Source organism: Actinomadura sp. NPDC048394, assembly GCF_040651755.1.
Lineage (GTDB): Bacteria > Actinomycetota > Actinomycetes > Streptosporangiales > Streptosporangiaceae > Spirillospora > Spirillospora montaniterrae.
The window spans coordinates 1-56,374 of record NZ_JBEZJL010000035.1 but is presented as its reverse complement, the minus strand read 5'-3'; the positions used below and the strand labels follow the sequence as shown (position 1 = coordinate 56,374).

Below are 56,374 nucleotides of genomic sequence, written 5' to 3'. Positions count from 1 at the left end.
CAACGCCGACCGCGCGTTCACGGTCGTCGCGGGCCCGGAGGACGGTGCGGAGGTCGTCGCCGCCATCCGCAAGGAGGCCGCCTCGTACGGCCGGAGCGTCGGAGTCTTCACCCTCGGGCACGTCGTGTGCCGCCCCACCCGCGCCGAAGCGGAGGACCAGTTGCACTACTACGCCGATGAGTACGCCGACTGGCCCGCGGTGGATGAGGTGATGCGTCTGCAGGGCCTGCACGCCCAGTCGTTCACCCCGGAGATGCTGCAGATCTACCGGGACCGGTTCGCCGCCGGGCACGGCAGCTGCCCGCTGGTCGGCGACCCCGACGACGTCGCCGACGGGATCGCCGAGTTCGCCCGCGCGGGCTTCGACGGGATCGCGCTGTCGTTCCTCGACTACGCCGGCGAGCTGGGCTACTTCGCCGCCGAGGTCATGCCGCGGCTGCGCGCACGCGGCGTCCTGCCGCTGGCCGCCGCACCGGGCGGCTCGCCGTGACCGCCGCCGCCGGGCCGCCGCCCCCGGCGGACGCGCCTCCGGGAGACGAGCCGCCGCTGTCGGCGTACCAGCGGGTCGCGAGCGGCGACCTCGACGTCCTGCACCGGACCGTCGAACCGTACGCCGTCGGCCACGACCTCCAGGCCCGCGAGCCCGGCAGCCCGCTGGACGGCCGGGTCAACGCGCTCGGCGTCGGCGCGGTCAAGCTCGTCTGGGTCCGCTACGGCGGCGCCGGCGTCATCGTCGACACCCCGCCGACCGAGGGCGCGTTCGCGCTGTGCGCGCCGATCGCACCGATGGGCGTGGAGTACCGCCGGTCGGGCCGCCGCGCCACCGCGGCCGGCACCCTCGTCGTCTCGCACGACGAGGCGATGCGGCTGACCCCGGACCCCCGGCACGGCTGCCTGGTGATCGCGACGAGCACCGGCCGGCTCGCCGACCACCTCGGCGGCCTCCTCGGCCACGACCACGACCCGCCGCTGCGCTTCCACAGCGTGGACGGCCCGGCCCTCGCCCCCGCGTCCATCGTCGAGCGGACGTGGCGGCACGTGTGCGGCGTCCTCGACGACACCGCGGCGGCGGGCCTGCATCCGCTCGCGGCGCGCAGCCTGGAGGAGTCGCTGCTCACCTCGATCCTGCTCGGCCTGCCGCACACCGCGACGCCGGAGCTGGCGGAGCCGCCGCGGCGCGCCCCGCACCATCTCGCCGGATTCATCCGGGAATGGGTGGAGGCGCACCACGACCGGCCGATCGGCGCGTCCGACATCGCGGCGGCGGCCGGGATCGGCGTCCGGCAGCTCCAGGCGATCTGCCGCGCCCAGTGGGGGCTCACCCCGACGCAACTGCTGCGCGGCGTGCGCCTCGACCGCGCCCGCGCCGCGCTCCGGTCGTCCGGGCCCGGCCGGCGGACGGTCTCGGACGCCGCCACGGCCGCCGGCTACCTGCACATGGGCCGGTTCGCGGAGCACTACCGGCGGCGCTTCGGCGAGACCCCGACCGAAACCCTGCGACGCTCGTCCCCGCCCGCCTGACGGCAGCCGTCCGGACGCGCGGCATCGACCTTGGTCGGTATCCCGCGCGCCCCCGCCCCGGCAGGCTCGGCGGTATGAACGACCCGAAGTCCTACGACGGACTGTCCTCCTTCGTGTTCATGCTCGGGGTGTACGTGGGCGTCGTGCCGTTCGCCAGCCAGCTGTTCGGCTGGGAGCCGGACGGCCCGAAGCGGTTCCTGGTCGCCGCCGGGCGGCTGCCGTCCCCCGCGTGGTGGATCGTGTCGCTGCTCGCGATCGGCGTCGCGTTCGCGCTGCTCTGCTGGATCGACACCGCCAAGAAGCGCCGCTTCCCGGGCTAGCGCGGTCCGGCGTGGCGGTCCTGGACGCCGGCGAGGAGGCGGTCGCCGGCGCGGCGGCCGAGGCGGGCGAGGGCGCGGTTCGCGGCGGGCGAGACGCGGGCGATGGTCCGGGCGACGTGCGCCTCGACGGCGACCGGGACGACCGCCGCGTCCTGCCGGACGGCGCGCAGGATCGCCCGCGCGACCTTCTCCGGCGGGAACCCGCGCCGCTCGATCGCGCGGCCCATCTTCTCGCGGAGCTCGGCGTCCACCGCCGGGGCCATCCCGACGAACCGGGTCTGCCGGGTGATCGGGGTGTCGACCGCGCCGGGGCAGATCGCGGTGACGCCGATGCCGTAGCGCTCCATGTCGAGCCGGAAGCACTCGGCGAGCTGCAGGACCGCCGCCTTCGTCGCGCCGTAGGCGGGCAGCTCCGGGCTCGGCGTGAACGCGGCCAGCGACGACACGATGACGATGTGGCCGCCCTCGCCGCGCTCCACCATCTGCCGCCCGAACAGCCGGGACCCGCGGTACATGCCGTCGACGTTGATGGAGCGGATGCGCTCCCAGTCCTCCTCCGGCGTCTCCAGCAGCGACCCCGCGAGGGCGATTCCTGCGTTGTTGACGACGATGTCCGGGACGCCCCAGGTGTCCTTGACGTACTGGGCGAACTGCTCCATCGCGTCCGCGTCGGCGACGTCGACGCGGTAGACGTGGGCCTCGCCGCCCGCCGCGCCGATCTCGTCCACGGTTCGCTTGGCGCCGCCCTCGTCGATGTCGGCGACGACGACGCGCGCCCCGGCCGCGGCGAACGCGCGGGCCGTCGCGCGGCCGATCCCGCTGCCCGCGCCCGTGACGACGACGAGGTCGCCGCCGAACTCCTTGCCAGGCTCGGCGGCGGCCCGCGCGTGCGCGAGGCCGGGCGTCTCCGGGCCGCCCTCGACGTGCTCCACGAACTCGGTGATCCAGCGGGCGACCAGGTCGGGATGGCTGCGCGCCACCCAGTGCCCGGCCGGGGCGCGGCGCACGTACAGGTTCGGGACGACGCCGCGCGGCGACAGCAGCAGCGGCTGCGACCCGTACCGGTCCTTGATCGGGACGATCAGCTGGACGGGCACGTCGGTGCGCCCGTCGCCCTCGGACGGGGCGCCGCGGCGGCGGCCCATGTTCGCCCGGTACAGGCCGAGCCCGTTGCGGGCGTCCTGCGCGAGCGTCTCGGCCGGGTGCCCGGGACGCGGCTCGGCGCCCTCCCGCAGCCGCAGCCCGCGCGCGAACCCGGCGGGCAGCAGCCGCGCCGCCAGCTCCCCGGCGCGCGGCGCCATGAGCACCGGCATGTAGACGCTGCGGCGCGCCTGCGCCAGCACCTCCCGCACCCCGCGCGGCCCGGACCGGACGGCGGTCCGCACCCAGCGGGCGAGGTGCCGCCGGTCGGGGCCGGAGATCGAGGTGAACGAGGCGAACCGGCCGCGCAGCCGGTCGCCGATGACCGCCTCCCAGCCCTGCACCGACCCCCAGTCGTGGCCGACGAGGTGGACGGGCTCGTCCGCGCCGACGCCGTCGAGCACCGCCTCCAGGTCGCCCATCAGCGCGTCGAGGCCGTAGTCCAGCGGGTCGGACGGCGCGGACGAGCCGCCCGCGCCGCGCACGTCGTAGGTGATCACGCGGAACCGGCCGGCGAGCCGCTCGGCGACGTCGTCCCACATCGCGCCGGTGTCGGGGTACCCGTGGACGAGGACGACCGCCGGCCGGTTCCCCTCCCCGCGCTCCCGTACGGCCAGTTCGATCCCGCCCGACCTCACCCGCTGGTCCCGCATCGGCGCTCCCTGCCGCTCTAGGGGGTTTGCCCGAGAACCTACGCCGTTGAGATTCTCTGTCCAGGCCCCTCGGCGGACGTCAGCGGACGGGCTGGCGGAGGATCGTGCGCGCCTTCGCCTGGTCCGGCTCGTTCGGGTCGGACAGGTAGATCTCGTGGTGCAGGCCGTTCACCTCAAGGCCCTCCGCCTTGACCAGCGCGTCCATCTCGGCGAGGCTCGCGGGCTCGTCCGCGTACGGGCCGCGGTGCAGCATCTGCACGCACCGCCCCTCGGTGAACGTGACGCGCTGGACGCGCGCCGCCGCGGGCATCCCCCGCCTGACCTCCGTGACGGCGCCCTCGATCACGTCGACCCCGTCCGGCAGCCGCAGGAACAGGTGCCACCGCCAGTCCTCGCGCGGCACCTCGAACGGGGAGCGCTCGTCCTCCACCCACCAGCGGCCCTCCAGCGGGACCATCGGCGCGCCGAGCGCGCCCATCACCGCGTACAGCGCGCCGACGCTCGCCCCGTACTCCGCGCCGCCCGGCTCGCCGCGCCCGGTGACCGACAGCCCGGACACCGGGCCGAACTCCGCGATCTCCGGCTTCTCCGCCGCCTCGTACCAGCTCATCGGACATCCTCCAGTCGGATCAGCACCCGGGTCTCCAGGCGCTCGGGCGGCGTGCTGCCCGGATCGTTCAGGTAGACCTCCCGGACCGGGCCCGCGGGCGCGTGCCCGTGGTCGCCGAACCAGGCCAGCACGCCGTGGACGGTGAGCGCGATCTCCTCGTACGGGCCGGTGTGCAGCGCCTGCGCGAACGGGCCGCCGGGCAGGACGTCCTCGCCGGACGGCGACTCCAGCGCCACCCGCACCTCGAACTCGTCGGCCATGTCCAGCGGGAACAGCCCGACGAGGCTCGGCGGCCCTTCGGCCGCCCCGAGGAGGCGGGCCACGCAAGCCCCGGTCGCCGCGGCGATGCTCGCCGGGGTCGCCGGCTCGCTCACCAGCCGCACCCTCCGCGCCGGTTCCTCGGCGACCGACACGACCGTCTCCGGCAGCCCATCGGACAGCACCCGGTCCAGGAGCCGCAGCGCGCGGCGCCGCCGCGCCACGTCCGCCTCCAGCCGGTCCCGCGCGTCCCGCAGCGCCGCCGCGCCCTGACCTGCGAGGACGCGAGCGACCGCGGGGAGCGGGACGTCCAGCTCCCGCAGCATCCCGATCATCAGCGCGTCCCGCGCCTGTTCGGGCCGGTAGTACCGGTAGCCCGACGAGGGGTCGACCCACGCGGGGGCGAGAAGGCCCAGGTCGTCGTAGTGGCGCAGCTGCTTGACGCTCAACCGGCACAGCCGCGCGAACCGCCCGATGGGCAGGAGATCGTTGCTCACGTCCCCAGCCTGGCGTCTCCCACAGGGGGAGAGTCCACTAGGGACGCGCCGACAGCCCCGTGCAGGCGCGCAGGCCGTTCCACCGCTTCACCTCGGCGGCCGCCGCGGCGCCCGCCATCGGGATCGGCAGCCCGCCGGTGATCTGCGCCGGCTTCCACTTCGCCTTGGTGACCTTCCGGCCCTCCACCCGCAGCAGCAGCACCCCGGACTTCGCCGTCTCGCCGTGCGCCGACGAGAACACGAAATTGCCCATGCCGTAATGGACGTACCGGCCCTGCAGATACCCGCCGCCGAGCGGGATGTGCGCGTGCCCGCCGACGACGATGTCCGCGCCCGCGTCGACGAGCGCCTTCGCGAGCTCCTGCTGCCGCGGCAGCGGGCACGCCTTCAGCTCCTGCCCCCAGTGCAGGTGCACGATGACGAGGTCGGAGCCCTTCCGCGCGTCCTTCACCGCCTGCACCATCCGCGGCACGTCCTTCGCCGACGCGAGCCCGCCCTTGGCGCCCGTCGCCGTCCACGCCGAGACCAGGTTGTCGTCCAGCACCTGCGTCGCGCCGATGATCGCGATCCGGTTGCCCTTCACCGTCGTCCGGTACGCCTTGTACGCCTGGTCCGCGTCGCGCCCGATGCCGACGATCGGGAAGCCGCTGCGCTTGATCGCGGCGAGCGAGTCGCGCAGGCCCTCCTCCATGTAGTCCATGCCGTGGTTGTTCGCCATGGACGCGACGTCCACCCCGGCGCGGCGCAGCGCGGTCAGCGCCGACGGCGGCGCCCGGAACGTGAACTCCTTGCCGGGCGCCGGGGTGCCGCCCGTCGTGATCGCCGTCTCCAGGTTGACCATGGCGAGGTCCGCGGCGCGCAGCGTGGACGCGACCGGCCCGAGCGCGGTCGCCGGGTTCGCCAGCCGCGACCGCAGCTGCCCCTCGAAGTGCGTGTCCCCGCCGAACGCGATGACGATCGGCTGCGGCGCCGCCTTCGCCGGCGCCTGCCCCTTCGGCTTGGCCGGCGCCGCCGACGCGGGCGGCGTCGCCCCCCGCGCCTTCGACCCGTCGGACCCGCCGCACGCGGACGCGGCGGCGGCGATCAGCACGCCCACGGCTGCCACGGCGAAAACGCGCATGGGAGACCTCCCCGTCTTGATCGCCCAAGCATGGCACGACCAGGACAATCCCCCCACCCCACCCCCGACCACATCCGGCCCGCCGGGACCGCGCCTTCAGGAGGCCGGATCGGCGGGGGTCTCTTGGCCGTTGGGCTTGCCCTGGGTGAGTTGGTAGGGCGGTAGCGGGTCGCTGGAAGCGATCTCGCGGGGTGATTCGGGCTCGTCGTCGGGTTCGGACGGCTCCGGCTTGGGGGTGGTGCCGCCGAAGGCTTGGGTGACGGCCTGGAGGGCGCTCGTCACCTCGCTGGGGATGACCCAGAAGGTGCTGCCCTGGCCTTCGGCGAGCTTCGGGAGGGTCTGCAGGTACTGGTAGGCGAGCAGCTTCGGGTCGGGGTCGGCGTCGTGGATGGAGGAGAAGACGCGCTCGATGGCCTTCGCCTGGCCCTCGGCCTCCAGGACGGCGGCCTGCTTGGCGCCCTCGGCGCGCAGGATCGTGGACTGCTTGTCGCCCTCCGCGGTGAGGATCTTGGACGCGCGGGCGCCCTCGGCGGTGAGGATCGCGGCGCGCTTCTCGCGCTCGGCGCGCATCTGCTTCTCCATGGCGTCCTTGATGGACGCGGGCGGCTCGATCGCCTTGATCTCCACGCGGGTGACGCGGATGCCCCATTTGCCGGACGCGTCGTCGAGCACGCCGCGCAGGGCGGTGTTGATGCGGTCGCGGGAGGTGAGGGTGGCCTCCAGGTCGAGGGTGCCGATGACGTTGCGGAGCGTCGTCGCGGTGAGCTGCTCGATCGCCTTGATGTAGTTGACGATCTCGTAGTCGGCCGCACGCGGGTCGGTGACCTGGAAGAACAGCACGGTGTCGATGTGGACCACGACGTTGTCCTCGGTGATGACCGGCTGCGCCTTGAACGAGACGACCTGCTCGCGCAGGTCGATGAGCGACTTCACGCGGTCCACGAACGGCAGGACGAAGCTGATGCCGGGTTCGAGGGTGCGGTGGTAGCGGCCGAGGCGCTCGACGTTGCGGGCGCGGGCCTGCGGGACGATCCACACCGACCGCATCACCGCGGTGGCGACGACGGCGAGCCCGGCGACGAGGACGATGAGCAGGGCGATGGCGATGTCGGTCATGGTGCCTCCTCGCCCGGTCCGCCGGGGACCGGGTACAGCAGGGCGGTGGCGCCTTCGATGGCGAGGACGTCGGCGGCGGCGCCCGCCGGGATGACGAGGTCGGGGTCGTAGGGCCGCGCCGACCACTCCTCGCCGCCGATCCGGGCGCGCCCGCCGGCGCGGGACACCTCGGTGAGGGTGAGGGCCTCGCGTCCGACGAGGGCGGCGGCGCCGGTGCGCAGCGGGGGCGGCTGCCGGATGTGCCGGTGCGCGACGGGCCGGACGACGGCGAGGCCCGCGGCGGAGCCGGCGGCGAAGACGGCGACCTGCCCGGCGAGGGGGAGGCCGAGGGCGCCGGTGAGGCCGGCGGCGAGCGCGGCGACGGCGAGGAGCCCGAGCGCGAGGGTGAGCGTCAGCAGCTCGGCGATCCCGAGGAGCGCCGCGATCAGCAACCAGACGACCCACGCGTCCATAGCAGCTCCTTGTGGCTGCCGGAAGTCCTCACCAACAAAGTAACTCCAGAATTTGGAAATGGCGCCCCCCGCGAGAACAGGCCAGAATGGAGTTCGGTCTCACAGGAGGAGTGTCCGCACATGGGCGACCGCACGGCCTTCCGCACCTGTCCTCTCTGCGAGGCCCTCTGCGGGCTCGAGCTGACCCTCGACGACGGCGGCGCGGTGACGCGCGTACGCGGCGACAAGGCCGACCCGTTCAGCAAGGGCTTCCTGTGCCCGAAGGGCGCGACGCTCGGGGTGCTCGACGGCGACCCCGACCGGCTGAAGGAGGCGCTCGTCCGCGACGGCGAGGCCCACCGGACGGCCGGGTGGGACGAGGCGTTCGAGACCGTCCGGCGGGAGCTGGCGAGCGTCATCGAGCGGTACGGGCGCGACGCGGTGGCCGTCTACATCGGCAACCCGACGGCGCATTCGGTGGCGGGGCCGCTGTACGGCGCGGCGGTCGTGAAGGCGCTCGGCACCCGCAACCTGTACACGGCGAGCACCGCCGACCAGATGCCGAAGCACGTGAGCTGCGGGCACATGTTCGGCGACCCGCTCGCCATCCCGGTCCCGGACCTCGACCGGACCGGGCATCTGCTGATGCTCGGCGCGAACCCGCTGGAGTCGAACGGGAGCCTGGCGTCGGCGCCCGATTTCCCCGGCCGGCTGAAGGCGATCCGGGAGCGCGGCGGCAAGGTCGTCGTCGTCGACCCGCGCCGCACGCGGACGGCGGCGCTCGCCGACGAGCACCTGTTCATCCGCCCGGGGACGGACGCGTTCCTGCTGATGGGGCTCGTCCACACGCTGTTCGCCGAGGACCTCGTCACGGTGCGGCTCGACGGGATGGTGAACGGCCTGGACGACATGCGCGCCCTCGCCGTCGACTTCGCGCCCGAGCGCGTCGCGCCCGTCACCGGTATCCCCGCCGAGACGATCCGCCGGACCGCGCGGGAGCTGGCCGCCGCCGACCGCGCCGCCGTCTACGGGCGCATCGGCACGTGCACGCAGGCGTTCGGGACGCTCAACAGCTGGCTCGTGGACGTCCTCAACGTGCTGACCGGCAACCTCGACCGTCCCGGCGGCGCGATGTTCCCGCGTCCCGCGCACGCGCCCGTGTACCGGCGCAAGAAGCCGTTCACGACGGGCCGGTGGCGCAGCCGCGTCCGGGACCTGCCGGAGGTCAACGGCGAGTTCCCGGTCGCGACCCTGGCCGACGAGATCGAGACGCCCGGCGAGGGCCGGATCCGGGCGCTGATCACCATCGGCGGGAACCCGGCGCTGTCCGCCCCGAACGCGGCCCGGCTCGACCGCGCGCTCGCGGGCCTCGACTTCATGGTGAGCGTGGACCCGTACCTGAACGAGACGACCCGGCACGCGCACGTGATCCTGCCGCCGCCGCGGCCCGCGCAGACGCCGCACTACGACATCGCGCTGACCGGGCTCGCCGTCCGCGACTACGCGCGCTACTCGCCGCCGGTCGTCCCGCTGCCGGACGGGCGGCCGAGCGAGTCCGGCATCCTCGCGCGGCTCGCGCTCGCCGCGTCCGGCGCGGACGGCGACCCCGCCGCGCTCGACGAGATGATCATCTCGACGACGCTGCGGAAGGCGACGACGCTACCCGGCTCGCCCGTGCACGGCCGCGAGGCGGACGAGCTGCGCAAGATGCTGGCCGAAACCGGCACCCTCACCGAGCAGCGGCTCGACATGATGCTGCGGCTCGGCCCCTACGGCGACGGCTTCGGCGCGGACCCGTCCGGGCTGACCCTCACCCGGCTCCGCACCGAGCACCCGCACGGCCTCGACCTCGGCGCCCTCAAGCCCCGCATCGACGAGGTGCTGTGCACGACGTCCGGCCGCGTCGAGCTGTGCCCGTCCACCTGCGCCGCCGACGTCGACCGCCTCCACACCGCGCTCCGGACGCACCGCCCCGCCGAGTTCGTGCTGATCGGACGGCGGCACCTGCGGTCCAACAACAGCTGGCTGCACAACGTCCCCGAGCTGGTGCGCGGCTCCAACACCTGCACGCTCCAGCTCAACACCGCCGACGCGGCCCGGCTCGGCGTCGGCGCGGGCGACACCGTCCGGGTCTCGTCCCGCACCGGTTCCGTCGACGCCGTCGCCGAGCCCACGGACGCGGTCATGGCGGGCGTCGTCAGCCTCCCGCACGGCTGGGGGCACGACCGTCCCGGCACCCGCACCGCCGTCGCGCGCGAGCACGCCGGCGTGAACGTCAACGCCGTCACCGACGAGCAGGAGATCGACCCGCTGTCCGGCAACGCCGTCTTCAACGGCGTCCCCGTCACCCTGACCCCGGTACGGCCCTGACCCGGCGCTCGCTGGGCGTGCACGCCCGTTCGCGATGTGTTTAGCCCCGGCGCGTCCAGGTAGGTATCCCTCGCCGCGGGCGGCTCAGGCCGCCTCGAACGTCACATGGGGGATCGACTAACCTCGCAATCGAGCGTCCCATTACGGCCGTCTCTAACCACTGGGCCGGACGGAACCGATGGGTCCGGGCGCCGCCTCGGGCGGGCCGCCCGCACGCACCCGAGGGAGGGACATGAACCGGCGGTCGAGCAACATCTTCCGGCGCGGGTCGCGGGCGCAGGCGTCGCAGCGGCTGGCGGACGCGACGGAGACCCTTGAGCGCGCGCGCGGCCTCGACCGCACCATCCGGGTGCTGTCCACCGCCGTGCGCAGGACGCTCCGTCCCGGCCCCCTGAAGGACACCCTCCACGGCGTCCCGTTCGGGCACCCCGCGCACACACCGCTCACCGACGTGCCGATCGGCTGCTGGATGTCGTCGGCGATCCTCGACCTCATGCCGGGGACGGCGCGCGCCTCCCAGGCCCTCGTCGCGGCCGGGCTCGCCGGGGCCGTCCCGACCGTCCTCACCGGCATCGCCGACTGGTCCGCGCTGCACCGCGAGCAGCAGCGCGTCGGGCTGGTGCACGCGTCCGCGACGGCCACCGCGAGCATGCTGTACTCGGCGTCCCTCGCCGCCCGCTACCAGGGACGGGACGGCGCGGGGAAGGCGTTCGGGTTCGCGGGGCTGACCGTCCTGCTCGGCGGCGCCTACCTCGGCGGGCACCTGGCGTTCCGGCAGGCGGCGGGCGCGAGCCACGCCGACCAGACGTCCCACCTCGTCGCGACCGGCTGGCACGACCTGTGCGCCGCCGAGGAGCTCCCGGACGGCTGGCCGGTGCACCGCCGGCTCGGCTACATCAGCCTGTTCGTGCTGCGCGAGGGCGACGAGATCAACGTGCTCGCCGACCGGTGCAGCCACCTCGCCGGGCCGCTCCACCAGGGCCGCGTCACCACCGACGACAACGCCGAGACCTGCATCGTCTGCCCGTGGCACGGCAGCACGTTCCGGGTCCGCGACGGGTCCGTCGTGCACGGCCCGGCGACCGCCCGGCAGCCCTTCTTCGAGACGCGCGTGACGGACGGGGTCGTGCAGGTCCGTCCCGTGGGCTGACCAGCGCTTTTCGCCTGCTTCGCGGCGGTTCGTGAGGCCCTGTTCGGGGTATAAGTCGAATATACGTTCGACTATCGGAGGTTCGCGCCGATGAAGGGCGACAGGGTCGAGATCGTGATCGACGCCGGCGGCGAGGGAACGCGGACGTACGAGGTGGTCGCCGCGCGGGCGGGCCGCCGCGTGGAGGTCGCGACCCGGCGCGGCGTGGTGGAGGTCAGCGAGGTCACCCGCACCGGCACCCCGGTCCGCACGGCCCGGTTCATGGCCAGCCGCGTGCTGGCCCTGGTCGAGTACCCGAACAGCGACGCCCATCCCGACGACCCCACCCCACCCGCCTGACCCCAGCCAAGGACGGTTGAAGCCCAGCCCGCGCCACGGGCGGGCACGCGGAGCGAGTGCAGCGAGCGCAGCGGGCCCGCACGGCCTGTTCGTCGTGACGGGGGTTCCAGGGGGTCGCCCCCTGGGAGAACTAGCGCAGCAGGTTCACGATCGCCACGACGCCGACGACGACGATGACGCCGCGCAGGACGAGCGGCGGGATGCGGCGGCCCACCTTCGCGCCGATGAAGCCGCCGACGGTGGAGCCCGCCGCGATCAGCAGCACCGCCCACCAGTTGATCCCGGTGTCGCCGAACAGCCAGGTGGCGATGAACATGATCGCCGCGGTGCCGTTGACGATGGCCGACAGCACGTTCTTGCTCGCGTTCAGCCGCTGGAGGTCGTCGTCCAGCATGATGCCGAGCAGCGCGATCAGCACGATGCCCTGCGCGGCGCCGAAGTAGCCGCCGTACATGCCGGCGAACAGCACGCCGATCCACAGCCACGGGCCGCCGTGCGCGTGGCCGCCGCCGTCCTCGCGCCGCCTGCGGATCCAGCCCTGGAGCCGCGGCTGCACCACGACCAGCACGAGCGCGATGACGATCAGGATCGGGACGATGAACTTGAACGCGGACGCGGGCAGGCCCAGCAGCAGCAGCGCGCCGATCACCGCGCCGATCAGCGACGCGCTGCCGAGCCGCAGCAGCCGGCCGCGCTGCCCCTTCAGCTCGGCGCGGTACCCGTAGGCGCCGGTGACGCCGCCGGGGACGAGGCCGATGTTGTTGGACACGTTCGCCACCACGGGCACGTACCCGAGCGCCACCAGCGTCGGGAAAGTGATCAGGGAGCCGGACCCCACGACGGTGTTGATGCCTCCGGCGGCGACCCCGGCCGCGAACACCGCGGCCGCGTCCAGCAGGTTCAAGAGGGCCCCATCCCAGTGCTAGCGGTTGGCAACGGCGCTCACGATGGTAGGGACAGCGCAGCTCAGGACGGTAATGGGGGTGCCCGTTCCGTGGCGGTCCGCCCGGAACGCCGGGTGGCCGGGGGTCAGCGGCGGCTCAGCGGACGGCGCGCGCGTACCAGCGGCCGCCCTGCCGTTCGATGGTCAGCGGCAGGCCGAAGCAGGCCGTCAGGTGCTCGGCGGTGAACACCTCGTCGACCTTGCCCTGCGCGACGATCTCGCCCTTGCGCAGCAGCAGCGCGTGGGTGAAGCCGTCCGGGACCTCCTCGACGTGGTGGGTGACCATCGCCATCGTCGGGGCGGTGGGGTCGTCGGCGAGGGTGGCGAGCCGGGCGACGAGGTCCTCGCGGCCGCCGAGGTCGAGGCCCGCGGCGGGCTCGTCCAGCAGCAGCAGCTCCGGGTCCGGCATCAGCGCGCGGGCGATCTGCACCCGCTTGCGCTCGCCCTCCGACAGGGTGGTGAACGTCCGGCTCATCAGCTCGGCGCAGCCGAGCGCGTCCAGCAGCGCGACGGCGCGGCTGACGTCGGTGGAGTCGTACTCCTCCTGCCAGCGGCCGAGGATCGCGTACGAGGCGGTCAGCACCAGGTCGATGACCCGCTCGCCGGCCGGGACCTTCTCGGCGAGCGCGGTGCTGGCGAGCCCGATGCGGGGCCGCAGCTCGAACACGTCGGTGCGGCCGAGCTCCTCCTCCAGGATCTCCACCGAGCCCTCGGTGGGGTGCATCATCGCGGCGGCGATCTGCAGCAGCGTCGTCTTGCCCGCCCCGTTGGGGCCGACGACGACCCACCGCTCGCCCTCGTTCACCGTCCACGTGACATCGCGCAGCAGGGCCGAGCCCCCGCGCCTGACCCCGACTCCGCGGAGCTGAAGTACCTCGCCGGCCATCGCGTGCCTTCGTCCCCATTCCCGGTGATCCCACCGGTCCCGGTCCGGACCGGTCCGTTCTCCAGGAAAGAACCTATGCGATACCGGGCCCCCGCCGCCCCCCGGCTCCCCGCGGCGGCGGGCCGTCCCGCCCGCACCGGAAGGCAGGAACGTCCCGCGGGCCCGATGGCACCGGCGATCCGAGCGCTTATGGTGGATCGCATGTCCATTGGGGAGTGTCGGACGCGATGAGCTCGGACGGGATGAGCAGGGACGTGGCGACCGCGCTGGTCGCGTGGGGCAATGCCTGGCTGACCGGCAGCGTCGGCCTGGACGAGGCGGTGGACGCGGTCGAGAAGGCGGCGGGCCCGCAGATCCTCGGCGGCGAGCCCGCCGAGGTGACGCTGCGCCGCGGCCTCGGCGACCTGCGCGTCGGCGGGCTGACCGCGCTGCGGCTGGCGCTGCCCGAGCCGGGCGACCCGCTGGGGCTGACCGGTCCCGCCGAGTTCAACCGGTCCGCGATCGACGCGGGCGCGGCGGTCGTCGTGCTGCTCGGCGACCGGGCGATCGGGCTGGTCCCGGAGGAGGACCGGCGCGGCTCGTCCTATGTCGGGGTGCGGTGGACGACGCACGACGCGTCCGCGCACCCGCCGGACGTGCCGGGCCTCGCGGACGCCGACCGCCAGCTGACGCTCGCGATGCGGGACGCGACGGAGGCGCTGCTGGCGGTGGACGACGTGTCCGGGGTGCCGCCGGAGATCGCGGACGCGCTGGTCGACCTGCGCGATCCGCACCGCGGCGACCATCCGCTGGCGCCCGGGTATCCGCCGCGCGCGCACCGGGTGGCGGCGCTGGCGGGCCGGCTGGCCCTCGTCGTGGACCTGGCGCGGCGGATGGACGAGCGCGGCCTCACCGCCGACCAGATGCGCCGCCGGAGCGAGGCGCTGCGGCTGCTCGACCGGGCCGTGCGGCGCGCGCGGGTCGCGGCGTGCAACAGCGCGTTCGACCCCGTGCCCTAGGCGCCGTCCGCGGCGCGCCGCTGAGAACGTGCCAAAAGCAGAGCGGGACGTCCCCGGAGGGACGCCCCGCTCGGTACGCCGTCGCCGCTCAGGTGCGGACGACGAGGGTGTTGCACATCTTGTCGGCGAAGGTCTGCTTGCGCTCGTCCCACAGCGGCCACAGGAAGCCGATGTCGCAGGCGGCGCTGTCGGCGATGTGGGCGAGGCGCCGGACGAAGGCGCCGCCGAACCCGAGGACCTGCCCGGTCTGGGCGCTGACGACCTTGATGCCCATCTGGCGCTTGCCGAGCGTCTGCCCGGTGGTGCCCTCCTGGTAGATCATCCAGATGCCGCCGCCGAAGCCGATGACCGCGGCGACCAGCAGGAACAGCAGGCCGAGGAAGGCGCCGCCGCCGCTGCCGGAGCTCATCAGCAGGATCGCGATGAAGTAGAGGATGCCGACGGGCGCGCCGATGACGAGGCCGTCGATGATGGTGGCACCGGCCCGCGAGCCCCACTCGGCCAGCTGGCCGGTCGAGCCGTAGTGGTGGTGGTGCACCTCCTGGTACGCCGGCTGCGCGGGGGCCGGGGCGGGCGGGGCGCCGTAGGCGGGCTGCGCGGCGGGCGGCTGGCCGTAGCCCGGCTGCGCCGCGGGCGGCTGGCCGTACCCGGGCTGCGCCGGCGGCTGGCCGTAGCCCGGCTGGGCCGGGGGCTGGCCATAGCCGGGCTGGGCGGGGGGCTGGCCGTAGCCGGGCTGCTGGGGCTGGCCGTAACCGGGCTGCTGTTGCCCGTACCCGGGCTGCTGTTGCCCGTAGCCCGGCTGCTGACCGTACGGGTCGTAGGGGTTACCCACACTTGCTCCTTATTGATTGACCCTGTGGATATGTGACGCCCGCCGGACCCGGAGGGCTCCGCAAGTCTGACCGACGATCGACCGCGGCTCAAACCCGCAGAACACCGAACCGGACGAGCTGCCACAGCTCCGACCCGACGAGGGCGGCGCCGAGCATTCGGGCACGGGTCTTCGGCTGGAGTGCCCACCACCGTCCTCCGAGCCCCAGGGGGGCGAGGGCGACGGCGGCCGCACCGGTCAGGGCCAGCGGGTTCGCGAGGGCGCCGCGGACCGGATGGCCCGCGCCGGACTCGGCGAACACGGTGGTCCCCCCGCACAGGGGACACGGGAGACCGGTGAGCGCCCGCAGGGGGCAGAGCACGCCGGGGTCGTGGAGGCGGTGGATCCATGAAACGCCGACGGCCGCAACGGCCATCGCCGCAACGCGCAGCAGCACGCCTCGTGGGCCGTGCCGCGCTGCGGTGAGGGTCCGGCTGGCGAGCCGGCCGAGCGCACCCCGCGGTGCACCGGCGGCCGCCGCCCCGGGCGCTCCCCCCAACGAATCCTCCGCCTCGAAGACAAACGGCTGAGTGACCCGTATACCGGGTTCACCCGGAGGCGGGTCAAGTGCGGGCAACGATCCGCGACGCGACCGTTACCGAGAGCACGCTGAGTCCACCTCGGAGCAAGAGTAGGACAAACCGCCAGCTATGCGGGCAGACTTCAGGGTTACGGTTGCCACGAATCCCGTCGCGAGCAGCACGGGAACGCGCCGGACGGGCCGGCCGCCGAGCGGCCGGGGGTCAGGACTGCGCGGCGGCGCCGACGACCACGGGGCCGCCCGCGTCGGCGTGGTACTCGGCCTCGACGACGTCCGCCACGACCGCGGTGATGTTGTCGGGGCCGCCGTTGTTGCGCGCCTCCTCGATCAGCGCGGCGACGGCGCGCTGCGGGTCCGCCTCCGCGGACAGCAGCTCGTAGATCCGCTGCGCCTCGACCGGGCCGCTCAGCCCGTCCGAGCAGAGCAGGTAGCGGTCGCCGAGCCGGGCCTCGCGCAGCCGCAGGTCGGGTTCGCGGTCGTCCCGCCCGTCCAGCACCCGGTACAGCACGTGCGACAGCCGCGACGTCTCGGCGGGGTCGGCGGTCTGGCCCGCCTGCTCCGCCTCCGCCTTCAGCAGCTCGTCCATCGTGTGGTCCTGGGTCATCTGGAACAGCTCGCCGTCGCGCAGCAGGTAGCCGCGGGAGTCGCCGATGTGCGCCAGGGCCACCGACTCGCCCGACCACAGCATCGCGGTGAGCGTCGTGCCCATCCGGCTCAGGTCGGGCCGCTCCTCGCGGACGATGCGCAACTTCTCGTTGGCCTCCGCGACCGCGCGGCCGAGGCTCTCGACCAGATCGTCACCGGGGGCGCCGTTGTCCAGCGAGCGCAGCGAGCCGATGACGGTCGAGCTCGCGACCTCGCCGCCGGCATAGCCGCCCATGCCGTCCGCGACCGCGATCAACCGTGCACCGGCGTAGCCCGAGTCCTCGTTGTTCTCTCGGTTGCACCCGATGTCACTGCCTGCTGCGTACCTGATTGCTACGTTCATACCGATTTCGATGACGATCCTGTCAGAGGAGTTGTATCACTCACGAGCGGCCTCCCCGGCCCGGTCCGCGCCATCCCGGCCGGCGTCGTCCCGGGCGGTGCCGTCCCGCCCGATGCCGTGCCGGACGGCGTAGAGCGCCGCCTGCGTCCGATCCTGCACTCCCAGTTTCATGAGCAGATTACTGACGTGCGTCTTGACCGTCTTCTCCGAGACCACGAGCGCGCGGGCGATCTCCCGGTTGGACCTGCCCCGCGCGATGTGCACGAGCACCTCCCGTTCCCGTTCGGTGAGCGCGCCCAGGCCGCGGTCGGCCGGCTCGCGCTCGGGCTCCGCGCGCAGCATCGCCTCCGCCGCGTCCGGGGCGAACAGCACATGCCCGTCGTGCACCGCCCTGATCGCCTGGACGAGGGCGCGCGGGTCCACGTCCTTGTACAGGTAGCCGGCCGCGCCCGCCTGCACCGCCGGCAGCACGTGCCCGCGCTCGGTGACGCTGGTCAGGATCAGCACCCGCGCCCCCACCCCCCGAGCCCGCAACTCCGTCAGCGCGGTCACGCCGTCGGCGCCCGGCATCTTGAGGTCCATCAGCACGATATCGGGCTTCAGCGATTCGGCCAGCGTCACCGCCGACGTGCCGTCCTCGGCCTCGCCGACCACCTCGATGTCGTCCTGGATGCCGAGGAACGTGCGCAGCCCCTGCCGGACCACCGGATGGTCGTCGGCGATCAGCACCCGGATCGGCGGCGGGGGCGGCGGCGTCACAGCGGCACCTCCAGCCGCACCGTCGTGCCGCGCCCGGGGCCCGCGTCGATGCCGAACGCCGCGCCGATCGAGCACGCCCGGTCGCGCATGGACGCGAGGCCGAGCCCGCCCTGCTGGTCGCCGTCGGACGCCGCGAACCCCGACCCGTCGTCGGCGACCTCCAGCACGGCGCTGCCGTCCAGCACGCGCAGGCTCACGTCGACGGTCCGCGCCCCGGCGTGTCGCAGCGCGTTGTAGACGGCCTCCTGCGCGATCCGCAGCACGACCGCCTCCTGCTCCTCCGGCAGGACGACCGGTTCGGCGGCGGTGAACCGGACGGCGGTCTCGTGCGCCCGGTCCAGCACCTCGGCGTGCTTGCGCAGCGACGCGACGAGGCCGTCGGCGAGGTCCGCGGGCCGCAGCTCGAAGATGACCGCGCGCAGCTCGGCGAGCGCGTCGGCGGCGAGCCGCTCGACCTGCTCCAGCTCCTCGACGGTCCGCGCCGGGTCCTTCTCCGCGAGCGCGGCCGCGGTGCGCGCCGTCAGCCGCAGCGAGAACAGCTTCTGCGCGACGGCGTCGTGCAGCTCGCGGGCCAGCCGGTTCCGCTCGGCGACGACGGTCAGCTCGCGGTTGTGCTCGTACAGCCGGGCGTTGGTCATCGCGATCGCGGCGTGCGCGGCGAACAGCGCGAGCAGGTCCTGGTCGTCCTGCGTGAACCCGCCGGGCTTGCGCTTGTTCGCCAGGAAGATGATGCCGAGGACGTCTTCCCCGTCCTTGATCGGCACGCCCAGGAAGTCCTTCAGCACGGGATGCGCGACGGGCCAGCCCTCGAACTCCGGCTCGCGGCGGATGTCGGCCAGCCGCTTCGGCGTGTCGCCGTGCAGCATCGCCGCGAGCATGCCGTGCTGGCGGGGCAGCGGGCCGATCCGCTCCCAGTCCTCGTCGGAGACGCCCTCGACGACGAACTCGGCGAACGACCCCTCGTCGTCGGGCACGCCGAGCGCCGCGTACCGGGCGTCCAGCAGCCGCGCCGCGGCCCGGACGATCACCTGCAGCACCTCGTGCACCGACAGGTGACGGGTGACGGCGAGCACGGCGGAGCTCACCGCGTGCAGGGTCGCGCCCTGCCCGGCCCCGAGCCCTTCCGCCTCGCCCATTCCGGCCTCTCGCCTCGCCCTTCGCGCGCCCTTCGACGGGCGCATGTGAAGACCGTACTCGGTTTTGCCCGGATGGCTCCGGACGCGGGCGCCGGCGAGGGGGCCCGGAGGTCCTACGACCATTTGCGGAGGGGCCCCGGGGGCCGATGGCCGATGCCGGACCGCGGCCCGCTTCCTAGCGTCGAGGGCATGAACACGGCCGCTGGAAAGACCGCACTGATCACTGGAGGCTCCCGGGGGCTCGGGCGGGCGCTGGCCCGCGAGCTCGCCGCGGCCGGCTGGACGCTCGTCATCGACGGCCGGGACGCCGCGGCCCTCGACGCGGCGGCGCGCGACATCGGCGGCGACGTCACCGCGATCCCCGGGGACGTCGCCGACGCCGCGCACCGCGCCGACCTCGCCCGCGCGGTGTCCGGCGGGCTCGACCTGCTCGTCAACAACGCGAGCACCCTCGGCACGACGCCGCTGCCGCGGCTCGCCGAGCAACCCGTCGCCGACCTCGCCGCGACCTACGCGACGAACGTGCTCGCGCCGCTCGCGCTGATCCAGGCCGTCCTGCCGGTCCTGCGGGAACGGCACGGCGCGATCCTCAACATCAGCTCGGACGCGGCGGTCGAGAACTACGAGACGTGGGGCGGCTACGGGTCGTCCAAGGCGGCGCTGGAGCAGCTGTCGAACGTGCTCGCGGCGGAGGAGCCGGACGTCCGCGTCTGGTGGGCGGACCCGGGGGAGATGCGCACCGACATGCTGCGCGCCGCCGGGGAGGACGCCGACGCCGCCCCGCCGCCCGAGGAGGCCGCCGCCGCGTTCCACCGGGGGCTCGTCGACGGCCGTCCCGCGAGCGGCCGGTACCGCGCCGCGGACCTGGCGGCCGCGCGATGACCACCGTGCTCGAACCGGACGAGGCGGACGAGGCGGACGACGCCGTCGCCGGGGAACGGCCGCGCCAGGGGGTGATGGGCGGCGGGTACCGGGTGGCGACCCTCGGGATCGTGCTCGTCGTCACCCTCCTGGCGTTCGAGTCGATGTCCGTCGGGACCGTCATGCCCGCCGTCGCGAAGGACCTCGACGGGCTGTCGCTGTACGCGTGGGGGTTCAGCGCGACGCTGATCGCGAGCCTGCTGTCCACGGTGCTGGCGGGCGGCTGGGTCGACCGGTCCGGCCCGGCGCGCCCGTTCATGATCGGCCTCGCGGTGTTCGTCGCCGGGCTCGCCGTCGCCGGGACCGCGCCGACGATGTGGCTGTTCGTCGCCGGGCGCGCGGTCCAGGGCCTCGGCTCCGGCGTCCCGATGGTCGCGCTGTACGTGGTGATCGCCCGCGTCTACCCCGAGCACCTGCGGTCCCGGGTGTTCGCGGCGCTGTCGGCCGCGTGGGTGCTGCCGTCGCTGGTCGGCCCCGCCGTCGGCGGCGCCGTCGCCGAGCACGCCGGCTGGCGCTGGGTGTTCCTCGGCCTGATCCCGCTGGTCATCCCGCCCGCGCTGCTGCTCACGCCGACGCTGCGCGGCGTCCGGCGCTCCGACGCCGCGGCGGACGGCCCCGGCCGCACCCGGTACACCGCCGCCATCGCCGCCGCCGGAGGCGCCGGGCTCCTCCTCTACGGCCTCGGACGCACCGGCTGGACCATGGCCCCCACCGCCCTGATCGGCCTCGCCGGGCTCGGCTACGGGCTCCCCCGGCTGCTGCCCGCCGGAACCCTCCGGATGCGCCGCGGGCTGCCCAGCGTCGTCGTCGTTCGCGGCCTGCTGTCCGGCGCGTTCTTCGGCGCCGACTCCTTCATCCCGCTGACCCTCACCTCCCTGCACGGCTTCAGCCCCACCAAGGCCGGCGTCGTGCTGACCGTCGGCGCGCTCGGCTGGTCCGCCGCGTCCCAGATCCAGGGCCGCTCCAAGCGGTCCCGCGAGTTCTTCGCGCTGCTCGGCGCCGTGTTCGTCGCCGCCGGGATCGTCGCCGTCACCGTCGCCCTGCAGCTGTCCGGCTGGGCCGCCGTGCCCGCCTGGATCGCCGGCGGCGCCGGCATGGGCTTCGCCATCGGCAGCCTCAGCGTCCTGATGCTCGACCTGTCCCCCGAGGACGAGCAGGGCGTCAACTCCTCCGCCCTGCAGATCGCCGACACCCTCGGCTCGTCCCTCGTCGTCGGCGCCGCGGGCGCGCTCGTCACCGGCTTCGGCACCGGCCGCCTCCACCTGGGGCTCGCCGCCGCCGGGGTCATGTTCGCCGCGATCGCCGCCGCCGGCGTCGTCGCCGCACTCCGCCTGGAGGCCCCGAAATGACCGACATCATCGACTTCACCCTGCCGCCGGACCTCGAAGCCCACGAACCCCCCGAGGCCCGCGGCCGCACCCGCGACGGCGTCCGCCTCCTCGTCGGCCGCCGCGCCGCCGGCGAGGTCTCCCACCACGAGTTCCGCGACCTGCCGTCGCTCCTCGACCCCGGCGACCTCCTCGTCGTCAACACCTCCGCCACGCTGCCCGCCGCCGTCCGCCTCGACCGCATCAGCGTCCACTTCTCCACGCCGCTGCCCGGCGCCGACGACCGCGACTGGATCGTCGAACTCCGCCGCCTGTCCGGCAAGGCGAGCCTCCCCTACGGCGGCGGCAGCCCCGGCGAATGGATCCCGATGCCCGGCGGCGCCACCCTCACCCTCATCGGCCGCCGCACCGACCGGCTCTGGCAGGCCCGCCTCAGCACCGACGTCGTCCCCTACCTGCGCCGCCACGGCGTCCCCATCCGCTACGGGTACGTCCGCCGCGACTGGCCCACGTCCGCCTACCAGACCGCCTTCGCCCACGACCGCACCACGGGCAGCGCCGAAATGCCCAGCGCCGCCCGCCCCTTCACCCCCGAGCTCGTCACCCGGCTGGTCTCGCGCGGCGTCCTGCTCGCCCCGATCACCCTGCACACCGGCGTCGCGTCCCCCGAAGCCCACGAGCCCCCGTACGCCGAACGCTACGAGGTGCCCGCCGCCACCGCCGCGCTCGTCGACCACGTCCGCTCCCAAGGCGGACGCGTCATCGCCGTCGGCACCACCGCCGTCCGCGCCCTGGAGACCGCCGTGGACGCCTCCGGACACGTCCGCCCGTCCTCAGGCTGGACCGAGCACGTCGTCACGCCCGAACGCGGCGTCCGCGCCGTCGACGGCCTCCTCACCGGCCTCCACGAGCCCCGCTCGTCGCACCTGATGATGCTCACCGCCATATCCGGCCGCGACCTCCTCGCCGCCACTTACCAGGCCGCCCTGGACGAGGGCTACCTGTGGCACGAATTCGGCGACCTCAACCTCCTACTCCCGTAGGGACGGCGACCAGCAAAGGTGCGCGGGGATCCCGTCGGCCATGAAGCTCTCCTCGAACGGCGCCCAATCCCCCGGATGGTCGATGACATGGACACGGCGCCCCTCCGGCTCACCCCGCCCCGCAGCCAACTCAGGCCGGACGGCCCCCACCGTGAGCCCGGCCTGCTCCGCGACCCGGAGCATGGCATCCACGTCCATCGGCTCCGTCGCCTCGATGTCGAACTGCTGGGGATCCAGACGCCGCAACAGCGCCTCGACGACGTCCCGGTCCACCGCACGCGCGCGCGCCGCCCGGATGAGGTCCTCGAACGCGTCCGCCGCACCCTCAGGGTCATCGCCCCACGCGAGGAAGGACTCCTCGACCTGGTGGTCACGCCCCACACCACCGCCGCCGTCCTCCAAGCCGTCCGGATAGTCCGTACGCCCCCACGCCGACCCGTCCCACCAGTAGACGTACTGGACGATGTGCTCGTCGCGCATCATCTGCGCCAGCCACTCCCAGGGCAGCCACGCCGGTCCCCGGCCAGCAGATCGATGGGCGGCACGTGCTCCCGCGTCCTGCTGTAGTCGACGTCATAGCCGTACAGGACCGCCCGTCCGCCCTCGACCCAGCTCATCCCGTGCCAGCCGTTGCCCACATCCTCGGTACGCACCCCGTCGCCCCGCACCGTCGCACCCCACCCCGGAGTACCCACGCTGAGCATGGCCGTAGCGCACGCCTCCGCCCACAACTCCTCAGGACCCGCCAACTCCACAGCCCACTCCCATCGCACAACGACCGCCCCGCCTACGACGCCGCCTCCGTGCCGGGAGTTCCCCGAACTGTCAGCCCTGACCACTACCGTCCGCCCATGCCGCTCTTAGACCGCTACGAGCACCCCGCCCACCGTCCCGAATACAGCACCCTCGTAGTACGAGGCACCCCCTGGACCACCGCCCTCCCACCCGAACTGGCCCACCTGAACCTCGACCTACTCGATGAGGATGCATTCGCAGGCCGGCCCCAAGGAGACCTCGGCGGCGCCGGAAACGGCTGGGTCCTCGCCACCGCGACAGCGCTCAACCATGTCGTCCTCGAAGCCCACGACGCGGCCCCACCTCCGTCCGACGAGCAGTGGGGCGACGTGATGGAGTCGCCCCTGCTCAATGAAGGCCTCGGAGTCGACCTGACCCAGGTCATCCAGAGCGAGCCGATGCGCGGCGTGAGGCTCGGCCCACCCGGCTTGTACCGCGTCCGGATGCACCGGAGGCGCCTCGACGACCGCCGGGAATGGCTGCTGCAGTTCTGGCCCGCCGGCGGCGTCCTCGAACCACCCCGCCGCCTGTCCCGCGGCCCGCGCCCCGCCCGGGACGGCGACCTCGACTCCGACCTGGCCATGGACCTCGTCGCGATCGCGCTCTGGTCCCCAGGCCAGGCGACCAAGGCGGATCTCGCCGAGCGCCTGCTCGTGTCCACAGAGGAGATCGACGCCGCACTGGCGTACACGCTGCGGTACGACCTGCTGCATGTGGACGAACGCGCCGCCTCGACCGTCTCCCTAACCCCCGTGGACAAGCGCCCACCCGAGGAACGCGACCCCTTCGCCGCCGCCCGCAAGCGAAGCGCGGCGATCAAGGCCTGGGCAAAGGCCAACGGCGTGAAGATCAACCAGCGCGGGAACATCCCTCCCGAGGTGGAGGAACAATTCCGCCGCCACCGAGGCCCCCTCACCTGAGCCCACCCACCTCACGGGCCGAGGCAGCGATGGAAATGTGGAATGGGATTGGTCATGCGGCCCGGTCGAGGGCAGGATCACCCGGTGGCCCATTGCTCGGTGTCGCGGCTCGGGCGGCCGGCGGAAGCAACCGATACACATACCGCCCATCCCGATCCTTGCTGATCTGGATCTGATCCGGGCGGCTGTGCTTGAACCGGTTATGCCACCCGCATACCAGGGTGAGCTGATCGATATCGGTCGGCGATCGGCCGAGCGCCCATCCGTGAACGTGATCCACTTCGCACAAGGTGCCGGGCATCTCGCATCCCCGCACCGCACACGAGGGGTACAGGGCTTCCAGGACCTGCCGTTGCGCCGGGCTCGCGAACCGCTCGCGCCAGCCCAGGTACAGCGGGGTGTTGCCCTTTCCCAGCAGGAGCGGCGAGACTCCGGCCGAGAGGGCGATGCGACGGGCCTGCTCGGCAGGAATCGGCGTTCCGTCGATGAGCCGGGCGGGGGCGTTGCCGCCGGTAAGAGTGTCCAGGTCGCAGATCACGGTGACCTTTGAGGCCTTGTGCCCGCCCGACAACACGCCGGACAAGGCGGCTGCGGTGCGCTCGCCCATGTCCCGACGGTCATCAGGCCCGGCAGGCTTGGCCAGCGGCGCCAGGGTGCCATCCCAGATCGCGGCGTCCTCGGGGTTCAACCAGCCCTTGACGTACCGGCCGCCATCGAGGGAATGCGTCGTGGTCAGCCATGACTTGGCGTAGCCGCGGCGGGTGTCCTCGTCGGGGGCGTCTTCGGTGCCGTCGCGTTCGGCGATGACGTCACGGATGCGGCTGCCGAACGCGGCGACCTTCCCGGCGGAGAACCCTTCGTCGGCCATCTCCAGCAGCAGCGTCTCAGCCTGTGCGCAGTCGATGTCGTCCAGCCGCGCGACCGAGTCCGCAATGGTGGTGGCGTAGCCGAACGACAACTCCCCGGCCGCCAGCCGCTGGACGACTTGAGGAAGGCGGTGGCGCTGGCGAGCCAGTGCCAGGCGGTCTTTGGCACGGTTGTCCCGCATCCCCAGACGAGACCGCAGCCACGCCTTGGGCGAGGGGTATCCCCACCGGGCTTGTTCACCTGCCGCGTCGACGCGGCCGATGAAACCGGCCATTGCGCTTTCCTGGAGATCGGTCGCGGCGGCGAGGGTTTCGGTGAGCTCCAGGCACGCGGCCGCCGATTCGGGGACGTCCCGTCGGGCGAGTTCAGTGGCGATCATTGAGAGCGCGTCCACCAATTCCGCGGTGGACGCCACCCCCAGCTCGACCGTCACAGAATGCATACCCGCATTCTACTTGGCGTGACCGGGGATTGCATCGCGAATTCACCGGTAAATGCGGATACTTTCCAGTATTCAAATGGCGGCTATTAGCCCGCTCCACCGGCCATCTCGCCCCTCCGAACACGCGTACGGAAGGCGGTGGTGGGGTGGCGCGACCCGGGGGCGGGGCAGGCGGAGCCTGCCCCCATCACCTGCCCAGGGGCCGCAGAGGCTCCAAAGTCAAGGGTGGACGAAGTCCATCGCGAAGCGACGCCGAAGGCGCCCTTGACTTTGGAGGGGCGGCCCCGTACGCAAGCGCCGCCCCCACCGCCCGATATCCCATCGCCGAGCGCGATATGGTCCGGCTAGCATCAGGCAATACCCCGATTAGAGTCGCTCGTAGTCGTAGGTCATCCCGATTCCGAGAGTGCTTTGCATCGGGAGAAGTCCGGTACCGACGATGTCGAGGACGATGGGCATCAGCAGATCCGCCAACTCCTTGACCTCATCCGACGTGAGCGAATCCCACGGCCCGGCCGCGAGTTCGTCGGTCTGCTTCTCAATTGCGGCGCGAACCCGAACCCCTTCTTCCGTCGCCTCTACCGCACCATCGCTCGCCGATCCCGCGCCGTCACTCCCCGATTCCGCACCTTCGCTAGCCGATCCCGCACTTTCGCTCGCCGATCCCGATTGCGCACCTGCGCGCACCAGACCGCGGGCGGCGAGCCGCTCCCGGGCGGCGTTCCATTCCTCGGGCGTCCACTGCCGGCTGGCGAACACGTCGACGGGAGCGGCCCCGACCGCGGCATGCGTGACGAGCGCCTCGATGGGCCCGATGTCGTGTGCACGCAGCGCCGCGATGTGCCCGTCTCCCCGGTGCTCGCGCAGGATGGTGGCGGCCTGCCAGAGCACCATGTGGGGCTCGTCCGGCCAGGGCAGCGCGGCGTTGGCGGCGGCCATCGGACGGCCTGCGAGGTCCGCCGCCTCGGCGACGCGACGCGCCGTCTGGGCGGCTCGCTCCAGTTCCGGCGAGCCGATCCGGTCGCCCAGGATCCGGCGCAGCACACGATCCATGGCGGTACGGCGCGCGGCCAGAACCTGCTCGGGCGTCGCCTTCCGCCAGGCCGGCGTCATGAAGCGCTCCACCATCTCCGGATTGAAGCTGTAGAACAGATCGCTCACCGTCTGCGCGTCGACCGCCCCGAGAGGCGCGGCCCGGTAGGGGAAGTAGCTCGGCCACCGCTCGTCGATGGCGTATCCCAAGGCCGCGGCCTCCTCGGAGGCCTCGGGCGCGTAGTACAGGACGGCATGGACGGGCTCGAGGAGCTGCCACATCTGCCGGACGGTGCTCAGGTCGTGCGTCATGGTCATCCTCCGCCGCCTAGAACTTGTCACTGTCTAGATCCGGGTACAGCTTCGCTCGCGGACACCATCTTGTCAATGTCTAGTTCACACTCGGCCGACGTTCACCACACGACCCAGGTCCGCGAGCCGCCAGAGCATCCACCACGACCCGCCACAGCACCCGCACCCACACCCACACCCGCGCCAGCGCCAGCGCCCACACCCGCGCCAGCGCCCACACCCGCGCCAGCACCGGCCCAGCGTTCAGGAGATGCGGTCGAGGACGAGCGGATGGAGCTCCGGCGTACCGTTCTCCTCGATCGAGTACGCGCCGTCCAGCGATTCCAGCGCGCGCGCGAAGCGAGACTCGTCGTCGGCGTGCAGGGTCAGCAGCGGCTGTCCCGCAGCAACGCGGTCGCCCGGCTTCGCGTGGCAGGTGATGCCGGCGGCGAACGACACCGGGTCCTCCTTGCGCGCGCGCCCCGCGCCGAGACGCCACGCGGCGACGCCGACACCATAGGCGTCCAGACGCGTCAGCACACCGGACGACGGCGCCACCACGACATGGTTCTCCCGCGCGGACGGCAGCGCCGCGTCCGGGTCCCCGCCCTGGGCGCTGATCATCCGCCGCCAGACGTCCATCGCGGACCCGTCCTTCAGCGCGTCCGCCGGGTCCTTCCCGGAGACGCCCGCGGCGGCCAGCATCTCCCGCGCCAGCGTCAGCGTCAGCTCCACCACGTCCGACGGCCCGCCCCCGGCCAGCACCTCGACCGACTCCGCCACCTCGACGGCGTTGCCGACCGCGTTGCCGAGCGGACGGTCCATGGCGGTGAGCAGCGCGACCGTCCGCAGGCCGTGATCGGTGCCGATGGCGACCATGGTCTCGGCGAGCTCGCGCGCCGTCTCCGGCGTCTTCATGAACGCACCCGAGCCGACCTTGACGTCCAGGACCAGCGCACCCGTCCCCTCGGCGATCTTCTTGGACATGATCGACGACGCGATCAGCGGGATCGACTCGACGGTCCCGGTGACGTCCCGCAGCGCGTACAGCTTGCGGTCGGCGGGGGCGAGCCCGCTGCCGGCGGCGCAGATCACGGCGCCGGTGGAGCGCAGCACGTCCAACATCTCGGCGTTCGAGAGCGACGCCCGCCAGCCCGGGATGGACTCCAGCTTGTCGAGGGTGCCGCCGGTGTGCCCGAGGCCCCGCCCGGACAACTGCGGGACGGCCGCGCCGCACGCCGCGACCACCGGCGCCAGCGGCAGCGTGATCTTGTCTCCGACGCCTCCGGTGGAGTGCTTGTCGGTGGTGGGACGGTCCAGCGCGGACCATTCCATCCGCTCCCCGGACCGGATCATCGCCTCGGTCCAGCGCGCGACCTCGGCGCGCGTCATGCCGTTGAGCAGGATCGCCATCGCGAGCGACGCCATCTGCTCCTCGGCGATCGCGCCCCGCGTGTAGGCGTCCACCGCCCAGTCGATCTGGTCGGCGGTGAGCGTTCCGCCGTCGCGCTTGCTGCGGATGACGTCGATGGCGTCCACAGTGTCCTCTCAGTTCGGAACGTCAGGCCTCGGGAGGCCCGAACATCAGAGCCAGGTCAGGTCGTCAGGCCCGGGAGACCAGATCGTCGGGCCCGAACGCGTCGGGCAGGACGTCCGACATGGGAAGGATGCCGCGGACGGTCTCCAGCAGCATCGGGGCGCCGCCGTGCTCCCACAGGAGCTGCCGGCAGCGCCCGCACGGCATCAGCGGGTCGCCGTGCCGGTCGACGACCGCCACCGCGACGAGCCGGGGCCGGGCCGCCTTGCCGGGCCCGTGCAGCGCCGACACCAGGGAGCACTCGGCGCACAGCCCCACCCCGTACGAGGCATTCTCGACGTTGCAGCCGGTGATGACGCGCCCGTCGTCCACCAGCGCCGCCGCGCCCACCGGGAACCCGGAGTAGGGCGCGTACGCGCGCTCCATCGCCTCTCGCGCGGCGGTGCGCAGCGCAGGCCAGTCGATGTCCGTCATACACCCCATGATCTCTCAGGCCCCACCCGCTCACTCCGGACGCCGCCCGATCTCCCAGGACGACGCCCGATCTCCCAGGACGCTGCCCCGCATCTCCGGACAGCGCCCGACCTCCCATGCCGCCGCCCCCGATGCCCAGACCGGGGCCCGGTCAGCGGGCCTCGCCGCGCCGGTACCGGAGGCCGTCGGCGGCGGGCATCCGCAGCCGCTGGCTGGCGAGCGCGAGGACGAGCAGCGTCGTCAGGTGCGGGCTGAACGACACGAGCTCGCCGGGGACCTCGTCGCTCAGCAGGAACCAGACGAGCAGCCCCGCCGCCGCGACCAGCGACAGCACCGCGCCGACGTACGCGCCGCGGACCTCGCGCCGCCCGAGGTCGGTCACGACCTGCGAGCGGAGCCGGTTGGCGCGCACGCCCTGCCAGATGGCGACGCCGACCAGCAGGATCGTGACGAACAGCAGCAGCGCGTGCACGGACTGGCCGCCGCCGCGCACGTTCATCGCGTCGGTGTAGCCGAACAGCAGCGATCCGGCGGCGAGCCCGCCCGGCCGCCAGTTCCCGAAGATCATGGACGCGAGGCCGATGTAGCCGCGTCCGCCGGTCTGGCCGTCCTGGTAGAGGGTCGCGGCGACGGTGACGAGGAAAGCGCCCGCGAGCCCGGAGAAACCGCCCGAGATGATGACGGCCGCGTACTTCATCCGGTACACGTGCACGCCGAGCGATTCCGCCGCGTACGGGTCCTCGCCGCACGACCTGATCCGCAGCCCGAACGGAGTTTTCCACAGAATCACGAATGTGAGCGGGATGAGCAGCAGGCAGACCAGGGTGAGCAAGGACAGCCCGTTCGTCACCCCGCGAAGGATGCCCGCGATGTCCGACACCAGGAACCAGTGGTGGCCCTCCAGCGACCCCAGCCAGTCGGGGCTCTCCCAGCCGCCGATCTTGCCGCCGGACAGCACCGGCAGCGTCAGCGTCTTGATCGGGTCGATCGGCGGCGACTGCCGGGGCCCGCCGCCGAGGTCCTTCGCGTGCCCGGCGTTGAAGATCAGCCCGGCCAGGAACTGGGTGAGGCCGAGCCCGAGGATGTTGATCGCGACACCGGACACGATGTGGTCGACGCCGAACGTGACGGTCGCGATGGCGTGCAGCAGCCCGCCGAGCGCCCCGCCGAGGATGCCGAACAGCACGCCGATCCAGGGGCCCCACTGGTAGCCGGCCCACGCCCCGGTCCAGGTCCCGAGGATCATCATGCCCTCGAGCCCGATGTTGATCACGCCGGAGCGTTCCGCCCACAGCCCGCCGAGCCCGGCGAGGAAGATCGGCACGGCCAGCCGGAGCGCCGCGCTGACCGTCCCGCTGGAGGTGACGTCGTCCGCGCCGTCGACCATCCGGACGAGCGACAGCAGCACCAGCAGGCCCGCCGCGATCAGCAGGTAGTGCGGCCAGCGCAGCCGGAACTTGCCGTTCCCGGCCTTCGCCGGCGCGACGGTCTCGGTCGCGGTCATGAGGTGCTCCCAGCGGCCTCGCGGGCCAGGTCATGGCCGGTGGCCAGCTCCGCGGCGACGGACCGCTGCTGCAACCGGATCTCCCAGCGCCGGACGAGCTCGTAGACGATGACGACGGTCAGCACGACCACGCCCTGCATCACCCCGACGATCTCCTTCGGCACCTCGACCTCCTGGAGGATGTCGGAGGTCTGGTCGAGGAAGGCGAACAGCAGTGACGCGAGCGCGATCCCCGCCGGATGGTTGCGGCCGAGCAGCGCGACCGTGATGCCGGTGAAGCCGAGGCCCGCCGGGAAGTTCAGCGAGTAGTCGTAGGACTCGCCGAGCAGCCCCGGGATGCCGATCAGCCCGGCCACCGCACCGGACGCCACCATCGTGATCACGATCATCCGCTTGGCGCTGACCCCGCTGGCCTGCGCGGCGGACGGGGACAGCCCGGAGATCTTCAGGTCGAACCCGAACCGGGTGTAGTTGATCACGACCCAGAACACGATGCCGACCACGATCGCCAGGGGCAGCAGCCCGTACACCGCGCCGGGGAGGTCGATGCCGATCGCCGACAGGAAGCCGTTCAGCGGCCCGACCCGTCCCGAGTGCGGGATCGTCGCGGTCGCGACGTCGTTGCTGTTCGGCCGCGGCTCGGCGAGCCGCTTGTCGTTCAGCAGGTAGGCGATCACGCCGGTGGCGATCGCGTTCAGCATGATCGTGGACAGCACCTCGCTGACGCCGCGGGTCACCTTCAGCACGCCCGCGATCGCCGCCCACAGCCCGCCGACCAGCACCGCCGCGACGATCACCAGGATCTGCCCGAACGGCGCCGGCAGCGAGATCGCGCCGCCGAGCGCCGCCGCGAGGAACGCCGCCAGCCGGTACTGGCCGTCCACGCCGATGTTCAGCAGCGCCATCCGGAAGCCGATCGCGACCGCGACCGCCGACAGGTAGTACCGGGTGGCGCGGTTGATGATGTCGACGATGGAGTGCTGCTGCGTGCCGTAGTCGACCATGCTCTGCACGGCGCTGACGGGGTCGGCGCCGGTCAGCCGGAGCAGGATCATGGTGATGCCGAGCGAGATCAGCAGCGCCAGGATCGGCGCGCCGATCTTCAGCCCGAGCCCGGTCGGGCCGAGCCCGCGCAGGATCGCCTTCCACGACGGCACCGGCTCGGGCCCCGCCTTCACCACCGGGTCGCTCTCCGAAGGATCCGGCTCAGCCGGCCGAGGCACCTCCCCCCGCCCAGCCCCCGCCGCGCCGCCCGACTCAGACGCCGCCCCGGCCCCGGACACGCCGGACTCAGGGTCCACGCCGGACTCGGACGACGCGCTGGGCTTGGACGCTGCGGGCTTGGACGCCGCGCTCGACTCGGGCTCCTCGCCGGAGTCCGACGCGCCGGACTCGGACGACGCGCCGGACTCGGACGACGCGCTGGGCTTGGACGCTGCGGGCTTGGACGCCGCGCCCGAGTCAGGCTCCTCGCCGGGGCCCGACTGGCCGGGCTTGGATGCCGCGCCGGACTCGGACGACGCCCCGGGCTTGGAAGACGTGCTCGGGGTTGATGGTGTGCTCGGCTCGGGCTTTGGGCTGGATTCCGGTGTGTCCGGGTCGGGGGTGGGGGGTGTGGGCTCGTCGGGGTCCGGGGAGTCGGTGGGGCCGGTCATGACGGGTCTCCGGCGCCGGTCATGGCGGAGCCGAGCTCCTCCGGGGTGACCGTCCGCGGATCGACCTCCGCGACCAGCCGGCCCCGCAGGATCACGTGCAGGGTGTCGGACATTCCGATGAGTTCCTCAAGATCGGCGCTGATCAGCAGCACGGCGAGCCCGTCGGCGCGGGCCTGCCGCAGGTAGTCCCAGATGGCGGCCTGGGCGCCGACGTCGATGCCGCGGGTCGGGTGCGCGGCGATCAGCAGGTGCGGGTCGCCGGACATCTCCCGCCCGACGATCAGCTTCTGCTGGTTGCCGCCCGACAGGGCGGCGGCGGGCACGTCGATCCCGGGCGTCCGGACGTCGTACTCGCGGACGATCCGGGTGGTGTCGCGGCGGGCGCCCCGCCGGTCCACCCAGGGGCCGCGGACGTTCGGGCGCTGCGTCTGATGCCCGAGCACCCGGTTCTCCCACAGCGACGCCTCCAGCACGAGCCCGTGCCGGTGCCGGTCCTCGGGGATGTAGGCGATGCCGGCCTCGCGGCGCCGCCGCGTCGGCCAGTGCTCGATCTCCTCGCCGCCGAACACGATCGTCCCGGCGTCCGCGGAGCGCAGGCCCATGATCGCTTCGATCAGCTCGCTCTGCCCGTTGCCCTCGACGCCGGCGAGCCCGACGATCTCGCCGCGCCGGATCCGCAGCGAGACGTCGTCGACGACGGGACGGCCCTCGGGGGTGAGGACCGTCAGACCGCCGACCTCCAGCTGGACGTCCTCGGTGACCGTCGAGTCGCGCAGCTCCGGGGTGGGAAGCTGCGAGCCGACCATCAGCTCGGCGAGCCGCCGCGAGGTGACCTGCGACGGGTCGAGCCGCGTCGCGACGGTGGTGCCGCGGCGGATCACCGAGATGGTGTCGGCGACCGACAGCACCTCGTCCAGCTTGTGGGAGATGAACAGGACGGTGAGGCCCTCGGCGCGCAGCTCCCGCAGGTTGCCGAACAGCTCCTCGACCTCCTGCGGGACGAGCACGGCGGTGGGCTCGTCCAGGATCAGCACGCGGGCGCCCCGGTACAGGACCTTGAGGATCTCGACGCGCTGCCGTTCGCCGACGCCGAGCGTCTCGACGAGGACGTCGGGGTCGACGCGCAGCCCGTACGCCTTCGACATCTCGCGGATGCGGGCGCGGGCGGCGGCGAAGTCGATGCGGCCGCGGAGCCGGCCCTTGGCGCGCGGTTCCGCGCCGAGGATGACGTTCTCCAGCACGGTGAGGTTGTCGGCCAGCTTGAAGTGCTGGTGGACCATGCCTATGCCGCGGGCGATCGCGTCGGCGGGGGTGCGGAACGACACCTGCTCCCCGTCGATCTCGATGGTGCCCTCGTCCGGCCGCTGCATCCCGTACAGGATCTTCATCAGCGTGGACTTGCCGGCGCCGTTCTCGCCGCAGAGCGCGTGCACCTCGCCGGGCTCGATGCTCAGGTTGATGTCGCGGTTGGCGACGACGCCGGGGAACCGCTTGGTGATCGATGTCAGCCGCACGGCCGGCACCTGGTCAGGCACGAGTGCCCCTCCTCCTGCCTCGGGGTACGCGGGCAGGGCGCGCGCGGCGGGCCGCGTCGCGTCGGCGACGCACGGCCCGGGCGCGCGCGCCCGGCCGAGAGACGTCCGGGCGGGCCGGCCCGGCGGATGCCGCGGCGGCCCGCCCTGGGACCGCTACGGCTTGGTCGGGACGGTGATCTTGCCGGCCACGATCTGCGCCTTCAGGTCGTCCAGCTTGGCCTTGATGTCGTCGACGTTGCCGCCGGACGTGGCGTAGCCGACACCGTCGTTCTGCAGGTTGTACTGCACCGTGCCGGGCTTGAACTGGTTGTTCGCGACCGACTCGACGAAGTTGAACACCGACAGGTCGACGTGCTTGACCATCGAGGTGAGGATGTGGGTCTTCACGTCGGCGACGGCGGGCTGGTTGTACTGGTCGGAGTCGACGCCGATGGCCCACTTGCCGGCCGCGCCGACGGTCTTGATGACGCCGATGCCGGCGCCGCCCGCGGCGTGGTAGATGACGTCCGCGCCCTTGTCGAGCTGGCCCTTGGCGGCCTCGTTGCCGAGGCCGGTGTCCTTGAAGCCGTTGAAGTTCGGCGGCTCGGTCAGGTACTTCGGCGGCAGCACGGTGATGCCGGGCTTGGCCTTCTTGGCGCCCGCCTGGTAGCCGGCGAAGAACTTCTGGATCAGCGGGACGTCGACGCCGCCGATGAAGCCGATCTTCCCGGTCTTGGACTTCAGCGCCGCGGCGGCGCCGACCAGGAACGAGCCCTGCTCCTCGGAGAAGCAGGAGCCGGCGACGTTGGCGCCCTCGACCTTGCAGCCGTCGGCGTCCACGACGAAGAACTTGGTGTTCGGGAACGCCTTGGCGACCTTCAGCAGCGACGCCGTGTAGGAGAAGCCGACGCCGATGACGGGGTTGTAGCCGGTGCTGGCGAGCAGGCGCAGGCGCGACTCCTTGTCGGAGTCGGGCTCGTCCGGCTGCGCGGAGATCTCCTTGGTGGTGACGTGCAGGTCCTTCTCGGCCTTCGCGAGGCCGGCCGCCGCCGAGTCGTTGAACGACTGGTCGCCGCGGCCGCCGATGTCGAACGCCAGGCCGACCTTGAGGGTCTTCTTGCCGTTGTCGTCGCCGCTGTCACCGCCGGCCTTCTTGCCGCCGCACGCAGAAGCGCCGCCCAGCGTCAGCGCCGCACCCGTCACGGTGACGAGAGTGATCTTCAGTCCACGGCGCAAGGTAGCGCTCCTTCCGTTCCCCACCCGGGATCGGCGGCCGCTCGGCCACCGAAATCGTTGGGACGCTACCTCGCGTTTGGTGGAAAACTGCCAGCTTGCGCCGTTTCGCAATAGGTCCGTTACCAATGCGTACGCATATCGGCACAGGTCAGCGTGCACATGATCGCTGCCAGTGACGGCCGCGGCGAGCGCGGCGGCCGGGCCCGGCGCGCCGGACGCGACCGCCGTGACGAACACGCCCCGCACCGGACGAGCGCCAAGCCGACACCGCGCGGGCACCGGGCCACCCCCGCGCGACACCGGACGAGCGCCGAGCCGACACCGCGCGGGCACCGGCGAGCGCCGGGCGACGCCGCGCCGACGCCGGACGAGCGCCGCGCGGATGCCGACGCCGGGCGGGCGGGGGTGGGTGTCAGGCGAGGGTGGCGCCCTCGACGGTCTCCGGGTCGGCCGGGCGGGCGCCGTCCCACAGCGCGGTCAGCGCCGTCGCCGCCAGCACCCGGATCCCGACCGGGATGCAGCGCTCGTCGACGTCGAAGTCGCCGCGGTGCAGGTCGAACTCGCCGGGCGAGCCGGGGGTGCGGACGCCGAGCCGGGCGAGGGCGCCGGGGATCGACTCCAGGTACCAGCCGAAGTCCTCGCCGCCGAGGCTCTGGGGCGTCGGCACCACGCCCTCCTCGTCGAGGACCTGCGCGGCCGCGTCGCGGAACATCTGCACGCTCGCCGCCTCGTTCACGGTCGGCGGGACGCCCCGGACGTATTCCAGCGACGCCTCCACGTCGTAGGCGGCGGCGACCGACTGCAGCAGCGCCTTCATCATCTCCGGCGCGCGGTGCCACGCCTCGTCGTCCAGGCAGCGGACGGTGCCCTCGGCGACGCCGTCGTCGGGGATGGCGTTGGCGACGGACCCGGCCGACACCCGCCCCCACACCAGCGACAGGCTGGAGCGCGGGTCGACGCGCCGGGACAGCGCCGACGGCAGCTCGGTGACGATCTTGGCGAGCGCGTACACCAGGTCGGCGGTGAGGTGCGGCCGGGCGGTGTGCCCGCCGGGGCCGGTGACCTTCACGTACACCTTGTCGCAGGCCGCGGTGATCGGGCCGCTGCGCAGCCCCAGCTCGCCGACCTCGATGCGCGGGTCGCAGTGCAGCGCGAACGCGCGGTCGACGCCGGTGATGCCGCCGGCGGCCATCACGTCGAGGGCCCCGCCCGGGGTCTCCTCGGCCGGCTGGAACAGCAGCCGGACCCGGCCGGGCAGCAGCCCCGCCTCGGCCTGCTGCGCGAGGAACAGCCCGGCGCCCAGCACCATCGTGGTGTGCACGTCGTGCCCGCACGCGTGCGCGACGCCCGGCACGGTCGACCGGTACGGGGCGCTCTCCTTCTCGTCCTGCAGCGGCAGCGCGTCGATGTCGGCGCGCAGCGCGATGGTCGGGCCGTCGCCGGGGCCGATGTCGCAGATCAGCCCGGTGCCCTTCGGCAGGATCCGCGGTTCGAGCCCGGCGAGGCGCAGCCGCTCGGCGATCCGCGCGGTGGTGCGGTGCTCGTTGTAGCCCAGCTCGGGGTGCATGTGCAGGTCGCGGCGGAACGCGACGAGCTCCTCCTCGTGCCGGGCGAGGAACACCTCGAGCTGCGGCCGCAGCGCGGCCGGGCGCTCGCTGCCCGCGGGGCCCTCCGGTCCCGGGGCGGTCGGTGGTTCAAGGCCGGGCATCACCCCGGGTCCCGGTTGTGTCATGTGCGCCCCCTGCGCGAGGGCGGGGCCGCTCGGCGCCCGCCCGGTGTTCTTCCCGGTGTTCTTCTCGGCGCCGCCGCTGCCGGCCGCGCGGGTGTTCTCTCCTGTGCCGCCGGTGCCGCCCGCCGTGCCGGCGTCACCGCTGTCCTCGCGGGCACCGGACGCGCCGGTGCCCCCCGTGTTCTCTCCCGAAGCGCCCGTCGCCGTTCCCTCGGGGCTCCCGTCCGGCCGGGCCGGCCGCTCAGGCCCCGGCATGGACGACCTCCCCCAGCTCCACGAAGCGGTCCTCGGCGAGTTCGGTGACGGCCGCGTCGACGATGTTCTCCAGCGAGCCGCCCGCGGCGCGGATCGCGCGCTGCCGCTCGTAGGGGGCCCCGTGCTCCAGGACCTCGCCGGCGACCTTGAGCTCCTCGGCGCAGCCGAGCCGGTCGGCGACCGGTTCCAGCTCGCGGATCAGCTCGTACAGGTCGTCGCGGAGCGGCGCGGTGCTGCCGCTGTCGTCGGTGATGACGATGGCGTCGAGGCCGTAGCGGGTCGCGCGCCACTTGTTGTCGCGGACGACCCACGCGGCCGGCCGCGGCAGCGTGTAGCCGCGGTCGAGCTGCTGCTCGAACAGGGTGACCAGGCTCTGGCAGAGTGCCGCCGCCATGCCGACCTCGCGCAGGGTGGGGATCCCGTCGAACATGCGGATCTCGACGGTGCCGAAGTCGGGGTGGGGGCGGATGTCCCACCAGACCTCCTTGATGCTCCGGATGGTTCCGGCACGCATCAGGGTGTCCATGTAATCCTCGAAGGCCGCCCAGTCGTCCAGCAAGTGGGGAGGACCGGCCGTCGGCAGCTGACCGAAGACGACCGCCCGGCAGGACGCGAGCCCGGTGTCGGCGCCGCTCCAGAACGGGCTGGACGCGGTGAGCGCCAGGAAGTGCGGGAGGTAGGACGACAGCGCGTTCACGATCGGGATCGCCTTGGACACGTCGGAGACGCCCACATGCACGTGCACGCCGAAGGTCTGGATGCGCCGGGCCAGCCACTGCATCTGCTCGACGAGGTCGGCGTAGCGCTGCGTCGGCGCCATCACCGCGTCGCGCCAGTCGCTGATCGGGTGGGTGCCGGTGCAGGCGAGGGCGATGCCGCGGTCGGCGGCGGCGGCGCGCAGCTCGCCGAGGGTGGCGGCGAGGTCGTTCTTGGCCTCGCCGACCGTGTGCGAGATGCCGGTCACGACCTCGACGGTGGACTCCATGAGCTCGTGCCGGACCTTGGGGATGTCGCCGTCCTCGCTGAGCGACGGCAGCGCGGCGAGCACCTGGCGCGCGTCCTGCCGCAGGTGCCGGGTCTCCGCATCGACGAGCTGGATCTCCCACTCGACGCCGAGCGTGGTGCCCCTCGATGCGTTGAACTCAATGGCCACGGCCAACCTCCGTCCACAATCCTTGCAGGTCGTTGCGTGGCACGTGGCGCAATTCAGCCAGCGGGTCCCTAAGCCTGGACAAACGCCGGTCCAGGTCACGTGTTCACACCATCATGGCGCCCGCGCCCTTCGCCACGCCGGACTCCATGCCCTTCGCGGATCAATTGACTCGTACGGGCGGCCTCCGGGCCCGCGCGTCCCCTACTTTTCGGTCATTGATCATGTACCCGACACCACTCGATCGAACTAGTCCGCCCGTCCCAAAATACCTGCGGCGACGGACGGTGACCGAGCCTAGCGTCCGCTTACATACCGTGAGTAGTCATAAGCGCCACAAAAATCGTCTAACGCACCATACGCCTCATCCGTCCCGAGCTTGCCGTCTTCGCGGTCGGGTACCCCTTCGCCGGATGTGTCGCCTAGTCTTCGGGGGAGCCATGGGCGTGCGGGGCGGAACGGCCGCTGCGGGACTGAGGAGCGTCGGAAGCTTGCGAGCAGGACGACAGGGGCGGACCGGGGTCCGGCGCGCCGTGCCGAGGATGACCGTACCGATGATCGTGCCGCTGAGCGCGGTGTGCCTGCTGGCGGCCCCCGCGGCCGCGAGCCCGGCCGCGCCGCCGCGCGACCCGGTCGGCGGCCCGCAGCTCGCGAGCCGCGGCATCGTGCTGAACAGGGCGCCGGGCGTCCCCGCGCTGCCGAAGCTGAAGTTCTCCTCCTACCTCGTCGCCGACGCCGACACCGGCGAGGTGCTCGCCGCGAAGGACCCGCACGGGCAGTACCTGCCGGCCAGCACGCTGAAGACGCTGACCTCGGCGACGCTCGTCACCAAGCTCGACCCGAACCGGCTCGTCCGCCCCTCGCAGAAGGCGTGCGACGTCGAGGGCACCAAGGTCGGGCTGACGCCGTCGATGCAGTACAAGGTCTCCGACCTGTTCCACGCGCTGATGATGATGTCGGCGAACGACGCGGCGGTCACGCTCGCCGAGGCCAACGGCGGCATGAGGAAGACCATCGCCGACATGAACGCCGAGGCGAAGTACCTGCACGCCGACGACACGCTCGCCGCGTCCCCGAACGGCCTCGACGTCGACTACGGCCTGAACATCCGCACCCAGCACACGTCGGCCTACGACCTGGTGCTGTTCCTGCGCGAGGCGATGAAGAGCCCGCAGTTCCGGACGTACGTGCAGGCCACCCAGTTCCAGTTTCCGGCGCCGCCGACCAAGAAGGAGCGCAAGAACCACAAGAAGGTCGGCGGCTACCCGATCTACACGCACAACAAGCTGCTGCCGGGCCAGAAGTACGGCTACAAGGGCATGCTCGGCGGCAAGAACGGCTACACCGTGCACGCCCAGCAGACCTACGTCGCCGAGGCGCGGCGCGACGGGCACACGATCATCGTCTCGGTGATGCACGGCGAGAGCTCGCCGTTCCAGGCCGGCGCGAAGCTGCTCGACTGGGGGTTCGCGGCGCGCGGCAAGGTCCAGCCGGTCGGCACGCTGGCCGCGCCCGGCAACGCGCAGGCGAAGAAGCACGCCGACGGCGAGTCGGGCGGCGTGCTCCCCGGCACCTCGCTGGACTCGTCGGGCGGCTCGTCCGCCCTCGTCTGGGAGATCGGCGGCGGGACGGCCGGCGCGCTGCTGGCCATCGGCGTGCTGTTCGCGGTGTACCGCCGCCGTCGCCGCCACCCGCTGCCGAGCCCGGCCGGGAACGTCGGCCCCGGCGGGGGCGTCGGCCCGAGCGGGAACGTGCGGAGCGTCCAGAACCCCGGCCCGGCCGGCAACACCCGGAACACGGAGAACTACGCGGGCTCCTACAACGACGGCCCGTACGACTCCTACGACGACGGCTCGTACAACGACGGTTCCTACAACGACGGGGCCCGCTAGAGCCGTCCGGACGCGCGGGCGTCGGTGGCGCCGTCCCGCTCCGGTTCACGGCGCTTCTCCGGCTCCCGGCCGTCCACCTCCGGCTCCCGATGCTCCTCCGCCTCGCGGCGGTCCTCAGCCTCGCGGTGCTCCTCAGCCTCGCGGTGCTTCTCCGCTTCGCGGTACTCCTCCGCCTCGCGGCGGTCCTCGAGGTCGCCGATCTCCTGGTCGGCGAGGTTCTCCGGGTCCTCGGCGTCGGCCTTCAGCACGACGCGGCGGGTCGCGGTCCACGCGGCGACGAACAGCGTGAACCGGGACACGATGTTGATCCACACCATCAGCCCGACCAGGACGGCGAACGAGGCGTAGACGGGGTTCTGCGTCGTCCGGCCGATCAGCAGCGTCGCGGCCTGCTTGAGCAGCTCCAGGCCGAGCGCGCCGAACAGCGCGCCGCGGATGATCCGCCGCCACGGCGCGATCGTCCCGGACAGCCGGGTGAACAGCACCAGGAAGATCACCGTGTCGAACGCGACGGCGCAGGCCAGCGACAGCAGCCGCAGCCCGGTGCCGGCGCCCGGGACGTCGTCCAGCGAGAACCAGCCGAGGACGGTGTGGGTCGCCGACGAGGTGACCGTCGACACCGCCATCCCGCAGATGAGGATCACGCCGAGGAACGCGAGGACGGCGAGGTCCCACAGCCGCTTGAGGAAGTAGTTGCCGCCGCCGGTGGGCGGGTTGCCCCAGATGTCGCGGAGGGACTCGCGCAGCACCTGCACCCAGCCGAGCCCGGTGAACAGCAGCGCGACCAGGCCGAGGACGCCCACCGCCGTCTTGGACTGGGCGATCTGCTCGACCTGCAGCTGGTCCGACAGCCCCGGCAGCAGCTCCTGGACGGCCTTGACGAAGTAGTCGCGGGCCTGCGTGCTGATCCCGACCAGATAGCCGAGCAGCGAGTACGCGAGCGCCAGCAGCGGGAAGAACGACAGGAACCCGTAGCAGGTCAGGGCGGCGGCGAGCCGGTCGCCGCGGCGCTCCTGGTAGCGCTCGAACGCGCGGGCGAGGTGGTCGAACCACCGCCAGCGGGCCCGCGCGGCGTCCAGCAGGGCCTTCCCGGTCTCCAGCAGAGCCTCGATCCGCCGCTGAACCCCGCTGATCACCTGCCGCATGTACGCAACGTACCCAACCCTGGACGCTCGATGCGGCGGACGGTAATCAACCGTTGAACGTTGAGTGGCGTTTCCCATTGCCGAACACGAAATCGCATTGCGGCCGCCACACGCCGTCCAGGCCGTGCTCGTACAGGGAGAACCCCCACGCCTCGAATTCGGCGCGGTAGCCGGACATGTCCTTGTAGGCGCGGTCCATGACGTCGTCGGGCAGGTGGTGGGCGATGGTGATGTGCGGGTGGTACGGGAACGGCAGCGGGCGGGCGAGCGGCCCCGACGCGACCTTCGCCTGGACGCGCTCGCAGCCGCCGATTCCCTTCGCCAGCGCGACGTACACGACCGGGGACACCGGTCGGAACGTTCCGCTGCCGCGCAACCGGATGCGGAACGGGTGCTCGGAATGCGCGACGTCCAGCAGGTGCGCCTCGATCGCCGCGATCTCGCCGGGGGCGACCTCGGTGGGCGGCATCAGCGTGATGTGCGTGGGGATCGCGTCGGCGAGCGGGTCGCCGTAGGCGGCGCGGGTGCGCTGCAGCTCCGTCCCGTACGGCTCGGGGACCGGGATCGCGACCCCGATCATCCGGACGCCGCCGCCGGCCGGGCCCGCGGGCACCCCGACGAAGGTGTCCGCGGACACTCCGGCGAAGGTGTCCGCGGACACCGGGCGCGCCCCCTCGCCCGCCACGGTCAGCGACCGCGTCCCACGAAGCCGACCCGGTCGCGGACGATCTCCATGGTGCGCGCGGCGACCGCCCCGGCCCGCTCGGCGCCCTTCTCCAGGATCCGGTCGAGCTCCGCCGGGTCGTCCAGCAGCGCGGCAGTGCGCTCCCGGATCGGGGTGAAGGTGCCGAGGACGACCTCGGCGAGGTCCTTCTTGAACTGGCCGTAGCCGGACCCGGCGTACTTCGCCTCGAGGTCGGCGACGGAGGTGCCGTCCAGCGCGGAGTAGATCCGCAGCAGGTTGGTGACGCCGGCCTTCTTCTCCTCGTCGTAGACCACCTCGGAGCCGGTGTCGGTGACCGCCCGCATGATCTTCTTGCGCATCGGGCCGGGCTCCTCCAGCACGTCGATGATGCCCTGCGGCGAGGACGCCGACTTGCTCATCTTCGCGTCCGGCTCCTGGAGGTCGGTGATCTTGGCGGCGCCCTCGGGGATGTGCGCCTCCGGCGCGACGAACGTCTCGCCGAACCGGTGGTTGAACCGCTGCGCGAGCGTGCGGGTCAGCTCCAGGTGCTGCCGCTGGTCCTCGCCGACGGGGACGCGCAGCGCCACCGTGCCCGGCTCCGGCGTGTACAGCAGGATGTCGGCGGCCTGCAGGACCGGGTAGGTGAACAGCCCGACGCTCGTCCCCGACGCGCCCTGCTTGGACGACTTGTCCTTGAACTGGGTCATCCGGCTCGCCTCGCCGAACCCGGTGAGGCAGCCGAGCACCCACGCCAGCTCGGCGTGCTCGGGGACGTGGCTCTGCACGAACAGCGTGGCGCGGTCGGGGTCGACGCCCATCGCGATGAGCTGCGCCACCGACACCCGCGTCCGGCGCCGCAGCAGCTCCGGGTCGTGCTCCACGGTGATCGCGTGCAGGTCGACGACGCAGTAGAACGTCTCGTGCGTGTCCTGCAGCGACACCCACTGCCGCAACGCGCCCAGGTAGTTGCCGAGGTGGAACGAGTCGGCGGTGGGCTGGATGCCGGAGAACACCCGCGGGGCGGGCGCGGCGGCCGGGCTGACGGGGCTGGACGCTTCGGGCATGTGCACGGACCGATTCTCTCAGGTGTCGTCGGAGGCTCCGCCGCCGGTGGCGGCGTCGCCGGCCGGCCGCGGGGCCGCGGCCGGGGGCACGGGCGTCGCCGGCACCGCGGGCCGCACCGCCGGCTGCGCTGACCACCGCGCCGCCGGCCGGACCGGCTGCTGTGCCGCCTGGGGCGCCGCCCGCGGCGTGACGCGCACGCGGGCCACCCGCCGGCCCTCCATCCGGGCCACCCGCAGCTCCCGGTCCGCGGCCGGCACCGAGTCGCCCTCGGCGGGCACGCGGCCGAGCACCGCCATGATGTGCCCGGCGACCGTCTCGTACGGCCCGGCGGGCAGCCGGAGGCCGGTCTCGGCGGCGAAGTCGTCCAGGTTGAGCAGGCCGTCGACCTCGACCACGCCGCCGTGCAGGCGCCGCGCCTGCGCGTCCTGGACATCATATTCGTCGCGGATGTCGCCGATCAGCTCCTCCATCAGGTCCTCGAGGGTGACGATCCCGGCGACGCCGCCGTACTCGTCCATGACGATCGCCAGGTGGCAGCCCTCCCGCCGCATCTCCGACAGGACCGGCAGGACCCGCTGCGAGGACGGCAGGAACTTCACCGGCCGCACCAGCTCCCCCACGGGCGCGGCGCCGTCCCGGTCCTCGGGGACGAGCAGGTCCCGGATGTGGACGAACCCGATCACCTCGTCGTGGGAGCCGCGGCAGACCGGGAACCGGGAGTGCGGGCTGCCCGCCGCGGCCCGCGCCGCCACCGCCAGCGGCAGCGAGGCGTCCAGGAACACGACCTCGGTGCGGGGCACCAGCACCTCCCGCAGCGGCCGCTCCCCCGCCGCGAACACCTCCTCGATCAGCGCGCGCTCGTCCGCGGCGATCTGCGTGTTCTCCGCCACGAGGGCGCGCATGCGCTCCGCGGTCAGCTCCTCGCGCAGCGCGTTCGGGTCGCCGCCCGCCAGCCGCACGACCAGGTCGGTCGAGGTGGAGAGCAGCCACACCAATGGCCGTGCGAGCCGTCCCGGCGGCCGGAACGCCGCCGGAGCGGCCGCCTGCTCGCCGCCTGGCGTCCGGTCCATGGGATCAGCCTTCCCCGTTCCGCGCCCCGGATAGCCGCCGCGCGCCGGATAGCCGCCGCCGATAGCCCGGCCTCGGGGGTGGCCCGGACGGCTGGCCCAGCGGTTCGGGATCTCGGCGGCCGGGGTTGCGGATAGCCTGGACGGCACCCCGCCGTCCAGTCGTCTTCCCAGGAGGTCCGTACGTGAAGCTGCTCGTCACCGGAGGCGCCGGCTACATCGGCAGCGTCGTCTCCGCACTGCTGCTGGAGGCGGGCCACGAGGTCGTCGTCCTGGACGACCTGTCCACGGGGCACGAGGACGCCGTCCCCGCCGGGGCGCGGCTGGTGCGCGGCACGCTGCGCGGCGCCGCCGCCGAGGTGCTGGGCGGCGCCGGGTTCGACGCCGTGCTGCACTTCGCGGCGAAGTCGCTGGTCGGCGAGTCCGTCGAGAAGCCGGGCCTGTACTGGGACAAGAACCTCGGCGAGTCGCTGGCGCTGCTGGAGGCGATGCGGACCGCCGGGGTCCCGCGGATCGTGTTCTCCTCCACGGCCGCCTGCTACGGCGAGCCCGAGTCGACGCCGATCCTGGAGACCGACCCGACCCGGCCCACGAACCCGTACGGCGCGTCCAAGCTGGCGATCGACACCACGCTCGCCGAGTACGCGCGGCTGCACGGCATCGGCGGCGTCTCGCTGCGCTACTTCAACGTCGCCGGGGCCTACGGCACGCAGGGCGAGCGGCACACCGTCGAGACCCATCTGATCCCGAACGTGCTGAAGGTCGCGCTCGGGCAGGGCGAGGCGGTGAAGATGTTCGGCGAGGACTACCCGACCGCCGACGGCACCTGCGTCCGCGACTACATCCACGTCGCCGACCTCGGCCGCGCCCACCTGCTCGCGCTGGACGCCTGCGAGCCCGGCACCCACCAGATCTTCAACCTCGGCAGCGGCACCGGCAACTCCGTCCGCGAGGTCATCGAGGTGTGCCGCGCGGTCACCGGCCGCGACATCCCGGCCGAGGTCCACCCGCGCCGCCCCGGCGACCCGGCGGTGCTGATCGCGTCCTCGGACAAGATCCAGTCGCAGCTCGGCTGGAAGCCCGAGCGGGACCTGCGCGCGATGGTGTCGGACGCCTGGACCTTCCTGCGCTCGCGATGACCGATCTCCGTACCGCCTTCGGCGAGGCGTTCGGGCGCGCCGCCGAGGGCGTCTGGCATGCGCCCGGGCGGATCAACCTGATCGGCGAGCACACCGACTACAACGACGGCCTCGTCCTGCCGTTCGCGCTGTCGCGGGGCGTGTCGGTCGCCGCCGCGCGCCGCGGCGACGGGGTGGTCGAGGTCCGCTCCCTCCAGGCGGACGGCACCGTCACCGCCCCGGTCGAGGGCGGGACGGTCGTCTCCGAGGGCTGGCCGTCCGAGCGGGCCTGGGCCGCATACCCGGTCGGTATGGCGCGGGTGCTGCGCGAGCACGGCACCGGCGGCGCGTCGCTGCTGATCGACTCGGACCTGCCGCAGGGCGCGGGCCTGTCGTCGTCGGCCGCGCTGGAATGCGCGACCGCGCTGGCCCTCTGCGACCTGCACGGCGTGGAGATCGACCGGCCGGAGCTGGCCCGGCTCGCGCAGCGCGCCGAGAACGAGCAGGTCGGCATGCCGTGCGGGCTGATGGACCAGTCCGCGTCGCTGCTCGCCACGCCCGGCCACGCGCTCATGCTCGACTGCCGCAGCGGCCTGTCCGCGCAGGTCCCGTTCGACCCGTCGCAGGCCGGGCTGACGCTCCTCGCCGTCGACACCCGCGCCTCCCACGCCCTCACCGGCGGCGACTACGGGCGGCGGCGCGCCGAATGCGAGGAGGCCGCGGCGCTGCTCGGCGTCGACGCGCTCCGCGACGTCAAGGACCTCGCGGGCGCGCTCGGCCGCCTCGGCGACCCGGTGCTGCGGCGCCGCGTCCAGCACGTCGTCACCGAGAACCATCGCGTCGAGGCGTCCGTCGGGCTGCTGCGCGCCGGCGCCGTCGCCGAGCTCGGCGCGATGCTGAACGCCTCGCACCTGTCGCTGCGCGACCAGTTCGAGATCTCCTGGCCGGAGGCCGACACCGCCGTCGACGCGGCGCTGCGCGCGGGCGCCCGCGGCGGCCGCATGATCGGCGGCGGGTTCGGCGGCTCGGTGATCGTGCTGACCGCGTCCGACCGCGCCGGCCGGGTGCGGGACGCGATCGCCGCGGCCTACGCCAAGCGCGGCTGGACGGCGCCGGAGTTCCTCGACGCCGTCCCGTCCGCCGGCGCCCGCCGTCTGGCCTAGCCCGGGGTCACTCCTGGAGCGCCGACCTGATGTCGGCGAGGAGGGCGGCGGCCTGGTCGGCGGGGCCGGTCTCGTCGAGGGACCGGAAGCCGTCCACCGCGGCGGACGCGTGCGGCTCCGCGTCCGCCGGGCGCCCCGTCTGCGCGAGGATGCGCGCCTGGTCGTAGGACACGAGCGCGGTCTCCCAGGTGCGGGGCGGGCCGTCCGGGAGGGCGTCGAGGGCGGCGCGCGCCGCCTCCACCGTCGCGAGAGCCTGCTCCGGCTCCCCGCTCCACAGGTGGCACATCGCGGCGCGGCGGCGCGCCCGCACGGCGCCCTGCGGGTCGCCCGCGCCGGCGTGCATGTCGGCGGCCTCCCCGAAACGCTCGGCGGCCAAGGCGTCCTTGTCCAGGTTCGTGAGGATCTCGGCCGCCTCCTCCAGGAAATGCGCGGCGGCGCCCGGCTCACCGTCCTTCACGGCGGTCTCGGCAAGGGACGCGAACGTGTCCGCCCCGTCCTCCTCCCCCATCTTCTTCTGCGCGTGCGCGAGGATCAGCCGGCAGCGCCGCGCGTCGCCCTCGTCGAGGCCCGGCAGCGCCTCCTCGGCGGCCTCCGCCGCCTCCAGGTGCCGCCCGGCCTCCAGGTAGGCGGCCGCGAGGTCGACGCGCAGGCGGACGGCCTGCTCCCGCATGCCCTCGGCCGTCCACGCCGCGACGGCCTCGGCGAGATCGGCGACCGCGTCCGCCGCGCGTCCCGCCGACAGCAGCGCCAGCCCCCGCTCGGTGTGCGCGATAGCCCGCATCGGCGACGGCTCGCGCAGCAGGCCGATCACCTCGTCGAACAGCGCGAACGCCTCCTCCGCCGGACCGGTGCCGCCCTCCGCCGGAGGCCGCCGGACGAGGATCTGGGCGAGCAGCAGCGCGGGCGTCGCCGCCGTGGCGTGATCGTCGGACGCGCGGGCCTCGGCGACCGAGCGGCGCAGCGCCGGGACCGCGCCCTCCTCGTCGCCGTTCTCCAGCAGCGCGCGGCCCCGCAGGAACCACAGCTCGCCGGCCCGGTCGGGGGCGTCGTCCGGGACGACCCGGTCCAGCGCGGCTAGCGCGTCGGCGGGCCGGTCGCGGTCGAGGTGGGCCCCGGCGAGCCGGAGCAGCGCCGCCGTCCCCGCCCCCTCCTCGCCCGGATGCGCGGCGAAATGGTCGGCCGCCGCGGTCATCTCCGCGAGGCCCCGCTCGTCGCCCAGCTCGAACCGCAGCGCCCCGAGCCGGCTCATCACCCGGTGCCGCTGCTCCTCCTCGCCCAGCTCCGCGAACAGCCGCGACGCCTCCTCCCAGGCCGCGACCGCGCCCTCACGGTCGCCGTCCATCGCCAGCTCGACGCCCCGGCCGTCCAGGCGGCGGGCGCTCTGCAGCGGCGTCGGCGCGGCCGTCTCGGCGAGCGCGTCGAAGCGCCGCCACGCGGCGAGCGTGCGCGGGATGTCGCGGCTGGTCCGGCGCTCGTCGGCGATCGCGAGAAGCGCGTCGAGATCGTCGATGGACGCGATGTCGTCGTCCTGGCGGTCGGGCTCGGGTGCGGGGGCCGGGGACGGGCGGCGGTGGTGGGCGGCCAGCGGGACGAACCCGAAGACCGGCTCGGCCGCCAGCAGCGCCCGCACCTTGTCGCCCTGGTGGGACGTGCCGTTGCGGGCGTCGAACCGCGCCGCGAGGTCCGTCGCGCGGCCCTCCAGCTCGGCGCGCAGCTCCGCCACCGGCACGTCGCCCGCCGGACGCCCGCCCGACGCGGGACGGCGGACCGTCACCCCGTCCCGCCCGGACGCCGCGACCCGGCCCAGCACCGCGGCCGCCGCGGCGGCGAACATCATCTCCGCGTGCGCGTGCGGCGCCCGGTCCAGCCACCCGAGATGCCGCTGCACGATCTCCAGGCCGCGCGCGTCGTTCCCGGTCAGCGCGCAGAACTCCAGATGATCGGCGATGTCGCCGAGGTCGGCGACCTGCCGCCGGTGCGCCCGGTACGCGCGGCGGTGCGCGTCGGCCGCCGCCTCGGGACGGCTCGTCCGCAGGTACACCGGCAGCATCGCCGTCTGGATGCCCTGCGGCTGCTCCTTGCACGACAGCTCGGACGCCAGCACCGGCGCCGCGATCTCCGCGGCCTCCTCGTACCGGCCCGCGTCCGCGAGATGCGCCACCATCCCGGTCGGGTCGCAGCCCTCGCAGTCCGACAGCTGATCCCGCTGCGCCGCCCGCCACTTCGCGAACCATTCGTCCGCCGACGGATCGCCGAGATGCCGCGCCACGATATGCCGCCGCCGGTACACCGCCTGGAGGCTGTGGCCGCCCGCCCGGTAGCGGCGCTCCATGTCGTCCAGCACCGCCCGCGTCCGGTCGAGGGGGATCTCCGGGAACTTCGTGAGGGAGCTCACCACCGCCTTCATCTGCCACAGCAGCACCAGCGGCTCGTCGAACCGGCCGGGATCGCGGTCGTGCTCGGCCAGCGTCCGCCCGAACGTCGCGAACGCCTTCGCCGGTTCGCCGCCGAACTGGTACGCGTCCGTGAGCCGGACCCGCACCCGGAACGCCAGCACCTCGTCGCCGGCCGCCTCCGCGCGGCGCAGCGCGTCCTCCACCAGGACGGTCCGCGCCTCCCCGTACGGAAGCTCCTGCGCGCGCGTCATCAGCGCGTACACGTCCTCGATACTCACTGGCCCGCCTCCGGAGGGTGGACGGCCCACTCCAGCAGGCCGATGAACGAACGGTTCAGCACCGCCGTGTCCGCGGGACGCAGCGGATGGTGCCCGAGCAGCAGCGCCTGCCCGTACAGCGCCTGCACGGCCGGCTCCACCGGCCCGTCCGCGCCGAGCGCCGTGACGCGCCGCGTCAGCGGATTGCGGTAGTTCAGCACCAGCTGCGGCCGCTCCACACCGGTGGTCGCGCCGACCGCGCCGAGCACGTCCGCCCAGAGCTCGCCGGCCTCCTCCCGCGCCCGCGACAGCTCCTCCCGGAACTGCGCGTCCCGGCTCGTCAGGTACAGCGCCGGCAGCGACGCCGGGTCGAAGTCCCGGACGACCACCTCGCAGCCGAGCCGCTCCACGGCCCGCTGCGCCGCCGCCAGGAACGGCCGCAGCGCCAGCTCCGCCGTCGGATCCAGCACGCCGAACGTCGTGGTCAGCTCCGCCGCGTCCAGCCGGGTCAGCCGGATGTCCGGGTCGAGGTCCGGCAGCCGCTCGATGATCTCCGTGTCGTGCACGTAGCCGCCGTTGACGAGGCCGACGCCCTGCGCGCCCGCCACCGCCGACAGCCGCCGGAACTCCTCCACGCTCCCGGTGAACCGGCCGTCCGGATGCCGCCGCCGGAACTCGTGCAGCGTCATCGGGCCCGCCGACGTCTCGAACTCCATCCACCGGTCGACGATCCGCAGCATGGCGTCGTCGTGCAGCGCCATCGCCTTCACGCCGAGCTGGTGCAGCCGCAGGAACGCGCGCAGCTTCGGCGGATCGGTCTCCGCCAGCCGCACCAGCCACTGCCGCAGCACCTCCCCGAGGCCCTCCCGCGCCGACTCCAGCGGCTCCTCCTCGAACAGCGCCTCCCGGCTCGCCGTCGGCCGCAGCTCCCCCGCGTCCACCACGCACCGGACGAAGAACGCCCATTCCGGCAGCAGCCCCTGCACGCTCTCCGCCAGCAGCATCCGCTTCAGGTAGACGCGATGCGCGGCGCGGGCCGTCGGCGACACCGGCTCCGGCAGGACGTACGCGACACCGGACAGCCCCGCCTCCGCCACCTCCAGGTCCACCACGTCGAACGGCGTGAACCCGTACAGCTCCTCGCAGTACCGCTCCAGCGCGCGCCGCCGCGCCGCCGGATCGCGATGGGGCGCCTGCCACGGCGGGCCGTCGCCCGTGACCGTCACCCCGTCCACGACCAGCTCGATCGGGAGCAGCGACCCGTACGTGCGGGCCAGCTCCGCCACCACCGGCGCGCTCAGCAGCTCCGCCGACCCCGGACGCGGCCGCAGCGTCACCGTCGTGCCCGGCTCGTCGCGCTCGCCGGGCTCGACCCGGTAGCTGCCCTCAGACCGGCCCGTCCAGCGGACCGCGTCGCCGCCCCGCGCCGACCGCGACACCACCTCGATCTCATCCGCCACCAGGAACCCCGACAGCAGCCCGATGCCGAACTGGCCGAGGAAGTCGTGCCGCGCGAACCCCAGCTCGTCCCGCTTCGACGACCGGCCGATCGTCGCCAGCAGCGTGTGCACCTCGTCCGCCGTCAGCCCGACGCCGTCGTCGTGCACCCGCAGCGCCCCGCCGCCGGTCTCGATCACCACCCGGCCGCCGCCCCCGCCGCGCGCCGTGATCGCGTCCACCGCGTTCTGCAGCAGCTCCCGCAGGTACACCCGCGGGCTCGCGTACAGATGGCGGCTGAGCAGATCCACCACCCCGCGCAGATCCACCTGGAAAGCCTGATCCGCCACCCGCGTCCCTCCCCGTCGCCTTCGAAGCGATCACACCCTAACGACCGGTGCCGACACGTTCGCGGGAATTTCGACGCGAACGAGCCCCGGACCGCGAAGGTCCGGGGCTCGCCGGTGCGTACGGGTACGGCCGGTCAGATCAGGCCGAGCTTGCGGACCGCGTCGCGCTCCTCCGCCAGCTCGTTCACCGACGCGTCGATCCGCGCCCGGGAGAAGTCGTCGATCTCCAGGCCCTGGACGATCTCCCACTTCCCGTCCTTGGTGGTGACCGGGAACGAGGAGATCAGGCCCTCCGGCACGCCGTAGGAGCCGTCGGACACGACCGCCATCGACGTCCAGTCGCCGTCGGCGGTGCCGTTCACCCAGGTGTGCACGTGGTCGATCGCCGCGGACGCCGCCGACGCCGCCGACGACGCGCCCCGCGCCTCGATGATCGCGGCGCCGCGCTTGGCGACGGTCGGGATGAAGTCGTTCTCCAGCCACGCCTGGTCGTTCACCGTCTCGGCCGCGTTCTTGCCGCCGATCTCGGCGTGGAACACGTCCGGGTACTGGGTGGCGGAGTGGTTGCCCCAGATCGTCATCTTCCTGATGTCGGCGACGGACACGCCCGCCTTCTTCGACAGCTGCGCGAGCGCCCGGTTGTGGTCCAGGCGGGTCATCGCGGTGAACCGCTCCGCCGGGACGTCCGGGGCGTGCGACTGCGCGATCAGCGCGTTGGTGTTGGCCGGGTTGCCGACCACCAGCACCTTGACGTCGTCGGCGGCGCCGGCGTTGATCGCCTCGCCCTGCGGCTTGAAGATGCCGCCGTTGGCCTCCAGCAGGTCGCCGCGCTCCATGCCCTTCGTGCGCGGGCGGGCGCCGACCAGCAGCGCCACGTTCGTCCCCTCGAACGCCTTGGTGGCGTCGTCGAAGATGTCGATGCCGCTCAGCAGCGGGAACGCGCAGTCGTCCAGCTCCATCGCGGTGCCCTCGGCGGCCTTCACCGCCTGCGGAATCTCCAGCAGCCGCAGGCGGACGGGTACGTCCGCGCCGAGCAGGTGCCCGGAGGCGATGCGGAACAGCAGCGCGTAGCCGATCTGGCCAGCGGCGCCGGTAACGGTGACTGTGACTGGGGTGCGCGTCATGCGTCCTTCTCCTGCTGTGACCTGACGGGGCTCAGGCGGCCATCCTTCGAACCCGACCGCCGAAGAGCGCCCGGGGAACCGGTCCCGCCGCACGGGTTCTCTCGCCGTCGAGATATTTCCGACGTCAGGCTATCGCGCGCCGCCCGCCCGTCATGCGCCAGGTGCCCGCCCCGGCATGGTTCACACCCCGCGCCGGTCCCGCGAACGCGAAAGGCCGCCCCGGAACGACCCGGGACGGCCTTGCGAACGGAAGAGGAACGCGATCAGGCGTTGATCTTCTTCTGGAGGTTGGTGTCGAGCGCCTCCAGGAAGCCCTGCGTGGTCAGCCACGGGGTGTCGCCGCCGACCAGCAGCGCCAGGTCCTTGGTCATCTGGCCGGACTCGACGGTCTCGACGCAGACGGCCTCCAGCTTGCGCGCGAAGTCGATGACCTCGGGCTGGCCGTCGAGCTTGCCGCGGTGCTCGAGGCCGCGGGTCCAGGCGAAGATCGACGCGATCGGGTTGGTCGACGTCGGCTTGCCCTGCTGGTGCTGCCGGTAGTGCCGGGTCACCGTGCCGTGCGCGGCCTCGGCCTCGACGGTCCTGCCGTCGGGGGTCATGAGGACGGAGGTCATGAGGCCGAGCGAGCCGAAGCCCTGCGCGAGGGTGTCGGACTGCACGTCGCCGTCGTAGTTCTTGGCGGCCCAGACGAAGCCGCCCTCCCACTTGAGCGCGGCGGCGACCATGTCGTCGATGAGCCGGTGCTCGTAGGTGAGGCCCTTGGCCTCGAACTCGGCCTTGAACTCGGTCTCGTAGATCTCCTGGAAGAGGTCCTTGAACCGGCCGTCGTAGGCCTTGAGGATCGTGTTCTTCGTCGACATGTACAGCGGCATCTCGCGGCTCAGCGCGTACCGCATGCTCGTCCGGGCGAAGTCGCGGATCGAGTCGTCGAAGTTGTACATGCCCATGGCGACGCCGCCGCCCGGGAAGGAGGCGATCTCGAACTCCATCGGCTCGCCCTCGTCGTCGGGCGTGTAGGTGATCGTCACCTTGCCGGGGCCGGGGACCACGAAGTCGGTCGCCTTGTACTGGTCGCCGTGGGCGTGGCGGCCGATGATGATCGGCTTGGTCCAGCCCGGGACCAGGCGGGGGATGTTCGACACCACGATGGGCTCGCGGAAGATCACGCCGCCGAGGATGTTGCGGATCGTTCCATTGGGGGAACGCCACATCTTCTTCAGGCCGAACTCTTCGACGCGCGCCTCGTCGGGGGTGATGGTGGCGCACTTGACGCCGACGCCGTGCTCGGCGATGGCGTTCGCGGCGTCGATGGTGACCTGGTCGTCCGTGGCGTCACGGTGCTCGATTCCCAGGTCGTAGTACTTCAGGTCCACGTCGAGATAGGGCAGGATCAGCTGGTCCTTGATGAATTTCCAGATGATCCGCGTCATTTCGTCGCCGTCGAGTTCGACGACCGGGCCCGCTACTTTGATCTTGGGCATGCTGTTGCTGTCCCTTTCCTACACCTGGCCAGCAGTCCTTGTAAGGCTCAACTGGCAAGGCTAGCCGAGGCCCGGACGCGGTCTAGACCTGGGCTCCTGGCGAGACCGGCCGCACCTCCCGCGACCTGCGGAAACATCGTTAGCCGGGCGAACCGTCCCGGCGCCGGACGAGCAGCAGCCGCACCCCGCGGGCCGCCATGACCAGGGCGATCAGCACCCCGAACGCGCCGGCGCCGATGAGGCCGGTCTTGTTCATCGGGGGGATGCTGAGCGCGACGAACGCGACCATCTCGCCGAGGATGACGAGCGTCCAGCAGTCGATCTGGCGGCTGCGGACGGCGAGCAGGCCGAGCTGGGACTCCGGCAGCAGCAGCCGGGCGAGCGCGCCGAACAGCAGCGCGGCCGCCATCAGGCCGGAGCCCTTGCGGAAGTAGTTGAGGGCGCAGAGCGCGAGGCCGCCGCCGACGCCGCTGAGCACGATGAGGTACGGCAGCCGCGCGAGCCACTGCGGGGCGGCGCTCTTGCCGCGCGGCGCCCTGCGCCGGCGCCGGTGCACCTGCGTGCTCATGGGTCCACGGTAATGCCGATCGGCGGGTGGCACGACATCGCGGCGCGGCGGGACGGCCGGTTCGGCGGCGGGTTCGGCGGCGGGTGAGGGGTCCGGTGATCGTTCCTCCGGATCGGCGGCCGGACTTGTGCGCCGGCGACGGAAACGCACCCGGTCCGGCTGGTGGCGAAGAACCCCGAATGCCTTGCGCCATCGGTGCTACTCGCCAGTAGGAGGGTGTGACGGGGGTCCGCCCGGGTAACCCGGCAGACAGGGGTCGCTAACTAGCTGGGAGGACTGCCGTGGAGGGGCCGTTCATGCGGATCGAGGACAGCGGGCTGGTGGTGCCGCTGCGCCCCGACGTAACGACGGTCGGGAGAGGGAGAGGAGTCGACATCCGCCTCGACGACCCGAGTGTGTCCCGTTTGCACGCCGAGATCGTGCGGCGCGGCCCGTACGTCTACGTCGTCGACATGGGCCTGTCCCGCAACGGGACCCGTGTCAACGGCCGGCCGATCGCCCGCCGTGTCCTGGAGGACGGTGACGTCGTGAGCTTCGGCACGGCGCGCTGCCGGATGGGGGGCATCCCCCGTGAGGAGGTCGACCCGGACGTCGAGCTGCGGCGTGCCGTCGCCCCCGAGCTCACCCGCCGCGAGGTCGACGTGCTGACCGCGCTGTGCCGTCCCGCCCTGTCCGACGAGGCGTTCGTGGCCCCCGCCACGGCGCGCGACATCGCGGGAGAGCTGGTGGTGACCGAGGCCGCGGTGAAGCAGCACCTGCTGCGGCTCTACCAGAAGTTCCGGATCCCGGAGGGCGCCAACCGGCGCACCCGGCTGGCCAACGAGGTCATCGCGATGGGCCTCGTCCGGCCGCTGCCGCCGGTGCACGTGCCGCAGCAGGGCCGGGCCCCGATCGACGGGCGTCCGCCGGGCATGCGGAGCCCGGCGGAGGCGCGCAGGCCGGGGTCGCCTGGACACGGCCCCGGCCATCCGGCGGGTCCGGCCCGCGCCGCGCACACCGCGGCGAGCCGCCGGGCCAGCTGAGATGCCGGACCGGCCGGGCCGAACGTGCGGTCGCCCTTACCGGCAGCGCAACGAGGGCGATCGCCAGGCCCGCCCGTGCGGGGTCGCGCAAGTGACGGCGCGGCTCCGTCCGGGCGGCGGCCGGACCGGGCTCTTCGAGTAGTGCGGAGGGGCCGCCACCAAGGGTGTCGGTGGCGGCCCTCACGCATGTCCAGTGGCGCCGGTCAGGCGGACTGCTCGGCGGCCTCGACGACGTTCTGCAGCAGCATCGCGCGGGTCATGGGGCCGACGCCGCCGGGGTTCGGCGCGACCCAGCCGGCAACGTCGCGGACGTCGGCGGCGACGTCGCCGGTCAGCTTGCCGTCGACGCGGGAGACGCCGACGTCCAGGACGGCGGCGCCGGGCTTGACCATCCCGGCGGTGATCAGGCCGGGGACGCCGGCGGCGGCGACCACGATGTCGGCGTTCCGTGTGTGCGCGGCGAGGTCGCGGGTGGCGGTGTGGCAGAGGGTGACGGTGGCGTTCTCGCTGCGGCGGGTCAGCAGCAGGCCGAGGGACCGGCCGACGGTGATGCCGCGGCCGACGACGGTGACCTCGGCGCCCTTGAGCGGGACGTCGTAGTGGCGGAGCAGCTCGATGATGCCCTTCGGGGTGCAGGGCAGCGGGCCGGGCTGCATCAGGACGAGCCGTCCGAGGTTGGTCGGGTGCAGGCCGTCGGCGTCCTTGGCGGGGTCGATCAGCTCCAGCACGCGCTGCTCGTCCAGGCCCTTGGGCAGCGGGAGCTGGACGATGTAGCCGGTGCAGGCGGGGTCGGCGTTGAGCTCGGCGACGGCCTGCTCGACGTCGGCCTGCGACGCGGTCTCGGGCAGGTCGCGGCGGATGCTCTCGATGCCGACCTCGGCGCAGTCGCGGTGCTTCATGTTGACGTAGGAGTGGCTGCCGGGGTCGTCGCCGACCAGCACGGTGCCGAGCCCCACGGACACGCCGCGGTCGCGGAGCGCCTCGACGCGGCGCTTGAGGTCGGAGCGGATCTCGGCGGCCAGGGCCTTGCCGTCCAGAATCTGTGCGGTCATGCATGCCTCCGCGGTGTCTCGCCAGGGACCGAGCCCGGCTCGAGGTCCCGTCCACCCAGGCGCGCGGTGTCCGGACTGTCGTTCGCTCCCCGGTGGTGATCCACCTTGACCGCGCCAGTCGCGTCGAAACCCCATGGTAGCCGTCCCGGGGGCGGCGAGTGGCTCGCGGAAATCGCCGTGAAGTGGCCCTGCCGGGCGCTCAGCGGCCCGCCCTAGCGTGGACGCCATGAGCGACGAGTGGTTTGCCCGCCCGGTGCTGACCGGGCGTTATGTGCGTCTTGAGCCCCTTTCCCTGGACCATGTCGACGGGCTGTTCGAGGCGTCGAAGGAGCCGTCGATCTGGACGTGGAAGAGCGAGCACCAGCCGGCGAGCGTGGACGCCATGCGCGCGTGGGTGGAGAAGGCGCTGGACGGGTGCGAGCGCGGTCTCCGACTGCCGTGGGCGCAGGTCGACGTGGCGACGGGAGAGGTTGCGGGGAGCACGTCGTATTACGAGATCGCGCCGCACGACCGGGGGCTGTGCATCGGGCACACCTGGCTGGGCGCGCGCTGGCAGCGGACGGGGTTCAACACCGAGTCGAAGCTGCTGCTGCTCCAGCGGGCCTTCGACGACCTGGGGGCGATCCGCGTGGGCTGGCACACGCACATCCGCAACGAGCGGTCGCGTGCGGCGATCGAGCGGCTCGGCGCGTCGTTCGAAGGGATCCACCGCAAGCACCGCGTCCTCGCGGACGGGTCGATCCGCGACACCGCCGCCTACGCGATGACCGACGACGACTGGCCGGAGGCGTCCAAGGCGCTGCGCGCGAAGCTGCGCTGAGCGCGCACCCCGATGGCGCGCCGGGGGCCGCGCTAGTCGTCGGCGCGCTCGCGGCGGGCGAGGAGCCGGTCGGTGCCGTGCCAGCCGAGCTGCCCGGCGAGCATCGCGGCGAGCACCGCCGCGACGAGCCCGATGACCTGCCGCGACTCCATCAGCAGCGCGTCGGCCTGGCCGACATGGGCGACCAGGAAGGTCGTCAGCGAGTCCATGTGCGCCTCCCTCGGCGGGCGATCGCGCCGGGGGTCGGGACGTTCCAGGGGGGCGCGGCCAGCCCGAGGCTACCTGCGGATGAAGGGTGCAAAGTCCGGGCCCGGCGCGGCCCGGGGCTGGAGGCCCTCGGGGGGCGGGGCGTGGGCGAAGTATAAAAAGTCGCCGAGGTCGTGCTGGCAGAG

The 56,374-nt window shown here is 73.2% G+C and carries 52 protein-coding genes (1 of these 52 cut by a window edge); 16 read left to right on the top strand and 36 right to left on the bottom strand.

From position 1 onward, the window contains the following. From AB0C78_RS25570 to AB0C78_RS25560, 3 genes are all read left to right on the top strand, one after another. Positions 1-490, top strand: the end of a protein-coding gene (locus AB0C78_RS25570) for an LLM class flavin-dependent oxidoreductase (protein ID WP_360752154.1). Its footprint begins 608 nt before the window's first position; only the last 490 of its 1,098 coding nucleotides appear in the window; its start codon lies off the left edge, out of view; its stop codon occupies positions 488-490. After that, the gene (locus tag AB0C78_RS25565) at positions 487-1,521 is read left to right on the top strand and encodes a helix-turn-helix transcriptional regulator (protein WP_360752151.1); all 1,035 of its coding nucleotides are present in this window, start codon (positions 487-489) and stop codon (positions 1,519-1,521) included. Before AB0C78_RS25570 ends, AB0C78_RS25565 begins: the two co-directional genes overlap by 4 nt. Before the next feature lie 74 nt (positions 1,522-1,595). Further along, positions 1,596-1,841 (top strand): hypothetical protein, encoded by a 246-nt coding sequence (locus AB0C78_RS25560; RefSeq protein WP_360752149.1) that lies wholly within the window; start codon positions 1,596-1,598, stop codon positions 1,839-1,841. Here the strand turns inward: AB0C78_RS25560 and AB0C78_RS25555 are convergent. From AB0C78_RS25555 to AB0C78_RS25530, 6 genes are all read right to left on the bottom strand, one after another. Beyond that, positions 1,838-3,634 (bottom strand): SDR family oxidoreductase, encoded by a 1,797-nt coding sequence (locus AB0C78_RS25555; protein ID WP_360752146.1) that lies wholly within the window; start codon positions 3,632-3,634, stop codon positions 1,838-1,840. The two genes, AB0C78_RS25560 and AB0C78_RS25555, sit on opposite strands and share 4 nt — an antisense overlap. A 79-nt stretch (positions 3,635-3,713) precedes the next feature. Then, positions 3,714-4,244, bottom strand: a complete 531-nt coding sequence (locus AB0C78_RS25550) for a GyrI-like domain-containing protein (RefSeq protein WP_360752143.1) — start codon at positions 4,242-4,244, stop codon at positions 3,714-3,716. After that, on the bottom strand, positions 4,241-4,999 hold the full coding sequence (locus tag AB0C78_RS25545; protein ID WP_360752140.1) for a MerR family transcriptional regulator: 759 nt from the start codon (positions 4,997-4,999) through the stop codon (positions 4,241-4,243). The genes AB0C78_RS25550 and AB0C78_RS25545 overlap by 4 nt, the downstream gene beginning before the upstream one ends. A gap of 37 nt (positions 5,000-5,036) precedes the next feature. After that, the gene (locus AB0C78_RS25540) at positions 5,037-6,119 is read right to left on the bottom strand and encodes a CapA family protein (protein WP_360752138.1); all 1,083 of its coding nucleotides are present in this window, start codon (positions 6,117-6,119) and stop codon (positions 5,037-5,039) included. A 96-nt stretch (positions 6,120-6,215) separates the two neighbouring features. Continuing rightward, entirely contained in the window at positions 6,216-7,235 is a 1,020-nt protein-coding gene (locus tag AB0C78_RS25535; protein ID WP_360752136.1) for an SPFH domain-containing protein, read from the bottom strand. Then, complete coding sequence (locus AB0C78_RS25530; protein WP_360752133.1) at positions 7,232-7,687, bottom strand: NfeD family protein; 456 nt, start codon at positions 7,685-7,687, stop codon at positions 7,232-7,234. Before AB0C78_RS25530 ends, AB0C78_RS25535 begins: the two co-directional genes overlap by 4 nt. Positions 7,688-7,807: 120 nt before the next feature. Here AB0C78_RS25530 and AB0C78_RS25525 point away from each other — a divergent pair, with 120 nt between their 5' ends. The 3 genes from AB0C78_RS25525 to AB0C78_RS25515 all read left to right on the top strand — a co-directional run bounded on the left by AB0C78_RS25525 (position 7,808) and on the right by AB0C78_RS25515 (position 11,525). Continuing rightward, positions 7,808-10,036, top strand: coding sequence for a molybdopterin-dependent oxidoreductase (locus tag AB0C78_RS25525; RefSeq protein WP_360752131.1), 2,229 nt, complete (start codon positions 7,808-7,810; stop codon positions 10,034-10,036). 232 nt (positions 10,037-10,268) lie between these two features. Then, positions 10,269-11,186 carry a Rieske (2Fe-2S) protein gene (locus tag AB0C78_RS25520; RefSeq protein ID WP_151543467.1) on the top strand — a complete coding sequence of 306 codons (918 nt, stop codon included), beginning with the start codon at positions 10,269-10,271 and terminating at the stop codon, positions 11,184-11,186. A gap of 90 nt (positions 11,187-11,276) precedes the next feature. Beyond that, on the top strand, positions 11,277-11,525 hold the full coding sequence (locus AB0C78_RS25515; RefSeq protein WP_360752128.1) for a hypothetical protein: 249 nt from the start codon (positions 11,277-11,279) through the stop codon (positions 11,523-11,525). Between the two features lie 130 nt (positions 11,526-11,655). On the opposite strand, the gene AB0C78_RS25510 is transcribed toward AB0C78_RS25515, so the two are convergent. Both AB0C78_RS25510 and AB0C78_RS25505 read right to left on the bottom strand, forming a co-directional pair. After that, complete coding sequence (locus tag AB0C78_RS25510; RefSeq protein ID WP_360752125.1) at positions 11,656-12,429, bottom strand: sulfite exporter TauE/SafE family protein; 774 nt, start codon at positions 12,427-12,429, stop codon at positions 11,656-11,658. Between the two features lie 136 nt (positions 12,430-12,565). After that, positions 12,566-13,354, bottom strand: coding sequence for an ABC transporter ATP-binding protein (locus tag AB0C78_RS25505; RefSeq protein ID WP_151543464.1), 789 nt, complete (start codon positions 13,352-13,354; stop codon positions 12,566-12,568). Positions 13,355-13,596: 242 nt separating this feature from the next. Between AB0C78_RS25505 and AB0C78_RS25500 the strand changes: the two genes are divergently transcribed. After that, positions 13,597-14,352, top strand: coding sequence for a hypothetical protein (locus AB0C78_RS25500; RefSeq protein ID WP_360752123.1), 756 nt, complete (start codon positions 13,597-13,599; stop codon positions 14,350-14,352). Between the two features lie 88 nt (positions 14,353-14,440). Here the strand turns inward: AB0C78_RS25500 and AB0C78_RS25495 are convergent, their stop codons facing one another. The 5 genes from AB0C78_RS25495 to AB0C78_RS25475 all read right to left on the bottom strand — a co-directional run bounded on the left by AB0C78_RS25495 (position 14,441) and on the right by AB0C78_RS25475 (position 18,647). Continuing rightward, complete coding sequence (locus AB0C78_RS25495; RefSeq protein ID WP_360752121.1) at positions 14,441-15,184, bottom strand: RDD family protein; 744 nt, start codon at positions 15,182-15,184, stop codon at positions 14,441-14,443. A gap of 88 nt (positions 15,185-15,272) precedes the next feature. Next, entirely contained in the window at positions 15,273-15,599 is a 327-nt protein-coding gene (locus tag AB0C78_RS25490) for a DUF2752 domain-containing protein (RefSeq protein ID WP_360752260.1), read from the bottom strand. A 367-nt stretch (positions 15,600-15,966) separates the two neighbouring features. Further along, the gene (locus tag AB0C78_RS25485; protein ID WP_151543461.1) at positions 15,967-16,752 is read right to left on the bottom strand and encodes a protein phosphatase 2C domain-containing protein; all 786 of its coding nucleotides are present in this window, start codon (positions 16,750-16,752) and stop codon (positions 15,967-15,969) included. A gap of 36 nt (positions 16,753-16,788) precedes the next feature. After that, positions 16,789-17,511 carry a response regulator transcription factor gene (locus AB0C78_RS25480; protein ID WP_360752118.1) on the bottom strand — a complete coding sequence of 241 codons (723 nt, stop codon included), beginning with the start codon at positions 17,509-17,511 and terminating at the stop codon, positions 16,789-16,791. Further along, positions 17,508-18,647 carry a GAF domain-containing sensor histidine kinase gene (locus AB0C78_RS25475; RefSeq protein ID WP_360752115.1) on the bottom strand — a complete coding sequence of 380 codons (1,140 nt, stop codon included), beginning with the start codon at positions 18,645-18,647 and terminating at the stop codon, positions 17,508-17,510. Before AB0C78_RS25475 ends, AB0C78_RS25480 begins: the two co-directional genes overlap by 4 nt. Before the next feature lie 189 nt (positions 18,648-18,836). On the opposite strand from AB0C78_RS25475, the gene AB0C78_RS25470 reads away from it, so the two are divergent. Genes AB0C78_RS25470 through AB0C78_RS25460 form a run of 3 tightly spaced genes read left to right on the top strand, consistent with a single transcriptional unit; the run spans position 18,837 to position 21,939 of the window. Further along, positions 18,837-19,529: an SDR family NAD(P)-dependent oxidoreductase gene (locus tag AB0C78_RS25470; protein ID WP_360752113.1), complete on the top strand. Its 693-nt coding sequence runs from the start codon at positions 18,837-18,839 to the stop codon at positions 19,527-19,529. Beyond that, complete coding sequence (locus AB0C78_RS25465) at positions 19,526-20,917, top strand: MFS transporter (RefSeq protein WP_360752110.1); 1,392 nt, start codon at positions 19,526-19,528, stop codon at positions 20,915-20,917. The genes AB0C78_RS25470 and AB0C78_RS25465 overlap by 4 nt, the downstream gene beginning before the upstream one ends. Beyond that, the gene (locus tag AB0C78_RS25460) at positions 20,914-21,939 is read left to right on the top strand and encodes an S-adenosylmethionine:tRNA ribosyltransferase-isomerase (protein ID WP_360752107.1); all 1,026 of its coding nucleotides are present in this window, start codon (positions 20,914-20,916) and stop codon (positions 21,937-21,939) included. Before AB0C78_RS25465 ends, AB0C78_RS25460 begins: the two co-directional genes overlap by 4 nt. Here AB0C78_RS25460 and AB0C78_RS25455 read toward each other — a convergent pair. Both AB0C78_RS25455 and AB0C78_RS25450 read right to left on the bottom strand, forming a co-directional pair. Beyond that, a complete protein-coding gene (locus AB0C78_RS25455; RefSeq protein ID WP_360752105.1) occupies positions 21,928-22,422 on the bottom strand; it encodes a hypothetical protein in 495 nt (164 codons plus the stop codon). The genes AB0C78_RS25460 and AB0C78_RS25455 overlap by 12 nt on opposite strands. Then, positions 22,419-22,592 carry a hypothetical protein gene (locus AB0C78_RS25450; RefSeq protein WP_360752102.1) on the bottom strand — a complete coding sequence of 58 codons (174 nt, stop codon included), beginning with the start codon at positions 22,590-22,592 and terminating at the stop codon, positions 22,419-22,421. Before AB0C78_RS25450 ends, AB0C78_RS25455 begins: the two co-directional genes overlap by 4 nt. A gap of 198 nt (positions 22,593-22,790) precedes the next feature. Here AB0C78_RS25450 and AB0C78_RS25445 point away from each other — a divergent pair, with 198 nt between their 5' ends. Beyond that, complete coding sequence (locus tag AB0C78_RS25445) at positions 22,791-23,654, top strand: histone-like nucleoid-structuring protein Lsr2 (RefSeq protein WP_360752100.1); 864 nt, start codon at positions 22,791-22,793, stop codon at positions 23,652-23,654. A gap of 52 nt (positions 23,655-23,706) precedes the next feature. Here the strand turns inward: AB0C78_RS25445 and AB0C78_RS25440 are convergent, their stop codons facing one another. From AB0C78_RS25440 to AB0C78_RS25395, 10 genes are all read right to left on the bottom strand, one after another. Further along, on the bottom strand, positions 23,707-24,963 hold the full coding sequence (locus tag AB0C78_RS25440) for a DUF222 domain-containing protein (protein ID WP_360752097.1): 1,257 nt from the start codon (positions 24,961-24,963) through the stop codon (positions 23,707-23,709). A 366-nt stretch (positions 24,964-25,329) separates the two neighbouring features. Then, positions 25,330-26,307 (bottom strand): hypothetical protein, encoded by a 978-nt coding sequence (locus AB0C78_RS25435; protein ID WP_360752094.1) that lies wholly within the window; start codon positions 26,305-26,307, stop codon positions 25,330-25,332. Positions 26,308-26,550: 243 nt separating this feature from the next. Then, positions 26,551-27,825 carry a thymidine phosphorylase gene (locus tag AB0C78_RS25430; protein ID WP_360752091.1) on the bottom strand — a complete coding sequence of 425 codons (1,275 nt, stop codon included), beginning with the start codon at positions 27,823-27,825 and terminating at the stop codon, positions 26,551-26,553. Positions 27,826-27,889: 64 nt separating this feature from the next. Beyond that, positions 27,890-28,297 carry a cytidine deaminase gene (locus AB0C78_RS25425; RefSeq protein ID WP_151543670.1) on the bottom strand — a complete coding sequence of 136 codons (408 nt, stop codon included), beginning with the start codon at positions 28,295-28,297 and terminating at the stop codon, positions 27,890-27,892. A 151-nt stretch (positions 28,298-28,448) separates the two neighbouring features. After that, entirely contained in the window at positions 28,449-29,801 is a 1,353-nt protein-coding gene (locus AB0C78_RS25420) for an ABC transporter permease (protein WP_360752089.1), read from the bottom strand. Then, a complete protein-coding gene (locus AB0C78_RS25415) occupies positions 29,798-30,982 on the bottom strand; it encodes an ABC transporter permease (protein ID WP_225992071.1) in 1,185 nt (394 codons plus the stop codon). The genes AB0C78_RS25420 and AB0C78_RS25415 overlap by 4 nt, the downstream gene beginning before the upstream one ends. 470 nt (positions 30,983-31,452) lie before the next feature. After that, positions 31,453-33,027, bottom strand: a complete 1,575-nt coding sequence (locus AB0C78_RS25410; RefSeq protein WP_151543673.1) for an ABC transporter ATP-binding protein — start codon at positions 33,025-33,027, stop codon at positions 31,453-31,455. Between the two features lie 117 nt (positions 33,028-33,144). Then, on the bottom strand, positions 33,145-34,206 hold the full coding sequence (locus AB0C78_RS25405; RefSeq protein WP_360752087.1) for a BMP family ABC transporter substrate-binding protein: 1,062 nt from the start codon (positions 34,204-34,206) through the stop codon (positions 33,145-33,147). A 412-nt stretch (positions 34,207-34,618) separates the two neighbouring features. After that, positions 34,619-35,938 (bottom strand): M20 family metallopeptidase, encoded by a 1,320-nt coding sequence (locus AB0C78_RS25400; protein WP_360752257.1) that lies wholly within the window; start codon positions 35,936-35,938, stop codon positions 34,619-34,621. Between the two features lie 238 nt (positions 35,939-36,176). Further along, positions 36,177-37,343 (bottom strand): glutamate--cysteine ligase, encoded by a 1,167-nt coding sequence (locus AB0C78_RS25395; protein WP_360752085.1) that lies wholly within the window; start codon positions 37,341-37,343, stop codon positions 36,177-36,179. Positions 37,344-37,882: 539 nt separating this feature from the next. Between AB0C78_RS25395 and AB0C78_RS25390 the strand changes: the two genes are divergently transcribed. Further along, on the top strand, positions 37,883-39,232 hold the full coding sequence (locus AB0C78_RS25390) for a D-alanyl-D-alanine carboxypeptidase (protein ID WP_360752082.1): 1,350 nt from the start codon (positions 37,883-37,885) through the stop codon (positions 39,230-39,232). Here the strand turns inward: AB0C78_RS25390 and AB0C78_RS25385 are convergent. The 4 genes from AB0C78_RS25385 to AB0C78_RS25370 are packed head-to-tail and all read right to left on the bottom strand — an operon-like array spanning position 39,229 to position 43,197. After that, positions 39,229-40,377, bottom strand: coding sequence for a YihY/virulence factor BrkB family protein (locus AB0C78_RS25385; protein WP_360752080.1), 1,149 nt, complete (start codon positions 40,375-40,377; stop codon positions 39,229-39,231). The genes AB0C78_RS25390 and AB0C78_RS25385 overlap by 4 nt on opposite strands. A gap of 46 nt (positions 40,378-40,423) precedes the next feature. After that, the gene (locus tag AB0C78_RS25380; RefSeq protein ID WP_360752078.1) at positions 40,424-41,038 is read right to left on the bottom strand and encodes a 2'-5' RNA ligase family protein; all 615 of its coding nucleotides are present in this window, start codon (positions 41,036-41,038) and stop codon (positions 40,424-40,426) included. A 26-nt stretch (positions 41,039-41,064) separates the two neighbouring features. Continuing rightward, entirely contained in the window at positions 41,065-42,126 is a 1,062-nt protein-coding gene (gene trpS / locus AB0C78_RS25375) for a tryptophan--tRNA ligase (protein ID WP_360752254.1), read from the bottom strand. An 18-nt stretch (positions 42,127-42,144) separates the two neighbouring features. Further along, positions 42,145-43,197, bottom strand: coding sequence for a hemolysin family protein (locus AB0C78_RS25370; protein ID WP_360752076.1), 1,053 nt, complete (start codon positions 43,195-43,197; stop codon positions 42,145-42,147). 182 nt (positions 43,198-43,379) lie between these two features. On the opposite strand from AB0C78_RS25370, the gene galE reads away from it, so the two are divergent. Further along, on the top strand, positions 43,380-44,333 hold the full coding sequence (gene galE, locus AB0C78_RS25365) for a UDP-glucose 4-epimerase GalE (RefSeq protein ID WP_360752073.1): 954 nt from the start codon (positions 43,380-43,382) through the stop codon (positions 44,331-44,333). Beyond that, positions 44,330-45,475, top strand: a complete 1,146-nt coding sequence (galK, locus tag AB0C78_RS25360; protein WP_360752071.1) for a galactokinase — start codon at positions 44,330-44,332, stop codon at positions 45,473-45,475. Before galE ends, galK begins: the two co-directional genes overlap by 4 nt. Before the next feature lie 7 nt (positions 45,476-45,482). Here the strand turns inward: galK and AB0C78_RS25355 are convergent, their stop codons facing one another. The 5 genes from AB0C78_RS25355 to AB0C78_RS25335 all read right to left on the bottom strand — a co-directional run bounded on the left by AB0C78_RS25355 (position 45,483) and on the right by AB0C78_RS25335 (position 53,088). After that, a complete protein-coding gene (locus tag AB0C78_RS25355) occupies positions 45,483-48,149 on the bottom strand; it encodes a hypothetical protein (protein ID WP_360752069.1) in 2,667 nt (888 codons plus the stop codon). Beyond that, on the bottom strand, positions 48,146-49,915 hold the full coding sequence (locus AB0C78_RS25350; protein ID WP_360752066.1) for an HSP90 family protein: 1,770 nt from the start codon (positions 49,913-49,915) through the stop codon (positions 48,146-48,148). Before AB0C78_RS25350 ends, AB0C78_RS25355 begins: the two co-directional genes overlap by 4 nt. 134 nt (positions 49,916-50,049) lie before the next feature. Continuing rightward, on the bottom strand, positions 50,050-51,039 hold the full coding sequence (locus tag AB0C78_RS25345; protein WP_360752064.1) for a malate dehydrogenase: 990 nt from the start codon (positions 51,037-51,039) through the stop codon (positions 50,050-50,052). A gap of 263 nt (positions 51,040-51,302) precedes the next feature. Next, entirely contained in the window at positions 51,303-52,520 is a 1,218-nt protein-coding gene (locus AB0C78_RS25340) for an NADP-dependent isocitrate dehydrogenase (RefSeq protein WP_151541732.1), read from the bottom strand. Positions 52,521-52,659: 139 nt separating this feature from the next. After that, positions 52,660-53,088 (bottom strand): DUF3017 domain-containing protein, encoded by a 429-nt coding sequence (locus AB0C78_RS25335; protein ID WP_360752061.1) that lies wholly within the window; start codon positions 53,086-53,088, stop codon positions 52,660-52,662. 281 nt (positions 53,089-53,369) lie between these two features. Between AB0C78_RS25335 and AB0C78_RS25330 the strand changes: the two genes are divergently transcribed. Then, the gene (locus tag AB0C78_RS25330) at positions 53,370-54,110 is read left to right on the top strand and encodes an FHA domain-containing protein (RefSeq protein ID WP_151541730.1); all 741 of its coding nucleotides are present in this window, start codon (positions 53,370-53,372) and stop codon (positions 54,108-54,110) included. Positions 54,111-54,313: 203 nt separating this feature from the next. Here the strand turns inward: AB0C78_RS25330 and AB0C78_RS25325 are convergent, their stop codons facing one another. After that, the gene (locus AB0C78_RS25325; protein ID WP_151541729.1) at positions 54,314-55,162 is read right to left on the bottom strand and encodes a bifunctional methylenetetrahydrofolate dehydrogenase/methenyltetrahydrofolate cyclohydrolase; all 849 of its coding nucleotides are present in this window, start codon (positions 55,160-55,162) and stop codon (positions 54,314-54,316) included. Between the two features lie 226 nt (positions 55,163-55,388). On the opposite strand from AB0C78_RS25325, the gene AB0C78_RS25320 reads away from it, so the two are divergent. Further along, complete coding sequence (locus AB0C78_RS25320) at positions 55,389-55,982, top strand: GNAT family protein (protein WP_360752058.1); 594 nt, start codon at positions 55,389-55,391, stop codon at positions 55,980-55,982. Positions 55,983-56,014: 32 nt separating this feature from the next. Here the strand turns inward: AB0C78_RS25320 and AB0C78_RS25315 are convergent, their stop codons facing one another. Next, complete coding sequence (locus AB0C78_RS25315; RefSeq protein WP_192808894.1) at positions 56,015-56,191, bottom strand: hypothetical protein; 177 nt, start codon at positions 56,189-56,191, stop codon at positions 56,015-56,017. Positions 56,192-56,374: the final 183 nt, after the last annotated feature.

Bases quoted from the DNA above. Each gene is read 5' to 3' on its own strand.
- AB0C78_RS25560 (WP_360752149.1), top strand. From the start codon at position 1,596: ATGAACGACCCGAAGTCCTACGACGGACTGTCCTCCTTCGTGTTCATG.
- AB0C78_RS25555 (WP_360752146.1), bottom strand. From the start codon at position 3,634: ATGCGGGACCAGCGGGTGAGGTCGGGCGGGATCGAACTGGCCGTACGG.
- AB0C78_RS25550 (WP_360752143.1), bottom strand. From the start codon at position 4,244: ATGAGCTGGTACGAGGCGGCGGAGAAGCCGGAGATCGCGGAGTTCGGC.
- AB0C78_RS25540 (WP_360752138.1), bottom strand. From the start codon at position 6,119: ATGCGCGTTTTCGCCGTGGCAGCCGTGGGCGTGCTGATCGCCGCCGCC.
- AB0C78_RS25535 (WP_360752136.1), bottom strand. From the start codon at position 7,235: ATGACCGACATCGCCATCGCCCTGCTCATCGTCCTCGTCGCCGGGCTC.
- AB0C78_RS25530 (WP_360752133.1), bottom strand. From the start codon at position 7,687: ATGGACGCGTGGGTCGTCTGGTTGCTGATCGCGGCGCTCCTCGGGATC.
- AB0C78_RS25525 (WP_360752131.1), top strand. From the start codon at position 7,808: ATGGGCGACCGCACGGCCTTCCGCACCTGTCCTCTCTGCGAGGCCCTC.
- AB0C78_RS25520 (WP_151543467.1), top strand. From the start codon at position 10,269: ATGAACCGGCGGTCGAGCAACATCTTCCGGCGCGGGTCGCGGGCGCAG.
- AB0C78_RS25515 (WP_360752128.1), top strand. From the start codon at position 11,277: ATGAAGGGCGACAGGGTCGAGATCGTGATCGACGCCGGCGGCGAGGGA.
- AB0C78_RS25505 (WP_151543464.1), bottom strand. From the start codon at position 13,354: ATGGCCGGCGAGGTACTTCAGCTCCGCGGAGTCGGGGTCAGGCGCGGG.
- AB0C78_RS25500 (WP_360752123.1), top strand. From the start codon at position 13,597: ATGAGCAGGGACGTGGCGACCGCGCTGGTCGCGTGGGGCAATGCCTGG.
- AB0C78_RS25490 (WP_360752260.1), bottom strand. From the start codon at position 15,599: ATGGCCGTTGCGGCCGTCGGCGTTTCATGGATCCACCGCCTCCACGAC.
- AB0C78_RS25485 (WP_151543461.1), bottom strand. From the start codon at position 16,752: ATGAACGTAGCAATCAGGTACGCAGCAGGCAGTGACATCGGGTGCAAC.
- AB0C78_RS25475 (WP_360752115.1), bottom strand. From the start codon at position 18,647: ATGGGCGAGGCGGAAGGGCTCGGGGCCGGGCAGGGCGCGACCCTGCAC.
- AB0C78_RS25470 (WP_360752113.1), top strand. From the start codon at position 18,837: ATGAACACGGCCGCTGGAAAGACCGCACTGATCACTGGAGGCTCCCGG.
- AB0C78_RS25465 (WP_360752110.1), top strand. From the start codon at position 19,526: ATGACCACCGTGCTCGAACCGGACGAGGCGGACGAGGCGGACGACGCC.
- AB0C78_RS25460 (WP_360752107.1), top strand. From the start codon at position 20,914: ATGACCGACATCATCGACTTCACCCTGCCGCCGGACCTCGAAGCCCAC.
- AB0C78_RS25455 (WP_360752105.1), bottom strand. From the start codon at position 22,422: ATGATGCGCGACGAGCACATCGTCCAGTACGTCTACTGGTGGGACGGG.
- AB0C78_RS25445 (WP_360752100.1), top strand. From the start codon at position 22,791: ATGCCGCTCTTAGACCGCTACGAGCACCCCGCCCACCGTCCCGAATAC.
- AB0C78_RS25440 (WP_360752097.1), bottom strand. From the start codon at position 24,963: ATGCATTCTGTGACGGTCGAGCTGGGGGTGGCGTCCACCGCGGAATTG.
- AB0C78_RS25435 (WP_360752094.1), bottom strand. From the start codon at position 26,307: ATGACGCACGACCTGAGCACCGTCCGGCAGATGTGGCAGCTCCTCGAG.
- AB0C78_RS25425 (WP_151543670.1), bottom strand. From the start codon at position 28,297: ATGACGGACATCGACTGGCCTGCGCTGCGCACCGCCGCGCGAGAGGCG.
- AB0C78_RS25420 (WP_360752089.1), bottom strand. From the start codon at position 29,801: ATGACCGCGACCGAGACCGTCGCGCCGGCGAAGGCCGGGAACGGCAAG.
- AB0C78_RS25400 (WP_360752257.1), bottom strand. From the start codon at position 35,938: ATGACACAACCGGGACCCGGGGTGATGCCCGGCCTTGAACCACCGACC.
- AB0C78_RS25390 (WP_360752082.1), top strand. From the start codon at position 37,883: ATGACCGTACCGATGATCGTGCCGCTGAGCGCGGTGTGCCTGCTGGCG.
- AB0C78_RS25385 (WP_360752080.1), bottom strand. From the start codon at position 40,377: ATGCGGCAGGTGATCAGCGGGGTTCAGCGGCGGATCGAGGCTCTGCTG.
- trpS (WP_360752254.1), bottom strand. From the start codon at position 42,126: ATGCCCGAAGCGTCCAGCCCCGTCAGCCCGGCCGCCGCGCCCGCCCCG.
- AB0C78_RS25370 (WP_360752076.1), bottom strand. From the start codon at position 43,197: ATGGACCGGACGCCAGGCGGCGAGCAGGCGGCCGCTCCGGCGGCGTTC.
- galK (WP_360752071.1), top strand. From the start codon at position 44,330: ATGACCGATCTCCGTACCGCCTTCGGCGAGGCGTTCGGGCGCGCCGCC.
- AB0C78_RS25345 (WP_360752064.1), bottom strand. From the start codon at position 51,039: ATGACGCGCACCCCAGTCACAGTCACCGTTACCGGCGCCGCTGGCCAG.
- AB0C78_RS25340 (WP_151541732.1), bottom strand. From the start codon at position 52,520: ATGCCCAAGATCAAAGTAGCGGGCCCGGTCGTCGAACTCGACGGCGAC.
- AB0C78_RS25335 (WP_360752061.1), bottom strand. From the start codon at position 53,088: ATGAGCACGCAGGTGCACCGGCGCCGGCGCAGGGCGCCGCGCGGCAAG.
- AB0C78_RS25325 (WP_151541729.1), bottom strand. From the start codon at position 55,162: ATGACCGCACAGATTCTGGACGGCAAGGCCCTGGCCGCCGAGATCCGC.
- AB0C78_RS25320 (WP_360752058.1), top strand. From the start codon at position 55,389: ATGAGCGACGAGTGGTTTGCCCGCCCGGTGCTGACCGGGCGTTATGTG.
- AB0C78_RS25315 (WP_192808894.1), bottom strand. From the start codon at position 56,191: ATGGACTCGCTGACGACCTTCCTGGTCGCCCATGTCGGCCAGGCCGAC.